Source organism: Nocardia wallacei (genome assembly GCF_014466955.1).
Lineage (GTDB): Bacteria > Actinomycetota > Actinomycetes > Mycobacteriales > Mycobacteriaceae > Nocardia > Nocardia wallacei.
Map to the genome: position 1 here is coordinate 2,267,212 of NZ_AP023396.1, position 55,210 is coordinate 2,322,421.

Annotated in this window: 60 protein-coding genes and 1 riboswitch (2 of these 61 running past the window's edge); of the genes, 33 read left to right on the forward strand and 27 right to left on the reverse strand. The window is 68.6% G+C overall.

The window, feature by feature from the left end; genetic code table 11:
* The 4 genes from NWFMUON74_RS35970 to NWFMUON74_RS10205 all read right to left on the reverse strand — a co-directional run.
* Positions 1-58 carry the beginning of a LuxR C-terminal-related transcriptional regulator gene (locus NWFMUON74_RS35970; RefSeq protein WP_187687577.1) on the reverse strand. 13,601 nt of this gene lie to the left of the window's left edge, so the window shows 58 of its 13,659 coding nt (coding positions 1-58); its start codon is at positions 56-58; its stop codon lies beyond the left edge, outside the window.
* A gap of 45 nt (positions 59-103) precedes the next feature.
* Positions 104-589, reverse strand: coding sequence for a YbaB/EbfC family nucleoid-associated protein (locus NWFMUON74_RS10195; protein ID WP_187687578.1), 486 nt, complete (start codon positions 587-589; stop codon positions 104-106).
* 39 nt (positions 590-628) lie between these two features.
* The gene (locus NWFMUON74_RS10200; RefSeq protein ID WP_187687579.1) at positions 629-2,305 is read right to left on the reverse strand and encodes a WXG100 family type VII secretion target; all 1,677 of its coding nucleotides are present in this window, start codon (positions 2,303-2,305) and stop codon (positions 629-631) included.
* Between the two features lie 97 nt (positions 2,306-2,402).
* Positions 2,403-2,990 carry a DUF3515 domain-containing protein gene (locus NWFMUON74_RS10205; protein ID WP_425301350.1) on the reverse strand — a complete coding sequence of 196 codons (588 nt, stop codon included), beginning with the start codon at positions 2,988-2,990 and terminating at the stop codon, positions 2,403-2,405.
* Positions 2,991-3,503: 513 nt separating this feature from the next.
* On the opposite strand from NWFMUON74_RS10205, the gene NWFMUON74_RS10210 reads away from it, so the two are divergent.
* From NWFMUON74_RS10210 to NWFMUON74_RS10220, 3 genes are read left to right on the forward strand one after another with little or no spacing between them, the layout of a single operon-like run.
* Positions 3,504-4,472 (forward strand): thiamine-phosphate kinase, encoded by a 969-nt coding sequence (locus NWFMUON74_RS10210; protein ID WP_187689053.1) that lies wholly within the window; start codon positions 3,504-3,506, stop codon positions 4,470-4,472.
* Between the two features lie 39 nt (positions 4,473-4,511).
* Positions 4,512-5,189, forward strand: coding sequence for a uracil-DNA glycosylase (locus tag NWFMUON74_RS10215; RefSeq protein ID WP_187687581.1), 678 nt, complete (start codon positions 4,512-4,514; stop codon positions 5,187-5,189).
* Between the two features lie 39 nt (positions 5,190-5,228).
* Complete coding sequence (locus NWFMUON74_RS10220) at positions 5,229-5,495, forward strand: hypothetical protein (RefSeq protein WP_187687582.1); 267 nt, start codon at positions 5,229-5,231, stop codon at positions 5,493-5,495.
* Here NWFMUON74_RS10220 and NWFMUON74_RS10225 read toward each other — a convergent pair.
* Both NWFMUON74_RS10225 and rpmB read right to left on the reverse strand, forming a co-directional pair.
* Entirely contained in the window at positions 5,458-5,976 is a 519-nt protein-coding gene (locus NWFMUON74_RS10225; protein ID WP_187687583.1) for a GNAT family N-acetyltransferase, read from the reverse strand. The two genes, NWFMUON74_RS10220 and NWFMUON74_RS10225, sit on opposite strands and share 38 nt — an antisense overlap.
* An 88-nt stretch (positions 5,977-6,064) precedes the next feature.
* Positions 6,065-6,256, reverse strand: coding sequence for a 50S ribosomal protein L28 (gene rpmB, locus NWFMUON74_RS10230; RefSeq protein WP_011210730.1), 192 nt, complete (start codon positions 6,254-6,256; stop codon positions 6,065-6,067).
* A 328-nt stretch (positions 6,257-6,584) separates the two neighbouring features.
* On the opposite strand from rpmB, the gene NWFMUON74_RS10235 reads away from it, so the two are divergent.
* The 3 genes from NWFMUON74_RS10235 (at position 6,585) to NWFMUON74_RS10245 (ending at position 12,040) form a co-directional block, all read left to right on the forward strand.
* Complete coding sequence (locus NWFMUON74_RS10235; protein WP_187687584.1) at positions 6,585-8,651, forward strand: DAK2 domain-containing protein; 2,067 nt, start codon at positions 6,585-6,587, stop codon at positions 8,649-8,651.
* Positions 8,652-10,922 (forward strand): ATP-dependent DNA helicase RecG, encoded by a 2,271-nt coding sequence (gene recG / locus NWFMUON74_RS10240; protein WP_187687585.1) that lies wholly within the window; start codon positions 8,652-8,654, stop codon positions 10,920-10,922.
* A gap of 254 nt (positions 10,923-11,176) precedes the next feature.
* Positions 11,177-12,040 (forward strand): EamA family transporter, encoded by an 864-nt coding sequence (locus NWFMUON74_RS10245; protein ID WP_232110942.1) that lies wholly within the window; start codon positions 11,177-11,179, stop codon positions 12,038-12,040.
* Between the two features lie 26 nt (positions 12,041-12,066).
* Here the strand turns inward: NWFMUON74_RS10245 and NWFMUON74_RS10250 are convergent, their stop codons facing one another.
* From NWFMUON74_RS10250 to NWFMUON74_RS10260, 3 genes are all read right to left on the reverse strand, one after another.
* Positions 12,067-12,327: a hypothetical protein gene (locus NWFMUON74_RS10250; protein WP_187687586.1), complete on the reverse strand. Its 261-nt coding sequence runs from the start codon at positions 12,325-12,327 to the stop codon at positions 12,067-12,069.
* Between the two features lie 331 nt (positions 12,328-12,658).
* A complete protein-coding gene (locus NWFMUON74_RS10255; RefSeq protein WP_187687587.1) occupies positions 12,659-13,612 on the reverse strand; it encodes an NsdA family TPR-like regulatory protein in 954 nt (317 codons plus the stop codon).
* Positions 13,613-13,656: 44 nt separating this feature from the next.
* Positions 13,657-14,850, reverse strand: coding sequence for a helix-turn-helix domain-containing protein (locus tag NWFMUON74_RS10260; protein WP_187687588.1), 1,194 nt, complete (start codon positions 14,848-14,850; stop codon positions 13,657-13,659).
* A gap of 635 nt (positions 14,851-15,485) precedes the next feature.
* Between NWFMUON74_RS10260 and NWFMUON74_RS10265 the strand changes: the two genes are divergently transcribed.
* From NWFMUON74_RS10265 to NWFMUON74_RS10305, 9 genes are all read left to right on the forward strand, one after another.
* A complete protein-coding gene (locus NWFMUON74_RS10265) occupies positions 15,486-15,758 on the forward strand; it encodes a hypothetical protein (RefSeq protein ID WP_187687589.1) in 273 nt (90 codons plus the stop codon).
* Positions 15,755-15,937 (forward strand): hypothetical protein, encoded by a 183-nt coding sequence (locus NWFMUON74_RS10270; protein ID WP_187687590.1) that lies wholly within the window; start codon positions 15,755-15,757, stop codon positions 15,935-15,937. The genes NWFMUON74_RS10265 and NWFMUON74_RS10270 overlap by 4 nt, the downstream gene beginning before the upstream one ends.
* Positions 15,938-15,941: 4 nt before the next feature.
* The gene (locus NWFMUON74_RS10275) at positions 15,942-16,277 is read left to right on the forward strand and encodes a hypothetical protein (RefSeq protein ID WP_187687591.1); all 336 of its coding nucleotides are present in this window, start codon (positions 15,942-15,944) and stop codon (positions 16,275-16,277) included.
* Between the two features lie 130 nt (positions 16,278-16,407).
* Positions 16,408-16,857: a hypothetical protein gene (locus NWFMUON74_RS10280; protein ID WP_187687592.1), complete on the forward strand. Its 450-nt coding sequence runs from the start codon at positions 16,408-16,410 to the stop codon at positions 16,855-16,857.
* A 112-nt stretch (positions 16,858-16,969) separates the two neighbouring features.
* Positions 16,970-17,497: a DUF3558 domain-containing protein gene (locus NWFMUON74_RS10285; protein ID WP_187687593.1), complete on the forward strand. Its 528-nt coding sequence runs from the start codon at positions 16,970-16,972 to the stop codon at positions 17,495-17,497.
* Between the two features lie 20 nt (positions 17,498-17,517).
* Positions 17,518-17,901 (forward strand): hypothetical protein, encoded by a 384-nt coding sequence (locus tag NWFMUON74_RS10290; protein ID WP_187687594.1) that lies wholly within the window; start codon positions 17,518-17,520, stop codon positions 17,899-17,901.
* Positions 17,902-17,906: 5 nt separating this feature from the next.
* Positions 17,907-19,283, forward strand: a complete 1,377-nt coding sequence (locus NWFMUON74_RS10295) for a hypothetical protein (protein ID WP_187687595.1) — start codon at positions 17,907-17,909, stop codon at positions 19,281-19,283.
* 93 nt (positions 19,284-19,376) lie between these two features.
* Positions 19,377-20,147 carry an ESX secretion-associated protein EspG gene (locus NWFMUON74_RS10300; protein WP_187687596.1) on the forward strand — a complete coding sequence of 257 codons (771 nt, stop codon included), beginning with the start codon at positions 19,377-19,379 and terminating at the stop codon, positions 20,145-20,147.
* Positions 20,148-20,352: 205 nt separating this feature from the next.
* A complete protein-coding gene (locus tag NWFMUON74_RS10305) occupies positions 20,353-20,748 on the forward strand; it encodes a hypothetical protein (protein ID WP_187687597.1) in 396 nt (131 codons plus the stop codon).
* Between the two features lie 8 nt (positions 20,749-20,756).
* Here the strand turns inward: NWFMUON74_RS10305 and NWFMUON74_RS10310 are convergent, their stop codons facing one another.
* Entirely contained in the window at positions 20,757-21,224 is a 468-nt protein-coding gene (locus tag NWFMUON74_RS10310) for a bifunctional nuclease family protein (protein WP_187687598.1), read from the reverse strand.
* 321 nt (positions 21,225-21,545) lie between these two features.
* Here NWFMUON74_RS10310 and NWFMUON74_RS10315 point away from each other — a divergent pair, with 321 nt between their 5' ends.
* A complete protein-coding gene (locus NWFMUON74_RS10315; RefSeq protein ID WP_187687599.1) occupies positions 21,546-22,424 on the forward strand; it encodes a hypothetical protein in 879 nt (292 codons plus the stop codon).
* 41 nt (positions 22,425-22,465) lie between these two features.
* On the opposite strand, the gene NWFMUON74_RS10320 is transcribed toward NWFMUON74_RS10315, so the two are convergent.
* Positions 22,466-23,329 carry a phytanoyl-CoA dioxygenase family protein gene (locus NWFMUON74_RS10320; protein WP_187687600.1) on the reverse strand — a complete coding sequence of 288 codons (864 nt, stop codon included), beginning with the start codon at positions 23,327-23,329 and terminating at the stop codon, positions 22,466-22,468.
* On the reverse strand, positions 23,326-23,931 hold the full coding sequence (locus NWFMUON74_RS10325; RefSeq protein WP_187687601.1) for a TetR/AcrR family transcriptional regulator: 606 nt from the start codon (positions 23,929-23,931) through the stop codon (positions 23,326-23,328). Before NWFMUON74_RS10325 ends, NWFMUON74_RS10320 begins: the two co-directional genes overlap by 4 nt.
* Positions 23,932-24,075: 144 nt before the next feature.
* Between NWFMUON74_RS10325 and NWFMUON74_RS10330 the strand changes: the two genes are divergently transcribed.
* Both NWFMUON74_RS10330 and NWFMUON74_RS10335 read left to right on the forward strand, forming a co-directional pair.
* On the forward strand, positions 24,076-24,318 hold the full coding sequence (locus NWFMUON74_RS10330) for a hypothetical protein (protein ID WP_187687602.1): 243 nt from the start codon (positions 24,076-24,078) through the stop codon (positions 24,316-24,318).
* 88 nt (positions 24,319-24,406) lie between these two features.
* Positions 24,407-24,931: a hypothetical protein gene (locus tag NWFMUON74_RS10335; RefSeq protein ID WP_187687603.1), complete on the forward strand. Its 525-nt coding sequence runs from the start codon at positions 24,407-24,409 to the stop codon at positions 24,929-24,931.
* A 75-nt stretch (positions 24,932-25,006) separates the two neighbouring features.
* Here NWFMUON74_RS10335 and NWFMUON74_RS10340 read toward each other — a convergent pair whose 3' ends face one another.
* Positions 25,007-25,870, reverse strand: a complete 864-nt coding sequence (locus tag NWFMUON74_RS10340; protein WP_187687604.1) for an alpha/beta fold hydrolase — start codon at positions 25,868-25,870, stop codon at positions 25,007-25,009.
* A 361-nt stretch (positions 25,871-26,231) separates the two neighbouring features.
* On the opposite strand from NWFMUON74_RS10340, the gene NWFMUON74_RS10345 reads away from it, so the two are divergent.
* The gene (locus tag NWFMUON74_RS10345) at positions 26,232-26,594 is read left to right on the forward strand and encodes a hypothetical protein (RefSeq protein ID WP_187687605.1); all 363 of its coding nucleotides are present in this window, start codon (positions 26,232-26,234) and stop codon (positions 26,592-26,594) included.
* Between the two features lie 101 nt (positions 26,595-26,695).
* Here the strand turns inward: NWFMUON74_RS10345 and NWFMUON74_RS10350 are convergent, their stop codons facing one another.
* Complete coding sequence (locus tag NWFMUON74_RS10350; RefSeq protein WP_187687606.1) at positions 26,696-28,117, reverse strand: short-chain fatty acyl-CoA regulator family protein; 1,422 nt, start codon at positions 28,115-28,117, stop codon at positions 26,696-26,698.
* Positions 28,118-28,233: 116 nt separating this feature from the next.
* On the opposite strand from NWFMUON74_RS10350, the gene NWFMUON74_RS10355 reads away from it, so the two are divergent.
* Positions 28,234-29,742 (forward strand): MmgE/PrpD family protein, encoded by a 1,509-nt coding sequence (locus tag NWFMUON74_RS10355; protein WP_187687607.1) that lies wholly within the window; start codon positions 28,234-28,236, stop codon positions 29,740-29,742.
* Positions 29,743-29,744: 2 nt separating this feature from the next.
* Here NWFMUON74_RS10355 and NWFMUON74_RS10360 read toward each other — a convergent pair whose 3' ends face one another.
* On the reverse strand, positions 29,745-29,915 hold the full coding sequence (locus NWFMUON74_RS10360) for a DUF1737 domain-containing protein (RefSeq protein ID WP_187687608.1): 171 nt from the start codon (positions 29,913-29,915) through the stop codon (positions 29,745-29,747).
* Positions 29,916-29,974: 59 nt separating this feature from the next.
* On the opposite strand from NWFMUON74_RS10360, the gene prpB reads away from it, so the two are divergent.
* Entirely contained in the window at positions 29,975-30,871 is an 897-nt protein-coding gene (gene prpB, locus NWFMUON74_RS10365) for a methylisocitrate lyase (RefSeq protein ID WP_187689055.1), read from the forward strand.
* Positions 30,872-30,874: 3 nt separating this feature from the next.
* Positions 30,875-32,002, forward strand: a complete 1,128-nt coding sequence (locus tag NWFMUON74_RS10370) for a bifunctional 2-methylcitrate synthase/citrate synthase (RefSeq protein ID WP_187687609.1) — start codon at positions 30,875-30,877, stop codon at positions 32,000-32,002.
* Between the two features lie 49 nt (positions 32,003-32,051).
* On the opposite strand, the gene metE is transcribed toward NWFMUON74_RS10370, so the two are convergent.
* Positions 32,052-34,355, reverse strand: a complete 2,304-nt coding sequence (gene metE / locus NWFMUON74_RS10375; RefSeq protein ID WP_187687610.1) for a 5-methyltetrahydropteroyltriglutamate--homocysteine S-methyltransferase — start codon at positions 34,353-34,355, stop codon at positions 32,052-32,054.
* A gap of 101 nt (positions 34,356-34,456) precedes the next feature.
* A riboswitch (cobalamin riboswitch) is annotated at positions 34,457-34,654 on the reverse strand.
* Positions 34,655-34,868: 214 nt separating this feature from the next.
* On the opposite strand from metE, the gene NWFMUON74_RS10380 reads away from it, so the two are divergent.
* The 3 genes from NWFMUON74_RS10380 (at position 34,869) to rsmD (ending at position 39,329) form a co-directional block, all read left to right on the forward strand.
* Positions 34,869-38,273, forward strand: a complete 3,405-nt coding sequence (locus tag NWFMUON74_RS10380; protein ID WP_187687611.1) for a pyruvate carboxylase — start codon at positions 34,869-34,871, stop codon at positions 38,271-38,273.
* A 157-nt stretch (positions 38,274-38,430) separates the two neighbouring features.
* Entirely contained in the window at positions 38,431-38,766 is a 336-nt protein-coding gene (locus NWFMUON74_RS10385; protein WP_187687612.1) for a hypothetical protein, read from the forward strand.
* The gene (rsmD, locus tag NWFMUON74_RS10390; protein WP_187687613.1) at positions 38,766-39,329 is read left to right on the forward strand and encodes a 16S rRNA (guanine(966)-N(2))-methyltransferase RsmD; all 564 of its coding nucleotides are present in this window, start codon (positions 38,766-38,768) and stop codon (positions 39,327-39,329) included. Before NWFMUON74_RS10385 ends, rsmD begins: the two co-directional genes overlap by 1 nt.
* Before the next feature lie 6 nt (positions 39,330-39,335).
* Here rsmD and NWFMUON74_RS10395 read toward each other — a convergent pair whose 3' ends face one another.
* Positions 39,336-39,923, reverse strand: coding sequence for a helix-turn-helix domain-containing protein (locus NWFMUON74_RS10395; RefSeq protein WP_187687614.1), 588 nt, complete (start codon positions 39,921-39,923; stop codon positions 39,336-39,338).
* Between the two features lie 81 nt (positions 39,924-40,004).
* On the opposite strand from NWFMUON74_RS10395, the gene NWFMUON74_RS10400 reads away from it, so the two are divergent.
* Positions 40,005-41,096 carry an NAD(P)/FAD-dependent oxidoreductase gene (locus NWFMUON74_RS10400; RefSeq protein ID WP_187687615.1) on the forward strand — a complete coding sequence of 364 codons (1,092 nt, stop codon included), beginning with the start codon at positions 40,005-40,007 and terminating at the stop codon, positions 41,094-41,096.
* A gap of 39 nt (positions 41,097-41,135) precedes the next feature.
* On the opposite strand, the gene coaD is transcribed toward NWFMUON74_RS10400, so the two are convergent.
* The 3 genes from coaD to NWFMUON74_RS36715 form a co-directional block, all read right to left on the reverse strand.
* Complete coding sequence (coaD, locus tag NWFMUON74_RS10405; protein ID WP_187687616.1) at positions 41,136-41,621, reverse strand: pantetheine-phosphate adenylyltransferase; 486 nt, start codon at positions 41,619-41,621, stop codon at positions 41,136-41,138.
* Positions 41,622-41,687: 66 nt separating this feature from the next.
* Positions 41,688-42,911 carry a hypothetical protein gene (locus NWFMUON74_RS10410; protein WP_232110944.1) on the reverse strand — a complete coding sequence of 408 codons (1,224 nt, stop codon included), beginning with the start codon at positions 42,909-42,911 and terminating at the stop codon, positions 41,688-41,690.
* A gap of 286 nt (positions 42,912-43,197) precedes the next feature.
* Positions 43,198-43,977: a GtrA family protein gene (locus NWFMUON74_RS36715; RefSeq protein ID WP_342213429.1), complete on the reverse strand. Its 780-nt coding sequence runs from the start codon at positions 43,975-43,977 to the stop codon at positions 43,198-43,200.
* A 246-nt stretch (positions 43,978-44,223) separates the two neighbouring features.
* Here NWFMUON74_RS36715 and NWFMUON74_RS10420 point away from each other — a divergent pair, with 246 nt between their 5' ends.
* The 7 genes from NWFMUON74_RS10420 to NWFMUON74_RS10450 all read left to right on the forward strand — a co-directional run bounded on the left by NWFMUON74_RS10420 (position 44,224) and on the right by NWFMUON74_RS10450 (position 49,323).
* Complete coding sequence (locus NWFMUON74_RS10420; RefSeq protein ID WP_187687617.1) at positions 44,224-44,970, forward strand: DivIVA domain-containing protein; 747 nt, start codon at positions 44,224-44,226, stop codon at positions 44,968-44,970.
* A 91-nt stretch (positions 44,971-45,061) separates the two neighbouring features.
* Positions 45,062-45,727, forward strand: a complete 666-nt coding sequence (locus NWFMUON74_RS10425; protein WP_187689058.1) for a YceD family protein — start codon at positions 45,062-45,064, stop codon at positions 45,725-45,727.
* A 2-nt stretch (positions 45,728-45,729) separates the two neighbouring features.
* The gene (gene rpmF / locus NWFMUON74_RS10430; RefSeq protein ID WP_187687618.1) at positions 45,730-45,912 is read left to right on the forward strand and encodes a 50S ribosomal protein L32; all 183 of its coding nucleotides are present in this window, start codon (positions 45,730-45,732) and stop codon (positions 45,910-45,912) included.
* 21 nt (positions 45,913-45,933) lie between these two features.
* Positions 45,934-46,671 carry a ribonuclease III gene (gene rnc, locus NWFMUON74_RS10435; RefSeq protein ID WP_187687619.1) on the forward strand — a complete coding sequence of 246 codons (738 nt, stop codon included), beginning with the start codon at positions 45,934-45,936 and terminating at the stop codon, positions 46,669-46,671.
* A 105-nt stretch (positions 46,672-46,776) separates the two neighbouring features.
* Entirely contained in the window at positions 46,777-47,640 is an 864-nt protein-coding gene (gene mutM, locus NWFMUON74_RS10440) for a bifunctional DNA-formamidopyrimidine glycosylase/DNA-(apurinic or apyrimidinic site) lyase (RefSeq protein ID WP_187687620.1), read from the forward strand.
* A gap of 76 nt (positions 47,641-47,716) precedes the next feature.
* Positions 47,717-48,298, forward strand: coding sequence for a dihydrofolate reductase family protein (locus NWFMUON74_RS10445; RefSeq protein WP_187687621.1), 582 nt, complete (start codon positions 47,717-47,719; stop codon positions 48,296-48,298).
* Positions 48,298-49,323, forward strand: a complete 1,026-nt coding sequence (locus NWFMUON74_RS10450) for a PHP domain-containing protein (RefSeq protein WP_269475328.1) — start codon at positions 48,298-48,300, stop codon at positions 49,321-49,323. The genes NWFMUON74_RS10445 and NWFMUON74_RS10450 overlap by 1 nt, the downstream gene beginning before the upstream one ends.
* Before the next feature lie 404 nt (positions 49,324-49,727).
* Here NWFMUON74_RS10450 and NWFMUON74_RS10455 read toward each other — a convergent pair whose 3' ends face one another.
* The 7 genes in view from NWFMUON74_RS10455 to NWFMUON74_RS10485 are tightly spaced (at most 39 nt apart) and all read right to left on the reverse strand, a layout consistent with a single transcriptional unit that may run on beyond the window.
* Positions 49,728-50,177 (reverse strand): DUF350 domain-containing protein, encoded by a 450-nt coding sequence (locus NWFMUON74_RS10455; protein ID WP_187687622.1) that lies wholly within the window; start codon positions 50,175-50,177, stop codon positions 49,728-49,730.
* Between the two features lie 39 nt (positions 50,178-50,216).
* Positions 50,217-51,383: a glutathionylspermidine synthase family protein gene (locus NWFMUON74_RS10460; protein WP_187687623.1), complete on the reverse strand. Its 1,167-nt coding sequence runs from the start codon at positions 51,381-51,383 to the stop codon at positions 50,217-50,219.
* Positions 51,383-52,201: a hypothetical protein gene (locus NWFMUON74_RS10465; protein WP_232110945.1), complete on the reverse strand. Its 819-nt coding sequence runs from the start codon at positions 52,199-52,201 to the stop codon at positions 51,383-51,385. The genes NWFMUON74_RS10460 and NWFMUON74_RS10465 overlap by 1 nt, the downstream gene beginning before the upstream one ends.
* A gap of 24 nt (positions 52,202-52,225) precedes the next feature.
* Positions 52,226-52,504 (reverse strand): acylphosphatase, encoded by a 279-nt coding sequence (locus NWFMUON74_RS10470; protein ID WP_187687624.1) that lies wholly within the window; start codon positions 52,502-52,504, stop codon positions 52,226-52,228.
* Positions 52,501-52,950 (reverse strand): OsmC family protein, encoded by a 450-nt coding sequence (locus tag NWFMUON74_RS10475; protein ID WP_187687625.1) that lies wholly within the window; start codon positions 52,948-52,950, stop codon positions 52,501-52,503. Before NWFMUON74_RS10475 ends, NWFMUON74_RS10470 begins: the two co-directional genes overlap by 4 nt.
* A 27-nt stretch (positions 52,951-52,977) precedes the next feature.
* Positions 52,978-53,679 carry a response regulator gene (locus tag NWFMUON74_RS10480; protein WP_232110946.1) on the reverse strand — a complete coding sequence of 234 codons (702 nt, stop codon included), beginning with the start codon at positions 53,677-53,679 and terminating at the stop codon, positions 52,978-52,980.
* A protein-coding gene (locus NWFMUON74_RS10485; RefSeq protein ID WP_187687626.1) for a sensor histidine kinase crosses the window boundary here: on the reverse strand, positions 53,676-55,210 show its 3' portion. It continues 1,006 nt past the right edge of the window; the window shows 1,535 of its 2,541 coding nt (coding positions 1,007-2,541); its start codon lies off the right edge, out of view; the stop codon is at positions 53,676-53,678. The genes NWFMUON74_RS10480 and NWFMUON74_RS10485 overlap by 4 nt, the downstream gene beginning before the upstream one ends.

The window sequence follows — 55,210 nt, forward strand, 5'->3', positions numbered from 1 at the left end:
GCCCGGCCACACACGTCACGACCGTCGGTGGCAGCCAGTCCGGCAAACACAACGTCATTCGACATCGAATCCGTCGATGTAGCCGCGGTGCGGGCGGCGCGTATCAGCTCGGTGACTTCTTCTGGTCGGCGCGAAAGAACGTGCGGATGTCATCGAGGCTGGGCGCATCCGGGATGATGTCGGGGAAGTCGGGCATGTCCGCCAAGCCGGCGGCGACGGGGGCGGTGAGCTCTTCGGTCCGCTGTCGCGCTCGAAGCGCCGCGGTTCGTACGGCGTCGACTATCGATTTGCTCAACTGTTCCGGCGGACCTTGCAGCGCGGCTGCCGTGAGCCGGAGATCGGTGAGCACCCCGTCGGCATCGACGGTCACCTCCACCGCGCGATCCGGTGAACAGGCTTGTGCGCGAAGGGTTTCCAGCTGTCCGTACACCTCGGTCAGTCGGGACTGCTGTTGTTCGTAGGCGTAGCGGATGTCTTCGAGTTGGTTGCGCATCCCGTTGTTGGCCGAGCGCAGGCCCTCCCGTTGCCATCGATCCATCACGAACCTTCCATCGACACACGTAAGCGGCGGACTACGCTCGCGGGCCACCAATGTGCCTCATGATGACCGATACCCGCGCGCGAGGTCTCACCGCTGGTGGGAAGACCGATCGGGATCGGTCCGCAACATCGTCAGCAACATGCGGTGCAGAACCTTCGCCGGAGCGCTCACCTCGGCGCCGCCCGCCTCGACCGCGGCGAAGCATTCGGCCAGCGCCCGGCCGGGCGCGAATACTCCTCGTTCGAAACACTGTTCACCCAGTTGGGCCCGCCACCGCCGGTAGCCGCCGACCACCTGCGCCAGCGTCTCGCCCTGCGCGCCCTGCAGCCGCAGATACTCGGTAATGAGAGCGCGCTGCGCCTCCCGACGTGCACGGCGCCCGCCGGCGAGATCGATGGCGCCGCCGAGTTCACGCAGAATCGCCGCATACATCGGCCGCCGCGGCATGCGGATCGGTCCGGTCGCGGTCTGGTCGCGGGCGGTCAGCAGGGCGGGGTCGGCGGCGGCGGCCTGCGACAGCAGGATCCACGGCGCCACGGTCGTCGCGGTGCCGCGCTCCTCGACAGTGGACAGCGGCTCGGTCTCGTCGACGATCTCGATCCCGCCCAGCACTGCGGGATACCGGGCGAGGACGAGGTCGACGGCATCGGCGATGTCCTGAGCCGTCTGCACCGCCAAGCCCGCGGTGTCGAATCCCTCCAGACCCAGATCGTGACGGGCCGCCATATCGCGGACGATGCGCATCGCCTCGGCGTCGGAGGGACGTCGTGACGACGCGGGCATCGGCTTCTCCGGGCGCTGCCGGGAATCGCGGCGCGGCGCCGACGCCGGCTTGCCGGCTGCGGGCGGGCGAGCCTGGGCCGGACCGCGCGGCGGCGACACCCGCGGCGGGGTTTCCCCGGCGGGCGGCCCCTGTGCTCCCGACGGTCTCGACCACGGTGAACCGGAGGCGTTGCGCGACCACGGAGTTTCCGCTCCGGGACCGCCACCCGAGCGGGCGCTGCCCGGCTGCGCAGACGACCGTTGCCCCCGCGTTTGCGGCGGTGCGCCACCGGGCGAATTTCCGCGCCCGGTGGTGTCGCCGGGCGTCGGTGTGCGCGGTTCGGCGGTGGGTGGCTGGTTCGCGTTCTCGTCACCGGGCGCGTCGTCGCCGGACCGGTCGTCGCCAGACGGGTCGGAATCCGGCGTATCGCCCGGCTGCGTCTGGTCCGGCGACTGCTGCGGTTCGGCGGTGCCCGAGTCGGCGTTGCCCGAATCAGGTTCGCCCGCATCGGAGTCGGCGAGATCGGTCGGGTCCGGCTCGGCGGGAGCGTCGGTCGGAAGGTCGGATTCGGCCGGCCGGTCTGGGGGATCGGTGGCGGCGGGATACTCGGATGGAACCGACCGGGGGACGTCGGAAGCGAACGGATCCGCGGTCGGTAGCCCTGGGTACGCGGTCGTCGCGTCGGATCCGGCCGCGTCTGCGAGGCCGCGGGCGCCGGACCGGTCCTGGCTCTCGAACGCCTCGGCCGAGGTGTTCAGTTCGGTGCTCATCGCCTCGAGATCGGCGACGAGGTCCTCGAGTCCTTCCATACCCCGCGCGGCGTCGGGCTGATATGTCTGCGCGAACGCCTCGCCCGGTTCGTCGTCACCCCAGCACGCGCCCTCGTCGGCGAGCGCCGCGCGCAACTCCTGCGCGATCCGCGCCGCTTCGTCGGCCCGCTGCCGCAGTTCCGATGCGGAAGCGCGCAGATCGGCCGGATCGACTCGCAACGAATCGGCCATACGATTTCCCGGCCTAGCTTTCCGATCGTGACCGACGTTCCGTGCGGCGGGCTCGGCAGCCTTCCCATCGGCGATTGACGGTTGCGATTGTATCGGCTCAGTTCGGAACGGGCCCCGGGTCGATGGGCCGGGCGGGCAGAGTTTCGGTGAGGGTGTCCGAGATGTCCTGCAGCGGAGTAGGTCCGGCGCTGTCGGCGACGGTGACGGCGATATAGGTGCCGCGGTCGACGACGAACCAGGTGCCGGAGGTGACGCCCGAGGTGCGGTCGCGCACTTCGAACCAGTTGACGCCGTTGATGACCTGCAGCGCGGACGCCTTGTCGAATTCCAGCGGCCGATCCAGCCCACAGCGCAGCACGATCGGCTCGCCGCCGTCGGGCAGCTGCCAGGCGACGGTGGCGGGCGGGGCGGGCTGCGCCAGCTCCGCCTTGGTGTAATCGCCGAGACTGTCCGGCAGCGCGGGCAACAGCGCCGCACACGCCGGGCCCCCGGCCGCCGGAGCCGGGACGGAACCGAGCGCCAGCGGCTCCCGCACCGTGTCCTGCCGCGACACCACCGCGATCAGCAGGACGGCAACGATCAAGGCGACGGGCAGCGCCACCGCGGTAGCGATCAAGGCGGGCGAGTACTTCGGGGCATCACCTGAATCGTCATTGCGCTCGGCGCCCGCCGCGGCCCCGGCCAGCGTGCTCCCGCTGTCCGCCGTCGCCTCCGCCCCGGTTCCCGTGTCCTCGCCCGTGCTGTCCGCCGCCGCGCCTTGCGCCTCGGTTCCCGTTCCCGTGTCCCGGCTTTCACTGCCCGCCGCCTCCGTGTCGTCGGCATCGGGTTTCGCGCCTGCGTTGTCGGCAGCCGCGGCTTCCGTGCCGCCGGGACCGGAGTTCGTGGCCCCGTTGTCGGCGGCCGTCTCCGCGCCCGCAGCACGGGTTTGCGCGGCTCCGCTCTCGGCGTCTGCGGTATCGGACGGCGTGGAGTCCTCGGGCCGTTCCGTGTCGCTGCTCATCCGGAAGTTCGTCTCCGCTCGTCCTCGATCGGGCCGCGGGTCCGGCGGTCCGATAGCGCCGCTGCTGGGATTTCCGGACCCGAGCGTAGCGAACGGCGGCGGCGGGCAGTCGGTGTGTACGGGCGTCCGCCATTGCGGTGGTCGCGGCATCGGGGCCAGTACTGTCTATGCGGCCCGGCTCATCGGAAGGAGAGCGCCATCACCGACAGCACCCCGCGCACCGTGCGCGAATTGGGGGAGTTCGCCTTGATCGCGCGCATGAACGGCGGCCGTGACCAGAGCACCGGCGTGCTGCTGGGCCCCGGCGACGACGCCGCGATCGTGGCCGCGCCCGCCGGGCGGTACGTCGTGAGCACCGACATGCTGGTCCAGGACCGGCACTTCCGCCTCGACTGGTCCGCGCCCGCCGACATCGGCCGCAAGGCGATCGCGCAGAACGCCGCCGACGTGGTCGCGATGGGTGCGGCGCCGAGCGCGTTCGTGGTCTCCCTGGGCTGCCCCGCCGACACCCCGATCGCCTTCATCGACGAATTCGTCGACGGCCTGTGGACCGAGGCGCGGCGGGCGGGCGCCTCGATCGCCGGTGGTGATGTCGTGCGCAGCCCGCTGCTGGTGATCTCGGTGACGGCGTTCGGCGATCCGCCCGCCCGCGCGGTACTGCGCTCGGGCGCGCGGCCCGGCGACATCGTCGCGGTAGCCGGACGACTGGGCTGGTCGGCGGCCGGGCTGTCGCTGCTCGCCGCGGGCGCCGAGCTCGCGCGGTTCCCCGAAGTCGTTGCCGCCCATCGTGTTCCGCAACCGCCCTACGATACCGTGCTGGGCATGCCGGCCGCCGCCCCGATCACGGCCATGGCCGACGTCTCCGATGGTCTGCTCGCCGACCTCGGTCACATCGCCGCCGCCTCCGGCGTCGCCATCGATATCGACTCGGCCGCGCTCGGCGACCCCGCGTTGCGCCCGGTGGCCGAACTGCTCGGCGCGGACCCGCTCGGCTGGCAGCTGACCGGCGGTGAGGACCACGCCTTCGCCGCGACTTTCGCTGGCGGACAACAACTTCCGCCCGGATGGCTGGCGGTGGGGCTGGTCGGCCCCGGCTCCGGCGTGACCGTCGACGGCGCGGCATGGACCGGACCCACCGGTTGGGAATCGTTCGCGGAAGGCGGGTGAGGTATCGCCGTGCGACTCGCCACGCTATGTTGTCCCGACATGGGCGGAAAACCACTGTCGGAGATCATCGATACGGGCTGGGCCGAGGCGCTGGAACCGGTCGCCGACCGGATAGCCGAGATGGGCGAATTCCTGCGCGCCGAGAACGCCGCCGGCCGCGGCTACTTGCCCAAGGGCGAGAACGTACTACGGGCCTTCCAGCGGCCCTTCGACAAGGTGCGGGTGCTGATCGTCGGCCAGGATCCGTACCCGACCCCCGGCCACGCCATGGGGCTGAGTTTCTCGGTGGCGCCGGATGTTTCGCCCGTCCCGCGCAGCCTGGCCAACATCTTCTCCGAATACTCCAAGGATCTCGGGCATCCGACGCCGTCCTGTGGTGACCTGTCGCCGTGGTCGGACCAGGGTGTGCTCATGCTGAACAGAGTGCTCACCGTGCAGCCCGGCCAGCCCGCCTCGCATCGCGGCAAGGGCTGGGAAGCGGTGACCGAACAGGCGATTCGCGCGCTGGTCGCCCGCGATCAGCCGCTGGTCGCCATCCTGTGGGGCCGCGACGCCTCGACCCTGAAGCCGATGCTCGGCGGTGTCCCGTTCATCGAATCGGCCCATCCTTCACCGCTGTCTGCCTCGCGTGGATTCTTCGGATCGAGGCCGTTCTCCCGGACCAACGAATTGCTGGGTACATTGGGGGCCGCTCCGGTCGACTGGCGGCTGCCCTGACCGGGGCTGTGTCGGTTCGAGCTAACCAGGAGAAGTTGCATGCAGAACAAGTCCGTGCGTGGCGCTGTCGTCACCGTCGCCGCCGGGGCGGCCATCCTCGGCGCGTCCGCGGTCGCCGAGGCCGCGCCGCTCCCGCTGGAGCCCGCGGCCCCGCAGGAGACGGTCACCGAGCAGGCCGCGCCGGTGCTGGCGCTCTACGATCCGCAGACGGGCTCGGCTTCGCTGTCGTCGAATGTGAACGCCTTCGGACTGTGCGCGTTGCAGAGCATCAGTTCCGACGTGCAGTGCATCGGCGGGGCGAACTGACCATTCGCACTTCCCATGCGGGAGTGAAGGCTTCGACTCGGCGGGAGCCGTCGAGTTCGAAGCCGAATTTACGATAGAACGCCTGGGCGCGCGGATTGTCCTCGAACACCCACAGCGACGTGTCGGTGTCGGGACGCAGGACCGCGCGCATCAGTTCGTGTGCCACGCCGGTGCCGTACCAGGCGGCCCGCACATACATGGCATTCACCTCACGTGCCGTCACCGGCGGGTCGTCCCGGGCCGGTCCGCCACTGCCGAATCCGATGACGGTGTCTCCGGTGAGCGCGACCACCGTGGAATCGGGGTAGCGCAGGCGGACGCGCTCCCATTGCGCCGCGCGGCGCTCGACATCGAACGCGTCGAGTACGTGCTGCGGCACCAGCCCCCGATAGGCCTCCCGCCAGCAGGCGATGTGGCATTCGGCGAGGCTGTGGGTGTGCTCGGCGGCCAGCGGTTCGATGCGCCACGTTCGTCCGGTCATGGCTCTTCCTGTGTCGCCCCCGGCAACGACAACGGCGCCCCGGCACCCTCACGGGTGCGCCGGGGCGCCGTTCGGTAGTTCGCGCAGCTCAGCCGCGTACGACCTTGCCGGCCTTGAGGCAGGAGGTGCACACGTTCATCCGACGGGTGTTGCCCGGCGCGACCTGCGCGCGGACAGTCTGGATGTTCGGGTTCCAGCGACGGTTGGTGCGCCGGTGCGAGTGCGAAACCGACTTACCGAAGCCGGGGCCCTTGGCGCAGACGTCGCAGACGGCAGCCATAGTCGCGAGCTCCTTCATGTCATGTGGGGACCGCTGTCTTCGCGGGACAGCCTGTCCGGAAACTTGTCGTCAATGCCTGCCTGCGGAGATCCGCGGGCGAACGCAACCGAGCACCGGTCGCGTGAGGCAACTTTGCAAGAGTAGCGGGGGCCGATGACCAATGTCCAATCGCGGTCCGTGCCGCCGGGCGCGCGTGTGGACATGGCGTGAGATGGCGCACAGCATTGTCGCCGCGCGATGTCCCACTGCGCTGCTGCCGTGTCGGACCCTCCTATTACCCTGGCGAGCGGGGTATGTGCGCGAACGGTGACGGCGAGAGGACGGTGACGTGCCCGGGTTCCGGGATGAGTTGAACGGCGCTGCGCTGGCGCAGTGGGCCCGGCTCTGCCTGGACGGACTCGAACGCCACCGCGACGAGATCAACGCCTTGAACGTCTTCCCCATAGCCGACGCCGACACCGGCACCAACATGCTCGCCACCATGCGCGCCGCCACCCAGGCCGTTGCCGCGGTGCCGGGCGTGCACGAGGACCTCACGCCCGGGGTGTGCGCGGAAGCGGAGCTGGGTGGGCGTGGGGGGCCGGGTGTGCGCGCGGAGCCGGATGTGCGCGCGGAAGCGGAACTGGGTGGGGGCGCGGAGCCGGACGTGTGCGCGGAAGCGGAGGTGGGTGGGCGCGCGGAGGCGGATGGGCGCGGTGAGGTGGATGGGCGCGGTGAGGTGGCGCTGGGTATGCGCAGTGGGGCAGCGCCGAGCGCGTTGGGGGAGGGTGCGCCGTTGTCTCTCGAGCGGGCGGTGTCTCTCGAGCGGGCGGTGGGGACCGCGATGGCGCGTGCGGCGACTGCGGGGGCGCGGGGGAATTCCGGAATCATCTTGTCTCAGGTTTTGCGCGGGATCGCCGAGGCCGTAGCGGACGGGCCGCTCACCGCAGCGACACTGCGGGTCGCGCTGCGGCGGGCGGCGGTGCTGGTTCGGGACGCGTTGAGCGTGCCGGTCGAGGGGACGATGCTGACGGTGCTGGAGGCGGCCGCCGACCGGGCCGAGGACTGCGCCGAGGACACCCTCGCGGCAGTCGCCCTGGCCGCCGCGGACGGCGCCTCGAAAGCGTTGGGCGACACTCCCTCTCAATTGAGCGTGCTGCGCACGGCAGGCGTGGTCGATGCCGGAGCGCGTGGACTGCTGGTCCTGCTGGACGCCCTGGTCACCACGGTCACCGGCCAGGTACCGTCACGCCCCGCGTACCTCGGCTCCGAGCGGGTGCCGTCCCGCCCGTCCGAACCGATCACCACTCGCGCATCCTCGGAACGACGCGACACACAATCTGTGCGCGCGGTGTCGAGCAGTAACGGTGATGCGGTCCCGCCGAACTCGACTCGCGCCACCGCCACCGAGCCGGCAACCCGCGACGGGTCGCCCGTCCCGGCTCCGCCGGCCGTTCCCACAGCGCCGCAATCCGATTCGGCGGGGGCGGCGGTCTGCTGTGCCGCGGGTGCCGCTGTCGCACGGCCGCATTATGAGGTGATGTACCTGCTGACCGACGCCGAGGCCGAGCGGATCGAGTGTCTGCGGGAAGCTCTTGCGCGACTGGGGGATTCGGTGGTTGTGGTCGGCGACGGCGACGGCACCTGGTCGGCCCACGTGCACTGTGCCGATGCGGGAGCGGCTGTCGAAGCGGGCCTGGCGGCGGGCACAGTGCGGGACATCCGGATCGAGGGCTTGGTGTCCGCGCCGGAGATGCCCGGTCCGCCCGACCGCGGCATCCTCGCCGTGGTCGGCGGCCCCGGCGCGGCCCGGCTGTTCGAGGACGCCGGCGCCGTCGTGCTGGAAGGTGACGTCACCGCCGACGCCCTGCTCACCGCCATCCGCGAGATGCCCCACCGCGAGGTGGTCGTGCTACCGAACGGCGCCCTGCCCGCACACGAACTGGTGGCCGTCAGCGTCGCCGCCCGCGACGGCCGGCGCGATGTGCTCATGCTGCCCAGCGGCTCGATGGTGCAGGGCTTGGCGGCTCTGGCCCTGCACGACGGCGGCCGCACCGCCGCCGACGACGTGTTCGCCATGTCGGAGGCCGCCGCCGCCACCCGCTGGGGCGCGCTGCGGGTGGCCCCGGAGCGAGCGCTGACCATCGTCGGCACCTGCGAGCGCGGCGACGGCCTCGGCCTGGTCGGCAACGATGTCGTCGTGATCGACGCGGATGCCGGCGCCGCCGCCCGCACCCTGCTGGACCGCATGCTCGGCCTGGGCGGCGAACTGGTCACGCTGCTGCTGGGCGCCGCCGCCCCGCCCGGGCTGGGCGAGGAGCTGACCGAACACATCACCGAGACCTTCCCGGGCGTCGAGGTGATCACCTACGACGGCGGGCAAGCCGCTGACCTGGTGCAGATCGGGGTGGAATAGATGACGACGCTGGGCGACCGGCTCGACCACGTGCTCGGCGTGAAGGCCGCCGAATCGCTGGCCGACGCCTTCGACATGCACATCGTGGAGGACCTGCTGCGGCACTACCCGCTGCGCTACGCCACCCAGGGCCAGCCGCTGACCGAGGAGGCTCCGGAGGAGGGCGCCCACATCACGGTGGTCGGCCGGGTGACCAAGACCGAGAAGCGCCCGATGCGCCAGCGCCGCGGCAACCTGCTCAAGGTCGAGCTGGACACCGGCGCCAATCGTCCCGTGGAGATCACCTTCTTCAACGGCGACAAGGTGAATTACCTTGTGAAGCAGGGCGTCCGGGCGATGATGTCGGGCACGGTGCACTACTGGCGACCGGATCGCTGGAATCTCTCACACCCGTCGTATCTGATTCTGCCCGAGGTCGGCGAGTCGGTGGAGAACCTCACCTCGGTCCGCGGCTCCGGCAGTCTGCGCGGTCTGGCCGAGAGCGCGAAAGGCGCGCAGGGCGTGGATGTCTCGTTCTTCGAGCGCGAGTACATCCCCGTGTACCCCGCCACCGCGAAGGTGCAGAGCTGGGACGTGCTGGCCTGTGTGCGCCAGGTGCTCGATCAGCTCGATCCGATCGAAGACCCGCTGCCGCAGGACGTTCGCGAGGAACGCGAGCTGATGGCGGTCACCGACGCGCTGCGGCTGATCCACCTGCCCGAGCACAAGTCAGATATCGAACGGGCGCGGGAACGCCTGCGTTTCGACGAGGCGCTGGCCCTGCAACTGGTGCTGGCGGAGCGCCGCCACGACGCCGAGGGCCGCGCCGCGCACTCCTGTCCGCCCCGAAACGACGGCATCGCCAAGGACTTCGAGAGCCGCCTGCCGTTCGAGCTGACCGCCGGGCAGCAGAAGGTCATCGCCGAGATTTCCGGCGACCTGTCCCGCGCCCACCCGATGCACCGGCTGTTGCAGGGCGAGGTCGGCTCCGGCAAGACGATCGTGGCACTGCACGCCATGCTGCAGGTGGTCGACGCCGGGTTGCAGTGCGCGCTCTTGGCCCCGACGGAAGTGCTTGCGGCACAGCACTATCGGTCGCTGCGCGCGATGCTCGGCGATCTGGGCACCGCGGGCGAGCTGGGCGCGGCGGAGAACGCCACCAAGGTGGTGCTGGTGACGGGGTCGATGTCGGCGAGCGCGAAGAAGGCGGCGCTGCTGGATGCGGTCACCGGCGAGGCGGGCATCGTGATCGGCACGCACGCGCTGATCCAGGACGCGGTCGAGTTCTACGACCTGGGCATGGTGATCGTGGACGAGCAGCACCGCTTCGGTGTCGAACAGCGGGACGCGTTGCGCGCCAAGGCCAAGCCGGGCATCACCCCGCATCTGCTGGTGATGACCGCGACCCCGATCCCGCGCACCATCGCCATGACCACCCTCGGCGACCTCGAAACCTCCACTCTCACCGAACTTCCGCGCGGCCGTTCGCCCATCACCACGAAAGTCGTTCCCGCCAAGATGCATCCGAAGTGGGTGGACCGGGCATGGGAACGCATCCGCGAGGAGGTGGCGGCGGGGCGGCAGGCCTATGTGGTGTGCTCGCGCATCGGCGGCGACGAGGAGGAAGGCGCAACGGGTAAGGGTCGCAAGGGCAAATCCGCAGAGGAGAAGGAGGCCCCGACCACCCACGCCGCCGTGGACGTCTACGAGACGCTGCGCGCCGGCGAACTGGCGGACCTGCGGGTCGGTCTGCTGCACGGACGACTGCCGAACGACGAGAAGGACCGCGTGATGCGGTCGTTCAACGAGGGCGAGATCGACGTGCTGGTCTGCACCACCGTCGTCGAGGTCGGCGTGGACGTCCCGAACGCGACGGTGATGGTGATCGTCGACGCCGATCGCTTCGGCGTGAGTCAGCTGCACCAGCTGCGCGGCCGCGTGGGCCGCGGCAAGCACGCCGGGCTGTGCCTGCTGATCACCGAGACCTCGCCGATGGGCAGCGCCATGGTCCGGCTGGAGGCGGTCGCGGGCACGCTCGACGGCTTCGAGCTGTCGGTGCTGGACCTGCGCCAACGCCGCGAGGGCGACGTCCTGGGGTCCGCGCAGTCCGGTACCGCTCGCAGCCTGCGCCTGCTGTCGCTGCTGGACGATCTCGAGGTGATCACGGCCGCGCAGCAGTTCGCCCGCGAGGTGGTCGAGGCAGATCCCGGTCTTCGGAAGCATCCGGGTCTGGCGACGATGATGCACGCGGCCGTGGACTCCGAGCGCCTGGAGTATCTGGCCAAGTCCTGACGGCCGGGCGCCGGTCCTGTGTACAAAGGAAGAGCCGCATGTCGCCGGGTGGCTGGAGGAGCGTAGGCGGCGATCGATGCGGGAGAGGAAGTGGGCGATGGGGTTTCGCATCGTCCGGACATGTCTCGGTGGTGGGGGATGCTGCCGGAGCAAGGGGCACGGCGTCGCCCACCGCGAGTCGGAAGGGAGTGCCCGTGGTAGCTATCGAGGTCGGATGGGGGCGGAAACCGCTACTACCGCAAACACTTTCCAGAATGCGGGTGCGGCAGCGACTGGGCGGGCTGCCGCCGACCATGCTGGTGCTCACCGGCATCGTGAGCGTGCAGGTCGGCGCCGCGGTGGCGAACAAGCTCTTCGCCGCCACCGGACCCGCCGGAGCGGTCGGGCTGCGACTGTTCTTCGCCGGGGTGGTGCTGCTGGCCTTCTGGCGTTCCTCGCTGCGCATCGATCGCCGGGCGCTGCCGGTCGTACTGGCGTACGGTGCCGTGCTGGCGGCGATGAACCTGTGCTTCTACGAGTCGATCGACCGCATTCCCCTCGGCATGGCGGTCACCATCGAATTCCTCGGCCCACTCGCGGTGGCGCTGGGCGGTTCCCGCCGCTGGGTCGACCCGGTGTGGGCGGTGCTGGCCGGCGGCGGCGTCCTGCTGCTCACCCACGCCGACGGCCCGGTCGCCTGGACGGGTGTACTGCTGGCCCTCGCCGCCGCGGCCTGCTGGGCGTGCTACATCCTGCTCAGCGCCAAACTCGGCGAAAAGACCACCGGCGGAGGCGGTCTGGCCCTAGCCATGGCCTTCGGCGGCGTCCTCATGACCCCCGTCGGCATCGCGAGCGCGGGCACCGCCCTGCTCGAACCCTCCGTCCTGGCCGTCGGCTTCGGCGTGGCAATGCTCTCCTCGGTCCTGCCCTACTCGGTCGAACTGGAAGCCCTCCGCCGCATCCCACCCCGAGTCTTCGGCGTCCTCATGAGCCTCGAACCCGCCGTCGCCGCCTTGGCGGGCCTGGCAGTCCTGGGCCAGCTACTCAACTTCCAGCAGTGGGGCGGGATCGCGTGCGTGGTGGCGGCTTCCGCGGGGGCCACCAGATCAGCGAAGGGGACCACTCCACCCGAGGCATGAGCGGCCAGCCCGATTCCGGGCGGACTTCACCTCTCCGGCAAGTCATTTCGGTCTCCGAGAGCGGCAGCGAAAGCCGGATGCGTACGGATGACAACCACGTCCTCACTCGTCAACGGTCCGCAGCGCGCGAATCGCCGCGCCGCACCGAATGCCAGGATGGCGGTCAAAACTCCACCGGGCAGCCAGAAAGGGAAGAAGGCCACGAACAGGGGAATGTAGAGCCACTCGGACCCCGCGAGGCGGGCGAGCACTGCCGCCCCCAGAATGACCCCGATCCAGGCGTCCACTGCTCCCTTCCCCTGGTCGTCTGATGGAATCTGATTGCGCCGCTCCGACGTTCCGCCAGCGCTCTCCCGTGCGCACTGTAAACGTCAGGAAGCTCATGCCGCAGTTCCAGCTGGAGAAACCTGACCCCCGGTGTAGGGTTCATCCGCTTCCTCTCCCCATGGTCGGCCGACGACCTGACACGTTCTTGCACCGAAATATTCGCCTTCTGAATATCGCTGCGAGACTGTGTCATTGGACCCACCTGTCATGCTGGCGGCGACGAAAGTATGCCTCGCCTGCGTAGGAATCCTCGGGCTCCGCTCCTATGTCGAGGGCCCCGTACATGCAGTTTCAGGCGAGAACTCCGGTGGCGTAGTCGTCCAGCTGGCGTACGGCGCGAGAGGTCTCCCACGGTGCCATTCGGGCCCTGGTGTCGGCGTAGACCTGCATGACGCGATATGAGGTCCATCCGCGAGTGAGGTCGATCGCGTCGCGGGCCGCTGTGCAGGCCCGTTCGATGTCGGTCTCTGCGGCGACTCGCGCGAGTTCGAGGTATCCCTTCGCTCGGTCCCGTTTCATGTGCGGGGGGATGAGCGGCAGTGTAGCTTCGATTCTGTCAGCGGCGGCGGCGAATTCACCGGACAATGCCAGGCATTGCGCGGTCGTCCTACCAGTGACCCACCGCGAGTGGTAGTAGGCATAAGATTCGTCCGGAGTGGTCTGCTCGGCGAAATCGTCGGTGCCACGGTCCAATTGCGCCCACGCATGGCGGTGCCTGCCCGCTGTTGCGAAAGCCTTTGCCGCGCAGAGCCTCCGGAAATCAACCATTCGACCGTCACGTACGGGGATCAACAGCATCGCGTCCGCCAAATCGGCGGCTCGCGAATATTGACGGGTGGCGAGGGCCAACTTCGTGCGGCAGCAGAGTACCCCTGCCGCTACATCGGTGTCTCCGGCTTCATCCGCGTGCCGGTACGCCAGCTGGAACAGCTCATCGGCGCGCTGCAACTCCCCTTGGTCCCACACCGCCCAGGCGGTACTGGCGGTGGCTTTACCGGTTAGCGACTGGAGCGCGGGTTTCAGGCTCGTCGGACAGTCGCGCAGCAATGCGGTACATGACTTGGCTTGTGCTTCGATGATCGGTCGGACGGCATTCGCACCAAGCTTGTCATCCAATTGGATTGCCGCGTGGACTGATGTTTGCAGACGCTCGATGGAGTCGGCAGTAACAACGGGCGTGTCTCCTCGAAGGGCCGATATGCCCACTGCCGTCGCAGTCGAGACCAGGAAGTCTCGTCGGTTCACATCCGGGTCTCCCGTCAGTTCGTAGAATTACCTCGACCCCGACTTCAGGCGAGGACTCCGGTGGCGTACTCATCTAGCTGACGTACGGCACGAGCGGATTCCCATGGCATCATTTGAGCCCTGGTGTCGGCGTAGACCTGGCGGACGCGCGGCGAGGCATTTCCTCGAGTGAGGTCGACTGCTGTGCGTGCCGCTGTACATGCGCGGTCGATGTCGATTCCAGCCGCGGTACTCGCCAAATGGAGATTCCATAGCGCCTGGTCACGCTTTGCGTGTGCAGGGATGAGCGGCAACATCGTCTGCAACGTATCGGCCGCAGCATCCATCTCGTTGGACGCTTCCAGACAGCGGGCTGTGAGCGCGCCCGTTGTCCACCGCGACTGGTAGTAGCAGTACGATTCACCTGGAGTGGTCTGCTCATGGTGATCGTCGGTGACACGACCCAACTGTGCCCAGGCGTCGCGGTTACGACCGCTGGCGGCGAAAGCCTGTGCTGCACAAAGCCTTCGGAAGTCGATGACTCGGCCATCCCGTGCTGGAATCAACATCATAGCGTCCGCCAAGTCAGCGCCCCGCATGTACTGGTGTGTGTAGACCGCCAGTTGAGTGCGATGACAGAGGATTCCGGCCGCCAAGTCTGTGTCTCCGGATTCCTCAGCGTGCGTGTAAGCCAGTTGGAACAACTCGTCGGCGCGCTTGGTGTCCCCCTGATCCCAGACTGCCCATGCGTTGCTGGCCGTAGCCTCGCCAGCAAGCGACTGAAGTTCGCGTTTGAGATTCGCCGGACATTCGCGCAGCAGCGCCGTGCACGTCCGAGCCTGCGCTTCGATTATCGGGCGCGCTGCATTGGAGCCGAGTTTATCGTCCAGTTGCACCGCAGAGTGGACCGTGGTTCGTAGATGTTCGATCGCATCAGCGCCGACGATGGGTGTGTCGTCACCCCGCAGGGTCGACATGCCAACTACTGCCGCAGTCGTGGTTAGGAAGTCTCGACGGTTCACGTCCAGGTCTCCCGTCAGTTCGTGGAATCGTCTCTTGCTCCCATGGTCCGCGTTGATCAGAACCGTGTCGAGGCGCGATTGGAAGGCGATGCTGACTTGTGCGTTGGGGCGGCTCTCCCAGAAACTCACTGTGCGCTGCGCACATGTCAAGTCTTCCGCCAACTGCTGCTGAGTTTTTCTGGTCGCTTCCCGCAGAGCTTTGACGTGTCTCCCGGTCCACATCGTTACGTCCGCCACGGCACCCTCCCTGCCTGTTGCTGCCGATTGCTGAGACCTGCGTGCCCACTACCTTCCGCCGGCCTTGTGACCTGAGCAACATCTATCACGTGCTCGGTCGCCGAAGCGTCCAGAACGGTCACCGGAGCACTTTCGTCCGATGAAGGCCGACCCGAATGTTCCCGAAGGGAGAAGGTTCGAAATGGTGACGAATTTTCAAGCAGGAGAAGAGGTTACAACAGAGTCCGTGCGGTGGCGGCGGTTCGCCGAAATCGGCCGGCTCGCCGGTTGTGCTGGAGCGGCGTGATGGGTGACGACGGGAGTGTGTCACCTCCGACGGTGTGCGGGTTTGCCGATGCCGAGTTGGCGCATGAACAGATGCGCAGGCATCGCGAGTGCAGTCTCGAGCGATGTGTCTGGAAAGCCGCCGCGTACCACACATTGGTCCGAACAGGTTGTCTCGCACCGCAATCGCTCACTCCTCGGGACCGTGCCGCTGCGCGCGGCCTCGCATACCCACCTTTGCGGATCGAGATACCTCCGCCCGCTGCTCCGACCGCCGAGACATTGCGTCAGGTGCTCGATCGGCTCTCCGAGCTGGCGATGCCGCTCGGCTGTGCCGACCCAGGCGACGGGTCGCGGAGCGGGAGCTCGGGATGAGCGATCGGCGTACCGAAGTTGGCGGCTGGCAGGCGATCTGGCGGATCGATCGGCACCGCATTCGAATGTTGCTTGTCCGCAATACATCCGGATCGAGGCCGCTGCTGTCCGCGCCCGTTGCCGCCACCGCGCCGGATCTGGCGCAGATGCGCGAGCGTTTCCCCGATCTCTCGCCGCTGTGGGATGCGATCCGGCACGAGTACTGGACGGAAATCATTGCCACTCAGCAGGGCTCATCGAATCGAGCTGATGGAAGGAGGGTTCGTTGACATCCGATTCGGACTCTCGCTCGGTGCGGCTGCTCGCCGAGCGGGCCGCACGGGCGGGCTACCGCCTTGTCCACGGGCTGGGCGGTACCGATGCCTGGGTGCTGCTGGACGCCGACGACGGCGTGCCGCTGTACTCCGCCGCCACGCTCGATCTCATCGAGCGGTGGCTGTCCGAATGACGAGGTGGAGCGCCCGGTGAACCGGCGCGGCTACGGCATCGTTCGGGCTGACCTGGCGTCGTCGGTCGACGGATACGTCCGAGAGATTCGCGCCTTGGCAGTGGAACAGGAATGGGATCTGCGGGCGATCTTCGTAGAGCCTTCCGACCTGTGGTTTCCGCTGCTCTTGTCCTCGCTGGGGCTGCCCGGCACCGGTGTGGTTATCGTGCCGACGCCGGGGCACCTCGGCGGTTGGATGGATGTAGTCAGGGGGATGGTGGAGGTGTGGACGCTGGACCCTCCGAGGTGTTGGTCGCGGATCGAGACGGTGTCGGATGAACGCCGGGACAACCAGTCATGACTTTCGGGATGGCTGGAACCGTTGGTCGGCGTGGTGCGTCTGAGGTAGTGGAGCCGAGATGTTGCGTCAGGGGAGGAGTCGCAGTGGAAGCATCGAGAGGTTCGCCGCAATGGGTGAGGGAGGCGCCGCGATGGACGGCCGCTACGTCTGGCAGATTGCCATAGGGCTGGGGCCGCCGGATCGCGAAGGCCCGGGCTCGGTGTCGAGTGATGCGATTCATCCGGTCGCGCTGTCGCTGGGGGACAGCGTGCGCAAACTCGATGGTGGGGATGGGATTCCGTGCGTGACGGGATTCGGCCCGGTATCCGATCTGGCCGAGGCCGCGGTGCGGCTGAAGGGGTACGACTATGGCCTGGCGCATGTGCCGTTCGAATGCACACTGACCGTGTACGCGACAGACGACGAAATGGACGTGCTGCTTCGGCAGGTGTCCTGCGACCTAGCGGTGAATGCCGACGGCTACTCGTCGGCGGTGGGTCGGCACGTAACCATCGCTTTGCGGCCGATCTTCGAGTACGCCGCGATGGCGGCTTCGTATAGGTATCTGGTCGATCAGTACTCGGCGAACGCTGAGACATGAACGGGCCGGCTCGCTACCGAGGAGGCGGTCACGAGGCGACGGGAGGCGCACGTGGTTTGGTAAGGTCAGGCGGTCACGATGCGGCAGGGGATCGAGCTGAAGGGGGCGGTCGATGACACGCCGACTCGCGGTAGTTCTGCTGGTGGCATTGGCCCCGGGGCTGGGGGCGTGCAACGGTGGGGACGAGGGTGGCTCGACGGGGGCAGCGACGAGTAGCGCCGAGGCGAAGTTGTGGGATCCGTGTACTCAGATTCCGGACGATGCGCTGCAGCGTGCGGGGGTGGATCCGAGGACTAAGGAGAGCGGGATCGCGGGGGTGCACCAGAGCGGGTGGGAGATCTGCAGTTGGAGGGGGAAACGGTACACAGTTGGCGTGTTCTCCGGTAAACGATCGGTTCAGGAGATCGAGAGCAAGCCGGGTAACGTCGAGTTTCAAGACGTAGTGATCGCGGGACGCACGGGTCGGCAGTGGCGTGTCGAAGGAGCGAGTAAAGCCGACACTTGTGATGTCGCTTTCCCTGCTTCTCAGGGTGTGGTTCAACTGACGATCAGCAACAGCGCCATCATCGATAGCCCAGGCGATCCTTGCCTATCACTCAATACGGTCGGCGAGCAATTGGTTCCACTTCTGCCGCAATAGCAACGGGGAGGGCGTTCACAATGGCCGGAGAAGAAGCAGCGAGATGGCAACGCTTGGCCGAGCAAGCTCGCTCAGGTGGCCTGTATCTGGATGACGAAGCGATAGCACGTGAGTGCCTCGCGGCCTGTGACCAGCGACTGACAGATCTTCAGATCATGCTGGACACTGCGCGGTTCACTCAACGCGTCTCCGGGTTCGGCGATTTCGATATGGGTCGTGCACTCGAAGCAGGCTTCCTGAAGCAAGCCACCGGCGAGCCGAACTCTATCGACCAGGTCATCCTGGACCACATCGACACCGTGAAGAACATGCGCGAAGTCATGGCCCTCTCCATCAAACAGCTCACCGGCCAGGACGTCGACAACGCCGGTGAGATCGGCTCCACCGATCCGACGGGTAGGTAATCGTCGTGTCGTACCCCTATTACGGAATTCCCGATATGTCCCTACCCGCGATCGGTTCGCGGATGGGACGCGCATTGACGAGCTGGATCGCGGGGGAGGACATTCCCGACGCCACCAGCCCCAGCGAGGTGCAGGACCGGTACAACCGGCAGCGCGATTCCGTTCGTGGTGAGGCGTCGAAGATCGGGTTCGAGGGCGGGTTCCGGCCCCAATCCGTCCACAGCACAGACAATTTCGAACGACACGACCTGGCGACGTTGCGCGGGAAGGTCGACAAGATCGACCTGAAGGCCGTCGGTGATCTGGTGCAGGCGTGGCGGCAGATCGGGGTCAAGGAGACGACCTCGCTGCAGACGTTCCAGCTGGCGATGGGGAAGGCCACCGGTGAGGACATCTGGCGTGGCGAGTCGCGCAAGGCCGCCGCGCAGGCCGTCACCGATTACACGACCCAGGCGTCGCAGGTCGCCAAGGCCGCCGCGCTGACCAGCAGCAAGCTCTCGGAGTTGCGGACGGGCCTGGAACCGACGAAAGATCTTGTGCCGCATGTGCCGGAGCATCGCTCGGGTGCGAGCAATCTCCGGCACTGGATAGCCGGCCGAGGCTGGCGCAACGACGACACGGCGTACGCCAACGCCTACGCCGAGGCCAAACGCGTGCTGCAAACCGTGTACGCACCCGTTGTACGGGAAAGCGACACGAACGTCCCGCTCATCCCGAAGCCCAACGAGCCGAAACCCGGCCCGCCCGGTGACCAGCCGCCACCGTGGAAGCCCGGCGGCACCGCAACCGGTGGTCCCATCCCGTCGACCGGTCCGGACGCCAAACCCCCGACGCCGACTGCCGGTGAAGATGGTCCCGGGCCGCAAGGCACGGGCACGGAGAATTCGCAGCCCGACCCGACCGTCACGGGCCAGTCGGCAGGCACGGAGAATTCGGGGGACCTGACTGCTACCGATCCGGCGTCGACGACTGCGGCCAGTGTGGACGCGAACGGCACCGGTTCGAACGTACCCGGTTCGTCCCTACCTCGGGGCGGCAGCGGAAGTTCCGGCGGACCCATCGGCACCGGCGGCTCGGGCGGAGTCGGCGCTGGCGGTGTCGGCCAGGGTGGACCGGGCGGAGTCGGCGCCGGCGTGCCCTTCGCCGGACGCCCCGGCGCAGCCGCCGACGCCGGTGCCCGGCCCGGATCGTCCGCCGGTCGTGGCGGCGCCAACGGCATGCCGGGCATGGGAGGCCCGGCCGCCGCGGGCCGCGGTAAAGGCGACAAGGACGAGGACCGCACCAAGAACATTCCCGAATACCTGGTGACGAAGGAGCACGGTGACGAGCTGACGGGTATCCCGGACCTGCCGAAGACGGTACCTCCCGTTCTCGGCACATGACGGCGGCCGTGCTGTCGGCGCGCCCGAAGGGTCGGAAATGTCTGGCCAGCAACATCTTCGGTGCGGCAGGTAGCCGCGTGCAGAGGCCCGCGAATGCGCGCTGACAGGCAGTGGCGGTTCAGCGCGGCCGAGTTCCGAGTGCTCTGGGATTCGACCGGCCGAGATGTGCTGCCCTACCCGTTGGCGCACCGGTTCACCACCGAACACACCCAGGAGGAGGTGAACCGCAGTCGGCAACGGGCGGCGAGCACGGTTCTCCCGCGGCTCGACGAGGATCTCGAACGCGCCGTCACCGTCCTGCTGGCACCCGAGGCCCGCGTCGAGATCTCGGGATTTCGCGGACACCGCCGCGAACACCGCATCCGCATCCACGCCGCGGTGCACGACCGCCACGGCGCGATCGCGGTCCAGCGCCCCGGCCCGGACGACACCACCGGCGGCGACATCCACCTGACGTTCCTCGCTGCCGAGCGGGTGGCCTCCGCATTGGTCGCGAAGTTGCCCGAATGCGCTGCGGGACAAGGCCGAACGGTATCCATCCCGGTGGCGGAGCTGGACCGCCCCACCAGCAACGACCCCTGGGTCATCGCCCCGCGAGACCAGCTCACACGCCTGTTCAACCGCCCGACCACCGCGACATTCCACATCGCCGTCTACCCGTGGGGCAGCCCCGACAACCGCCACACCGAGGGCCGCAAGGACTTTCAGATCATCGACTGGGCCGATGACGGCCGCTACGCCTGCTTCGGCGACCGCACCGTCACGGTGAAACCCACCGACTCCACTCGAATGACCGCCCAGCTCCGGCAGATGCTGTCCCGCACGGTCGCCGAAGTCCGCGACGGCGTGCATCCGCCGCCCTGAGTCTTACCGCGGCAAACCCACCGAGGACCCGAACCGGTGCCCGCAACATGATGGACTCGGTCGGCGCGGCACCGTCAGCCCGCGGCGACGGCCCGGGAGCACAACGCACATTCGGCCCGTCGGACGCCGGGCAGCTAGGGTCGTCCTGTCGTTGGACGGATATGGCCGTGCCGGGACGGCGTTGACGGATGGAGGTCGTCGGTTCATGGCATTGCCACGGGTGGTGTGGTTGGTCGTGGCAGTCGCGGCGGCCCTGTGGGGCGTGTTCGTCGCAACCGAACCGCTGTACCAAATCTCCTCCTGCGAAGCCGTGAATATGGATGCCGTATGCGGCAATTCGATCTTCGCGCGATACGGCGCGGGATTGGTCGCGTTGTCAGCAGTACCGGTCGTCCTCTGCGCGGTCCCTGCCGCACCTGCTCTGCGGCGATACTCCTGGCTTGCCGCCGCGACGATCCTGCTCATCTCGGCAGCGGCGCTGACCGCCAACGACTCCGTCTTCGGCGCACTGGCCTACTACCTGCCGGTGGGCGTTCTCGCCCTCGCGGTGGCGTGGCTACAACGGTGGTACGAGCGCCGCCGAAATTCCCTGCCGCAATGACTATTCCGTCATGCATCCTCAGTGGAAACGCCAGCTGCCTGATCGGAGACAGTCGCGCTCTCGTTCTGCTCGCCGGGTGATGGATCGACCCCGTACTCGTTCAACACTCGTTCATCGACGTAGATCGGGGAGCCCACCCGCATCGCGATATTGACCGAGTCCGACGTGCGGGCCGGAACTCGTACATTGCCGTGGAAAAGCAACTCGGATTCGAACCTTTCCTCCCGCCGACCCACTACTCGTACTTCAAGGAGGGGATGTCCGAGCGCCGCAAGGAGGTTTCCGACCAGGTCGTGCGTCAGTGGTTCGACCGGCACTACGCCCTCCCGAGCCAAGACAACCGCGGTCGCCTCCGCATCCCCGACATGGATCGGCAGAAAGCGGCGGTCGCCATCGGCCGCGCGCAGCCACAGGACAGCCTGCCTCCGGGGTTCGGCACCCTCGATCGGTAGATGCTCGATGGTGATGCCTACCACGTGAAGTTCCCGCACGCCGCCCCTTCCGAACCGTCGGCGAAGGTCAGCGCGATCCTACCGCCGCGGTCTCCACGTTCCGCAGATGTCGTCGCGCACGGTCTCCACGTTCCGCATCGGCGTTCACCCGGGTCCTGAACGGGGATCCGCAGCGGCTGTCGGCCGGTATTTGCCGAGCGGTCTCGCCTCGGCCTCGGAGCCCCATCCGCCGGTGTAACGGCGTGTTTCCTTGTCGTACCGGCAAAGTCATCCGGGATGACTGAGCGTGCGCCATAATCGTCAATGGCATTGGGCGACACGAGATGTGGCTGAGGGGGCGATGCGGTGGCGGCCGGTACGAACGACTATCTTTCTTTGCTTCCTTCGACCTTGCAATGGGTATCGGAGGAACTCGACGCGTTGTCGCCGATACCGTGGTCGTTGTGGATCGGTGGTCTGTTCCCCGTCTACCTTGCCGCGGTGTCCGGTGCGATCTGGGCGTGGCGGGGCTTCTTCTGGCCTGTTCACTGCGCCTATCCGCATACGAGTAAGGGGTGGCCCTGCCGTAACTGGGTGGCAGGGGAATGGAGTCGCTGTCGGCACCACAATCGCCCCTTCAAGTACCGATACGGGCATCAAGTGGAGGTCAAGCTTCAGCGTTGGCAGACAGTGCGGCGGGGCAGAATCGTCGACAGCCCACGGCGCGGGGTCGGGGTGCTGCGGCTCCGGCCGGACGGTTCTACGCTCCTGTACGAGAAAGGCTTTGCCAGGCCGCCCATGGGCGTGGTCAAACTCTTGCCCACCAAGGCGAAGGAAGGAATTCGGCGACTCCGGGAGGCGCGCCTTCGCACGCCGGAAAATCGGGACGAAACTGTCGGGGCGGTGCAGGAGAGCTGGGAACCCCTGGCGCAGCGCACCGACATCGCGCAAGGTCTCGAACAGGTAGTGCGGGCCACGCGGTTCGCTACCGTCGCGTTCAGTGTGGCGCTCGGACTGACCATCCCCGCCATCGTCGTGCATGATCCGGTTCGGACTGCGCTGCAGTATCTGGCGACGTTGGGCTTCGTTCTGGCTTGGGCGGCAACGGATTCGGGGATTTACCGGCGTCGGGCCGATTGGCTGAGGGGTGCGTGCCTGAAGTCGCTGAAGTGGTGGCTCTGGGTTTTCGTGCCGGTGGGAGTGGCCAACCTTTTCTTCGCGGCGGCCAACAAGTCACCGACGTGAGTTTGCTGGGCGGCCTGGGGCGCCGGTTATGTCAGCGGCGTTCAGGGTGTTTCGAGCAGGCGTTTGGGGTGCATGCCGTTGACCTGGCCGATGAAGGGAGGGTGGATGCTGTAGCCGAGCATGCGGCGGATGTGTTCGGAGACGGTGCGGGCGGTGGTGCGGCCGGTGGACAGGGTGAAGGCTTCCTGAGGTCGCAGCCAGGGCTCGCAGTACTGGGCTGTGACGGCCAGGCGTGGATGGTCGGAGCGGTTCGCGCCCCCGCCGTGCCAGAGGGTTCCGAGGAAGAACACGCACGACCCCGGTGACATTTCGACGCTGATGATCGGGTCGGTGTCGGTAGGCCGCCGGTCGGCCCAGCGGTGGCTGCCCGGGATGACGACGGTGGCGCCGTTGGACGCGGTGAAGGGATCGATGGCCCACACCGTGGCCGCCGAGAGCGGCGGGCGGGGCCGGGCGAGCGGGTAGAACGCGTCGTCGTGGTGCAGCAGCTGCGTGCTCTCGCCGGGCAGGATGTTGATGACCTGCAGTTGGGACAGTAGGTAATTCGGCAGGAACAGCCGGTCGAGCAGGGCCAGTACGCGCGGATGATCGACGAGGCGGTCGCAGTCGCGGGTCTTGTCCAGCACGCTGTAGAGCCGTTGGGTGCGTTGGCCTTCGAACATGTTGCGGCCGGTGTGATCGAGCAGTTTTGCGGCGGTTTCGCGGATGCATGCGCAGTCCTCGGCCGTGATCAGGTCCTCGAGGACGACGTAGCCGTCACGTTCGAGGGCAGTGATATCGGTGTCGACCACCGCCGAATCCACTGTGAAACCGGAGCTTTCGGTCGACTTGTAGCGGCGCGCCAGGTCGCTGCCCAGATCTTCGAGTTCGGTGACAGTGCCATAGGAGGGAGTCTCGTGGTTCATGGTGTGTCTTCCTCTTCGCTGAGTCCCACAGCTCCGGAGACGAACGCCCAGAGCTGGTCGATGACGGACTCCGGAGCCGGACGAGGGGTACGGGTGAGCGCGACAGAGACCATGGCGTTGGTGCCGCCGAGGGTGGCGGCGGCCAGGTACTCCGGGTCTCGATCGGTCGGGATTTCGCCCTGGTGCTGGGCACGTCGCATATTGCGGGCACCGAGTTCGACGAGCATGGTCAGCCGCGCGGTGTGCGCGGCCGCCACCTCGCCGTCGCCGACCAGGCCACCGAGCACGATCGGGGCCAGCGGCTCCCCGTAGAGAAACCCTACCCAATCCCGGATCCGATGCTGTTCCCTTGCAGCCCAGCTGGTTTCGGTGTATTCGCGCAGCGCCGCAGCCTCGCAGAGCCGATCGTAGAACGACTCGAGCACCGCGATCAGCAATCCGGTGCGGGTGCCGAAGTACCGATACGGCAGCCCCGTGCTGACGCCCGCGCGCCGTGCGACCGCCGCGACCTCCAACTGCCCGGTCTCCCGCAACTCATCCGCCGCGGCCTGCAACAGATTCTGGCGCGCGGCGCTGCCGCGCGCGGTTACTGTCTTGCTCACCGCCCGATGGTAAGTTGAGTTCAACTCAATTGGCAAGTGTCGAGAGGCAGCCGGTTCAACGTGCCGCAGCACGCACCGTGCCGATCGAATCCCCAGGGCTTCTCGGGCCGGGGAATCGCCTGGTCGAAGGTTTAGAGTCGGGTCATGAAAGACCGTGCTGTGCTGATCGCGGGTTTGATCGGTGGTGTTGTCGGCGTGGTGTCGGCGAGTCCGTTCGCTCTGTACTTCGGGTTCGGGAATCCTGTGTTCGCCACCGTCGTTGTCGGCGTGGGGATTTTGCTGGCTGGAGCCGGAATGGTCGGTGGCTTGTGTGCTGCGCTGGCGTGGGCTGTCGAGGCGGATCGGCGTAGCGGTGGTTACCGCTGTCGTGGTGTGGGCCGGGTGTAGCCGGCCAAGTCGATGTTAAGTCGATTGCAAGTCCGGGCCGTTGTCATTGCCGACAGTCAGGTATGGCTCGGACAGGAGTTGGGACGACGTGAATCGACGAGCGAGTACGGCCATCGGGGTTGCGGCACTGGGGATTGCGGCCTTGGGGATTGTGGCGCCGCAGGCGGCCGCTGATCGGGGGCCGGAGGTGGAAACGCATACGCTCGCGCCCGGAATCTGGTGCACCGGAACGGTGTGCCGCAACGACACCGAACAGACCCACCGTATCGACTGGGAGGCGATCTGCCACAACCCCGGAGCGACGCAGGAATGGGTCACGGTGCCGGGGCAACATACCTGGGTGGGACCGCACAGCTGGGTGGGTCTGCGCGCGGACTGCCCGGTCGAGCAGGAACCCGGCAGATGGGTGCAGGACCCGCCCTATTACACGGGAACCTACAGCAATGGCCCGGGCTATTACGTGTATCCCCAGCCGCGCTGGGAATCCGGCGCCACCCACAGGGGTGTGGTGCGGGACGCGGGGTACACCGGTGCGGTCCCGGACAATTCGCAGCCGCCCGCCCCCACACCGCTCCAATATCTCCTGGGCCTTCCCAGCGGGTCGGCGGGCTGAACGAGTTCCCCGGCGAGTCCGGCATCTGCACCGTGTGGGCGGCCGGACCGACGAATTGCCTACCGGCCGTGGCGGTTACAGCGCGAGCATGGCCGCGGCGACCTGGTCGGCCGCCCTATGCCGCAGCGCGGTTCCCATATCGTCGAGAACGAGCAGTCGGGCGCGGGGGATTTCGGCGGCGAGGGCCTCGCCGTTGCCGACCGGGAAGAACGGGTCGGCTCGACCGTGCACCACGAGTGTGGGGAGGTCGAGCGAACCGAGCCGGTCGCGCCAGCGTGGGGCGCAGTCGATGCGGGAGAACACCATCCCGAGTTGGTTCGCCTGATGCACCGCGGGATCGCTGGAGGGTGTCCGATCCCAGATCCGGGCCGCCGTCGTTCGCGCTTGCTCCGGATCGTTGCCCAGCGGTTCGGCACCTGCCGCGGCGAACTCGGCTACAGCGTCCCGGTCGGTCCAATCCGGCATCGGACGGGAGAACAGCGCGCCCAGGACCGCGTGGTCGTGGTCCGGCAGGTCCGCATCGACCGGGCCCGGCGCCACCGGCCGCGTGCCGACGAGGGTGAGCGCGGAGAAGACGTCTGGATGATCCAGCGCGGCGACCTGAGCGACCATCCCGCCCACCCCGATACCACCGAGATGAGCGGTCCCGGCCCCCAGCACCTCGACCAGCGCGGCCGCGTCGGCGACCAGGTCTCGCAGGTCGTACGCCGGATTCTCCGGGTCCACGGTCGTCGATGCGCCGGAGTCGCGCAGGTCGTAGCGGACCACGCGGCGCCCGCCCGCCGCCAGCCGCTCGCACAGCGGGTCGGGCCAGGACAACATCGTCGTGCCACCCGCCAGCAGCACGAGCGGATCCTGCGCGCGGCCGAAACTCTCGATGCCCAGATCCACACCGTTCGCCCGTACCGAGGTCGTGCTCGATCGTGTCGGTCTCGCCATACCTGCCTCCTGTCTGTCGTACACCCCGAAGGTCCCGACGGCAGATCCACCCGAAAATAATCGGTGCCAGGATCCGGTCATGTGGTCGTGCCGATGTACTCGCATATCGGGCGCGGCGTTATCGCGAAGCCGCAGCGCAACTATCCTGCTCTTCGAACTCCGGCTGCGGTGTGTGCGAGGCGAATACGTGCCGGGTTTCGCGGGCGTGAGGTGCGCGAGATCGTGAACTCGGCGTGCTTGCTCCGCGCCCGGCATTTATCTACTGTCTACGTACGTAGGCAGTAGTTGTGGTTGGATCGGCCCAGTGCGGTTCCGACCGGCTTTCCCCGTCGTTTTCGGTGGGGCGGAAAGGATGTGCACGATGACGAATTCCGAGAATCTGTCGCGCCGGATGGCGGCAGGAGCGGTCGCCGCGGTCGCGGTGGCGGCCGGTGTGGCCGTTGCTTTCTCGGCCCCCGCGTCCGCGGAGACCGCCGTTGTCGCCGAGCCCGGTGCCGTGACGGTGGAAGAAGTGCACGGTAAGGGCAATGGGAATCGCGGCAAGGGCAACAACCGTGGCCGCGGTTGGGACCGCGGGCCGGGCTGGGATCGCGGCTGGGACCGTGGCTGGAATCGCGGCTGGGATCGCGGCCCCGGCTGGAATGGCCCCGGCTGGAACGGCCCGGGTTGGAATGGCCCCGGTTGGAACGGTTTCCGGCTGCCCGGCACCGGCAGCGCTTTCTGACCCGGCGCGCCGAAAAGGCGCGAATGCCCAGCGTCCTACGCTTCTCGGTCCGGAGCAGGTGAGTGGACTGTCGCGGACGTCGAAAGGTCCGCGACAGCCGCTCACTGGACCGCGCGGGGGTAGGGCAGGTCGATCGATGTATTCTCGGTGACAGCCAAGGGACGCCCGATCTGCGGAAACGCACGCTGCGGACACGTCGACCGCTCACACACCTTGCACCCCGCACCGATGGGAATAGCGGCAGAGGGATCATCGAGCTGCAATCCCTTCGAATACACCAGCTTGTCGGCGTATTCGATATCGCACCCCAGCCCGATAGCGAATTCCTTTGCCGCCGTGCCGAACCCGCGCGGTGTGGAGTGGGCGGTACGGGCGATCCAGAGATACCGGCGCCCGTCGGGCATCGAGGCGACCTGGGTGAGGATGCGCCCGGGATGTGCGAACGCCTCGTGCACCACCCACAGCGGACAGCTCCCGCCCACCCGGGAGAAGTGAAACGCGGTGGCGGACTGGCGTTTCGAGATGTTCCCGGCACGGTCGGTCCGCACGAAGAAGAACGGCACCCCGCGCTGCCCCTGCCGCTGCAGCGTCGACAGACGATGGCAGACCGTCTCGAAACCGACCTCGAATCGCAGGCCGAGCAGATCGATGTCGTAATGCAATTCCTCCGCCGAGCGCAGGAACTTCCCGTACGGCAGCACCAGCGCACCGGCGAAGTAGTTCGCCAGCCCCACCCGCGCCAGCGACCGGGACTCACCGGTGAGCGACGGCGTATCGCTGAGCACCTCGTCGATGAGCGGCCCGTACAGCAGGAACGCCAATGTGGTCGCGATCTGGAACGCCCGCTGCCCGGGCCGCAGCCGCCGGGCCAGGGTGAGCGTGCGGGTTTCGCTGTCGAAGTGGCGTTTCGGGATGGCCGGGTCCGCGCCATCGCCGCGGACCAGCACCGTTACCCCGGCTCGTTCCTCGGCGACGCGGGCCAGCTGCCGGTCCAGCGATCCGATGGACAGCCCGCACTCGTCGAACAGCCGCTCGGCGGCCAGATCCAGTTGCGCGATGTGGTTGTGATGGTCGTAGAAGAAATCGCGGACGTCTTCGTAGGGCATCGGCACGCCGGGCGCGCCGGTCGGCGTGGCGACCTTGGAGGACAGCAGGTCCAGCTGGTCGGTGGCCGCGCGCAGGCGGCGGTGCATCGCGACGATGGTCTTGGCGACCTCGGGTAGCCGAGTGGCGAGATCCTCGACCTCGGCGGCGGGCGGCGCCGTGCCGCCGGCGGCCTCCACCAGCACCTCGTGCAGGTCCGACACCAACCGGGCGTCCGAGTCGGCGGCGAAGAACTGGACGTCCAGATCGAACGTCGAATTGAGTTTCAGCAGTACCGGAATGGTGAGCGGCCGCTGGTCACGCTCGAGCTGGTTGAGATAGCTGGGGGACAGCTCCAGCGACTTCGCCAGCGCCGCCTGGGTCATCCGCCGTTCCTCGCGCAACCGCCGTAGTCGGGCACCCGCATACATCTTGCGCACGCCGCCGATGCTACCCACTGGCTTCGCAAACATTGCAATATTGGCGGTACTCGCCGACAAAAATCTACCGTTGCAAGGTGTTTTGCGGTCGAGCCGTGCTGCGTAGCGTGCGAAGTATGAAGCCTCATATCGTACGTGCCCACGCCGCGGCCGATGACTTCCCCCGGGCGGAGCATCTGGCGACGCGGATCGCTGAGGTCGCCGCGGACCCGGTCGCGGTGCCCGGGGAGGTTGCCGAGATGATCGTCAACCGGATCATCGACAACGCCGGGGTGGCCGCCGCCGCACTGCTGCGCCGCCCGCCGACGACCGCACGGCACCAGGCCGAGGCGCACCCGTATCGGCCCGGCGCCACGGTGTTCGGCCTGCCCGCCGCGCAGCGGTTCGCGCCGGAGTGGGCGGCATGGGCCAACGGAGTCGCCGTGCGGGAGTTGGACTTTCACGACACCTTCCTGGCCGCCGAGTACTCACACCCCGGCGACAACATCCCGCCGATCCTGGCGGTCGCGCAGCACACCGGGCGCAGTGGCGCGGAGCTGATCCGCGGCCTGGCCACCGGTTACGAGATCCAGATCGACCTGGCGCGCGGTATCTGCCTGCACGAGCACAAGATCGACCATGTGGCGCATCTGGGCCCGTCGGCGGCCGCGGGCATCGGCACGCTGCTCGGCCTCGACGTCGAGACCGTGTATCAGGCCATCGGTCAGGCGTTGCACACCACCACCGCGACCAGGCAGTCGCGCAAGGGCGAGATCTCCACCTGGAAGGCGTACGCCCCCGCGTTCGCCGCAAAGATGGCCGTGGAGGCGGTGGATCGGGCGATGCGCGGCGAGGGCGCGCCCGCTCCGATCTGGGAGGGCGAGGACGGGGTGATCGCCCGGCTGCTGGGCGGGCGGGATGCGGAATACGCTGTGCCGCTGCCGGTCCCGGGTGAACCGAAGCGCGCGATCCTCGACAGCTACACCAAGGAGCATTCCGCCGAGTACCAGAGTCAAGCGCCGATCGACCTGGCCCGGCGGATGCGGTCGCGCATCGGTGACCTCGACCAGGTCGTCTCCATCGTGTTGTACACCAGCCACCACACCCACGTGGTGATCGGCAGCGGTTCGGGGGATCCGCAGAAGTACGACCCGAATGCCGGCCGGGAGACGCTGGACCATTCCGTGCCCTACATCTTCGCCGTCGCGTTGCAGGACGGGACCTGGCACCACGAGCGCTCGTACGCGCCGGAGCGGGCGCGGCGGCCCGACACCGTGGCGCTGTGGCACAAGATCCGCACCGTGGAGGATCCCGAGTGGACGCGCCGCTACCACTCGGCCGACCCGGCGGAGAAGGCATTCGGCGCGCGTGCCGAAGTGACGCTGACCAGCGGCGAGACGATCGTCGACGAACTGGCGGTGGCCGACGCGCATCCGCTCGGCGCGCGCCCGTTCGGACGGGAGCAGTACATCGCCAAATTCCGCACGCTCACCGAGGGCGTGCTCGAACCGGCCGAACAGGACCGCTTCCTGGCCGCGGCGCAACGCACCCCGATGCTGCGGCCGGGCGAACTCGACCAGCTCACGTTCACCGTGTCAAACGCGGTCCTCGCCACCGCGCCGTCGACCGGAAAGGGAATCTTCTGATGTCAGCGCGGATCCCACACCACGGCCTGGGCCGCGATCACCGCGGTGCCGTTGAAGGTGACCGCCGGGGAACCGTGCAGCCGGTACCCCTCCTCGAGCAGTGTGCTGATCCGCTCGCAGAAGGTGACGTCGTCGGGTCCGGTGATCAGGCGATAGCGCAGCGGCTCGGTCATGAGCCGAGCCTAGTGGGGGTGGCTCACATCGCTGGGCGGTGGTTGGCGTGAGTGGGTTGATGGTGGGGGAGCGGACGGCGGGGGAGAAGCGGCGGGGGTTGCGGGACGGGTTGGGGAGCGGGCGGATTCAGCGGTTGCCGGGGGCGTTCAACCCGTTGGTGGCCAAGGTGATTCAGGAGATCGGGTTCGAGGGGGTGTATGTGTCCGGGGCGGTGGTGTCGGCGGAACTCGCGCTGCCCGATATCGGGTTGACGACGTCGAGTGAGGTGACCGCGCGGGGGCGGGAGATCGCGCGGGTCACCGAGCTGCCGACGTTGATCGATGCCGACACGGGATTCGGCGAACCGATGAACGCCGCCCGCACCGTCACGCTGCTGGAGGACGCGGGGCTGGCCGGATGTCACATCGAGGACCAGGTGAACCCGAAACGGTGCGGGCATCTCGACGGCAAGGCGGTGGTCCCGGCAGCCGACATGGTGCGGCGCATCCGCGCCGCGGTCTCGGCCCGCCGCGATCCGGACTTCGTGATCTGCGCCCGCACCGACGCCCGCGGCATCGAGGGCCTGCCCGCGGCGATCGACCGGGCCAAGGCATACGCGGACGCGGGCGCCGACCTGATCTTCACCGAGGCGCTGGCCGACGCCGCGGAGTTCGTGAAGTTCCGTGCGGCCGTGGATGTCCCGCTGCTGGCCAATATGACCGAGTTCGGCAAATCCGAGCTGCTGTCGGCACGGACGCTGGAGGAGATCGGCTACAACGCCGTCATCTACCCGGTGACCACACTGCGGCTGGCCATGTTCGCGGCGGAGCAGGGCTTGCGCGAGATCGCCGCCGCCGGAACCCAATCCGGTCTGCTGGATCGCATGCAACACCGATCGCGGCTGTACGAGCTGCTCGATTACCAGCGTTACAACGAGTTCGATTCCGGCATATTCGATTTCACCGTGAGCGAGTGACCCATGACCGAGATCAAGAAGGGCTTGGCCGGAGTGGTGGTCGACACCACCGCCATCTCGAAGGTCGTGCCCGAGACCAACTCCCTGACCTACCGCGGCTATCCGGTGCAGGACCTGGCCGCGCACTGCTGTTTCGAGGAGGTCGCCTACCTGCTGTGGCACGGCGAACTGCCCGACTCGAATCAGCTGCAGGCGCTGTGCCACCGCGAACGCGCGCTGCGGCCCCTCGACCGCTCGCTGCTCGCGCTGATCGACAAGCTGCCCGAGACCTGCCACCCGATGGATGTGGTGCGCACGGTGGTCAGCTATCTCGGGGCCGAGGACCCGCTCGAGGATCGCGGGAAGAGCCCGGAGGCATTGCTGGCCAAGGCATTGCGTATCACCGCGATCCTCCCGACGGTCATCGCGGCCGACCTGCGCCGCCGCCGCGGCTCGGACCCGATCGCACCGGATGCGCGGCTCGGATTCGCCGAGAACTTCCTCACCATGTGCTTCGGTGACTCCGCGCAACGGCAGCTGGACCCGCGCGTCGTGCGGGCGTTCGAGACATCGCTGATCCTGTACGCCGAGCACAGTTTCAACGCCTCCACCTTCGCCGCCCGGGTCGTCACCTCCACCGAATCGGATATGTACAGCGCTGTCACCGCTGCCATCGGTACCTTGAAGGGGCCGCTGCACGGCGGCGCGAACGAGGCCGTCATGCACGCGATGCTGGAGATCGGGCGGCCGGAGCGGGTGCGGGAGTGGTTGCGCGACAAGCTGTCCCGCAAGGAGAAGGTGATGGGCTTCGGGCACCGGGTCTACAAGAACGGCGACTCCCGGGTGCCCACCATGGTGGCGGCCCTGACGGAGGTCGCCGAGGTGACCGGCGGCCACGAGTGGCTGCGGATGTACACCGAGCTGGCAGCCGCGATGGCGGAGGAGACCGGCATCGAGCCCAACCTCGACTTCCCGGCCGGGCCCGCCTACTACCTGATGGGCTTCGACATCGACATGTTCACGCCCATTTTCGTGATGAGCCGCATCACCGGCTGGACCGCGCACATCATCGAGCAGTCCCAATCCAACGCCCTCATCCGCCCTCTGTCGGCGTATGTCGGTGTGCCGCAACGAAGTATGGGCGTCGCATAGCGACCGCCCCGCGAACCCCGGCCGTGTTCGACGGCCGGGGTCGCGGTGTTCAGCGCACGGACTGGGCGGCGGTGACCATGTTGCGCAGTGACGCCTCCACCTCGGCCGGGCCACGGGTCTTCAGTCCGCAGTCCGGGTTGACCCAGAGACGTTCGGCCGGAACGGCTTTCAACGCCGCCCGCAAGGAGGAAGTGATCTCCTCCACGCTCGGCACCCGCGGTGAGTGGATGTCGTAGACGCCCGGCCCGACGCCCAGGTGGAAGCCCGCCGCGTTCAGGTCGTCGAGCACCTCCATCCGGGAGCGCGCCGCCTCGATCGAGGTGACGTCGGCGTCCAGATCCGCTATCGCCTCGATGATCTCACCGAACTCCGAGTAGCACAGGTGCGTGTGAATCTGGGTGGCATCCGAGACGCCGCTGGTCGCCAGCCGGAACGCGGCCACCGCCCAGTCCAGATACTGCTGCTCGGCGTCGGCGCGCAGCGGCAGCAGCTCCCGCAGCGCGGGCTCGTCGACCTGCACGATGCGGATCCCGGCGGACTGCAGATCCACCGTCTCGTCCCGGATGGCCAGCGCGACCTGCCGGGCGGTGTCGGCCAGCGGCTGGTCGTCGCGCACGAACGACCAGGCCAGGATCGTCACCGGACCGGTGAGCATGCCCTTGACCGGCTTGTCGGTCAGTGACTGGGCGTACTCGATCCACCGCACGGTCATCGGCGCGGGCCGCGCGACGTCACCGAACAGGATCGGCGGGCGCACGCAGCGGGTGCCGTAGGACTGCACCCAGCCGTTGGCCGTGGCGAAGAACCCGTCCAGCTGTTCGGCGAAGTACTGCACCATGTCGTTGCGCTCGGGTTCGCCGTGCACCAGCACGTCGAGACCCAGCTTCTCCTGCAGCGTGATCACATCCGCGATCTCGGCGCGCATCCGCTCGTCGTACTGCGCCGCGGTGATCTCGCCGCTCCGCAGTGCCGCGCGGGCCTGCCGGATCGCGGACGTCTGCGGATAGGAGCCGATCGTGGTGGTGGGCAGCGACGGCAACCGCAGCCGCTCCCGTTGCAGCGCAGAGCGTTCGGCAGCGGGGGCGCGCCGGGTCGCGTCGGGGCCGAGTGCCGCCAGCCGGGCGCGCACGGCATCGTTGCGCAGGCGCGGGTCGGTGGCGCGGCTCGCCAAGGCCGCACGGGCCGTGGACAATTCGTCCGCGATGGCGTCGGTGCCCCGGTGCACCGCCGTCGCGAGCAGCCGCACCTCGGCGACCTTCTCCGCCCCGAAGGCCAGCCACGACCGCAGCGCCGCATCGGCCCCGGACTCGTCGTCCAGCGAATACGGCACGTGCAGTAGCGAACTGGACGTCGATACCGCCAGCGCGCCCGAACTGCCCAGCAGCGTGCCCAAGGTCGCCAGCGCCCGGTCGAGATCGGTGCGCCAGACATTGCGGCCGTCGACCACGCCCGCCACCACGAGCTTGCCCGCCAGCGCCGGGACCGCGGCCACGTCGTTCACCGTGGTGCCCGCGACGAAGTCGAGCGCGATGCCCTCCACACCCATGTCGGCCAGCGCGGGCAACGCCGCGCCGGGACGGCCGAAGTAGGTTGCCACCAGGATCGATGGGCGCTGCGGCACGCCCGCCAGTTCGGCATAGGTGCGCCGCAGCAGTGCCAGTTCGGGCGCGGTGAGGTCGGTGACCAGCACCGGTTCATCGATCTGTACCCATTGCGCGCCCTCGGCGGCCAGCAGCCGCAGCAGTTCGCGATAGTGCGGGAGCAGGTCGTTCAGCCGGTCCAGCGGCGCGGCGCCGTCGATTCCCTTCGCCAGTTTCAGGAAGGTCAGCGGGCCGATCACGACCGGGCGGGCCGGGACGCCCAGCTCCCGCGCTTCCCGCAGTTCCTCGAGCAGCTTGTCCGGTTGCAGCGCGAACGTGGTCGCGGGGCCGATCTCGGGGACCAGGTAGTGGTAGTTGGTGTCGAACCACTTGGTCATCTCCAGCGGTTCCACCGTCTCGGTGCCACGGGCGGCGGCGAAGTAGCGGTCGAGCGGATCGGCGATATCGGCCACGCGCGGTGGCAGCGCGCCGAACATGGCCGCGGTGTCGAGCATCTGATCGTAGAAGGAGAAGGTGCCGACCGGTACGGAGTCCAGTCCGGCGGCGGCCAGGGCGGTCAGCTGCCGGGTGCGCAGGTCACGCCCGACGGCGCGCAGTGCGCCGGCGTCGATGCGGCCGGCCCAGTAGTTCTCGGTCGCGCGTTTCAACTCGCGCCGCGGCCCGATCCGCGGAATGCCGAGAACCGTTGCGGTGAAAGGGTTGTGCAGGGTCACGGTCTCTCTCCAGTGCTGGAAGCGACAGGTCACCGCCATAGGGGAGGACGGAGCCCGAAAACGCTTCTCGCACCGGCGGATCCGGTGTGCGCAGTGGTGTCCGCCCGCCCTGTTCCACGAGGCGGTGGCCGCCGGATACGGCGTATCCGGCACAGCCGGCAGGTCTTCGGACTCGCAGGCAAGCCCCCTCGGGGCGGTCCTACTGGCCGTCGCTTCCCGGATGCGCGCATCCAGTGCTGGTGACGGCGGTCGTTCCTGCATACCGCTGCGGGACAGTCCCGGATTCCCACCGGGTTCCCTCTGGCCGATCCGTACGGACCGGTTTCGACGCTGCACTCCGACGCTCGGGGCTCCAACTCGCCGGCGCAGCGAACCAGCTGCACAACGAGCATAAGCCACGGCCGAAAATGAATATTCCCGCGTTCGGTCACCCGGTTCACCGGTTACCGGCGGATTACGCAAATTCGCAGATCGGCGCGGTTTCGATGTGAGGTTGGCTGCGAAGGTGTATTCGCCGTCCGCAGCCGCCGACCGGCCAGGTACCTTAATCGGATGTTCTCCAAAGTGCTGGTCGCCAACCGCGGGGAAATCGCCATTCGGGCGTTCCGCGCCGCCTACGAACTCGGCATCGGCACCGTCGCGGTGTTCCCCTACGAGGACCGCAATTCGGTGCATCGGCTCAAGGCCGACGAGTCGTACCAAATCGGAGAGCCCGGCCATCCGGTGCGGGCCTACCTGTCGATCGAGGAGATCATCAAGGCGGCCAAGACCGCCGGGGCGGACGCGGTGTACCCGGGTTACGGCTTTCTGTCGGAGAATCCGGACCTGGCCGCGGCGTGCGCGCGGGAGAACATCACATTCATCGGCCCCTCGTCCGAGGTGCTGGAGCTGACCGGTAACAAGGCGCGCGCGATCGCCGCCGCCAAGGCCGCGGGACTGCCGGTGCTGAACTCCAGCGCGCCCTCGGCCGACGTGGACGAATTGCTGGCGGCCGCGGAGACCGTGGAGTTCCCGGTGTTCGTCAAGGCCGTCGCCGGTGGTGGCGGGCGCGGCATGCGCCGGGTGGCCGATCGGGCGCAGCTGCGCGAGGCCGTGGAGGCCGCCATGCGCGAGGCCGAATCGGCCTTCGGTGACGCGACGGTGTTCCTCGAGCAGGCGGTGGTCAATCCCCGCCACATCGAGGTGCAGATCCTCGCCGACCAGCACGGCAATGTGATGCACCTGTTCGAGCGGGACTGCTCGCTGCAGCGCCGGCACCAGAAGGTGATCGAGCTGGCACCCGCCCCGAATCTGGAACCCGCTCTGCGCGAACGGATCTGCGCCGACGCGGTCGCCTTCGCGCGGCAGATCGGCTACAGCTGCGCCGGGACGGTGGAATTCCTGCTCGACGAGCGCGGCAATCACGTCTTCATCGAGATGAATCCGCGTATTCAGGTCGAGCACACGGTGACCGAGGAGATCACCGACGTCGACCTGGTGGGCGCGCAGCTGCGGATCGCGACCGGGGAGACGCTGGCCCACCTGGGGCTGAGCCAGGACGCGGTCAGCATCCGCGGGGCCGCGATGCAGTGCCGGATCACCACCGAGGACCCGGCCAACGGGTTCCGGCCCGACACCGGGCGCATCACGGCGTACCGCAGTCCGGGCGGCGGCGGTATCCGGCTCGACGGCGGCGCCAACCTGGGCGCGGAGGTCGGCGCCTATTTCGACTCGATGCTGGTGAAGCTGACCTGCCGCGGGCGCGACTTCGGCCAGGCGGCGGCGCGGGCCGGGCGCGCGCTCGCCGAATTCCGCATTCGCGGCGTCTCGACCAACATCCCGTTCCTGCAAGCGGTGCTGGACGACCCGGACTTCCGGGCCGGGCGGATCACCACCTCGTTCATCGATGAGCGGCCGCACCTGCTGACGCAGCGCGGCTCGGCCGACCGCGGCACCAAGATCCTCACCTACCTGGCCGACATCACCGTCAACAAGCCGCACGGCGAGCGCCCGACCACGGTGTACCCGCACGACAAGCTGCCCGCGATCGACACCACCGCGCCGCCGCCGGACGGTTCACGGCAGCGGTTGCTGCAGCTGGGGCCGGAGGGGTTCGCGCGGTGGCTGCGCGAGCAGAAGGCGGTCGGGGTCACCGACACCACCTTCCGTGACGCGCACCAGTCGCTGCTGGCGACGCGGGTGCGCACCAACGGACTGCTGCAGGTCGCCGGGCACGTCGCCCGCATGACGCCGCAGCTGCTGTCGATCGAGTGCTGGGGCGGCGCGACTTACGATGTGGCGCTGCGGTTCCTGCACGAGGACCCGTGGGAGCGGCTGGCGGCGCTGCGCGAGGCGGTACCCAACATCTGTCTGCAGATGCTGCTGCGCGGGCGCAATACCGTGGGGTACACGCCGTATCCCGAAAAGGTCACGCGCGCTTTCGTTTCCGAGGCCACCGCGACCGGCATCGACATCTTCCGCATCTTCGACGCGCTCAACAATGTCGACCAGATGCGTCCGGCGATCGACGCGGTGCGCGAAACCGGCACGGCCCTGGCCGAAGTCGCGATGAGCTACACCGGCGACCTGTCGAACCCGGACGAGAACCTCTACACGCTCGACTACTACCTGAAGCTGGCCGAGCAGATCGTGCAGGCCGGGGCGCACATCATCGGTATCAAGGACATGGCCGGGCTGCTGCGCGCGCCCGCCGCGCACACGCTGGTCACCGCGCTGCGGGAGAACTTCGACCTGCCGGTGCACGTGCACACCCACGACACCCCGGGCGGCCAGCTGGCGACGTACCTGGCGGCCTGGCAGGCGGGGGCCGACGCGGTCGACGGGGCCTCGGCGCCGATGGCGGGCACCACCTCACAGCCCGCGCTGTCGGCAATCGTCGCGGCGGCGGCGAATTCACCGTTCGACACCGGGCTGGACCTGCAGAACGTGTGCGATCTGGAGCCGTACTGGGAGGCGCTGCGAAAGGTGTACGCGCCCTTCGAATCCGGGCTGCCGGGGCCGACCGGGCGGGTCTACCACCACGAGATTCCGGGCGGGCAACTGTCCAATCTGCGGCAGCAGGCGATCGCGCTGGGTCTCGGCGACCGGTTCGAAGAGGTGGAGGCCAAATACGCCGCGGCGGACCGGTTGCTGGGGCGGCTGGTGAAGGTGACGCCGTCGTCCAAGGTGGTCGGGGATCTGGCGCTGTCGCTGGTGGGGTCGGGGGTGACGGTCGACGAGTTCGCCAGCGACCCGGGTCGCTTCGACATCCCCGATTCGGTAATCGGTTTCCTGCGTGGGGAACTCGGCACGCCGGCCGGTGGCTGGCCCGAGCCGTTCCGCAGCCGGGCGCTGGCCGGGCGCGGGCCCGCGAAGCCGGAGACACAGCTGTCGGCCGCGGACGAGGCGGGCCTGAACGGCAGCTCGGAGGAGCGGCGAGCGACGTTGAACCGCTTGCTGTTTCCGGGCCCGACGTCCGAATTCCTCGCGCATCGTGAGAAATACGGTGACACCTCGGGGCTGTCGGCCAACCAGTTCTTCTACGGATTGCGCCACGGTGAGGAGCACCGGGTGCAGCTGGAGAAGGGTGTCACGCTGCTCATCGGGCTGGAGGCCATCTCCGAACCCGACGACCGCGGTATGCGGACGGTGATGTGCATCCTCAACGGGCAACTGCGGCCGGTCACCGTGCGCGACCGATCGATCGCCAGCGACGTGCCGATCGCCGAGAAGGCCGACAAGACCGACCCTGGGCACATCGCGGCCCCGTTCGCCGGTGTCGTCACGCTGGTCGTGGCCGAGGGTGACACGGTCGCCGCCGGTGAAACCGTCGGCACCATCGAGGCGATGAAGATGGAGGCCGCCATCACCGCCCCGCGCGCCGGAACCGTGCGCCGCGTCGCGATCGGCAAGGTGCAGCAGGTCGAGGGCGGCGACCTCCTGGTCGACCTGCGCGTCAACGAGGCCGCGGCGGAGTGAGCGCAGCGGCCGCGAACACCCTCCGCGTCGCCCGTCCCGCCGCCCGCCCGGCCTGGTCGGCCTTCGCGCGATGAACCACGCTGCTGCGGGCGTGGTGCCGTCGTCACACCAGGGTGACGCGAGATTAGTTCGGCCGATGCCCCGGGGCCTTGCAGGCGTGGTGTGGCCGGTGCCGCGGGTTGTTTCGGGCGTGGTGCGGCCGGTCGCCCTGGTTGTCACGGGCGTGGTGCGGCCGGTTTCCGTGGTTGTTTCGGGCGTGGTGCGGGAAGTGCCGCAGGTTGTTTCGGAGGCGGTGTGGTCGGTCGCTTGCGGCCTGCCGGGAGGTGCTGGCCTTGGGTACGACGACCCGACGCATCTGCGGCTTCAGCAGGTTGCGGGTGTAGTGCGGCGGGTGTCGCCAGTTGTTTCGGGCGTGGTGTGGGCCGTGCTGTCGGCTGTCGCGGGCATCGTGCGGGCGGTGCTGCGGGGTGTTTCGGGCGTGGTGGGTGGGTGATGACGCGGATTGTCGCGGGGGTGGTTGGGGGGCGGCGGTTGCGGGTGCCGCCGGCGGGGACTCGGCCGACTTCCGATCGGGTGCGGGAAGCGTTGTTCAGTGCGTTGGCGGCGCGTTTCGACTTCGCGGGGGTGCGGGTGTTGGACCTGTATGCGGGGTCGGGGGCGCTGGGGCTGGAGGCGTTGTCGCGCGGGGCGGCGCACGCGCTGCTGGTCGAGTCGGATCGTAAGGCGGCGGCCGTCGTGCGGGGCAATATCGCCGACCTCGGGCTGGCGGGTGCCGAATTGCGGTGCGGGGCAGTGGGTTCGGTGCTGTCCGGGGCGCCCGGGGAGCCGTACGATCTGGTGTTCTCCGACCCGCCCTATGCGCTCGGGGCTGCCGAGGTGGTGGCCGACCTGACGGCGCTGACGGCCAATGGCTGGTTGCGTGCGGACGCCACGGTGGTGCTGGAGCGGTCGGCCCGGTCGCCCGAGATCGTCTGGCCGCCGGGCTTTTCCGCGCGGAAGCCGCGGCGCTACGGCGAGACTCGGATCGAGATGGCCGAATTCGAGCCGGAGCCGTGAGAATCGTTATGCGTCAGGGGCTTTGGGGCGGGCGCGCAGGTGTGCCCGCTCACCCTGTTTGCCGAAGAGACTGAGGAGTTCGACCGGCTCGGACCCGGCCGCGCCGAACCAGTGCGGCACCCGGGTGTCGAATTCAGCCGCCTCGCCAGGGGACAGCACCAGATCGTGTTCGCCGAGGATCAGGCGCAATCGGCCGTTGAGGACATAGACCCAGTCGTACCCCTCGTGCGTCTGCGGATTCGGTTCACCGGGACGGTCTTCGGGAGCGAGCACCATCTTGTACGCCTGGATGCCGCCCGGTCTGCGGGTCAGCGGCACCATGGTCAAGCCGTGGTGGGTGATCGGGCGCATGTGCACGCGCGGGTCGCCGGTGAGCGGTGCGTCCACGAGTTCGTCGAGGGTGACGCCGTGGGCGCGGGCCAGCGGGAGCAATTGCTCCAGCGTGGGCCGCCGCGCCCCGGACTCCAGCCGGGACAGCGTGCTCACCGAGATGCCCGTCACTGCGGACAGGTCCGCCAGCGTGGTCTCGCGCTGTCGTCGCAGCGCACGCAGCCGTGGGCCGACCGCGTCGAGTGCCTGGTCGATGTCTTGCATGCCTCCAGTTTGCCATTCCGGCAAAGAACGTTGCGCAATAGACCGATCGGGTCGCATGGTCGGAGCAAGGAGGTGGTCAAGGTGACCGACGAGCTGAAAGACCGATACGACGTAGTAGTGATCGGCGGCGGCGCGGCCGGGCTGAACGGCGCGCTGATGCTGGCCCGCGCCCGCCGCACGGTAGCCGTCATCGATTCGGGTTCCCCACGTAACGCGCCCGCCGACGGTGTGCACGGCCTACTGGGCCGCGAAGGCATGTCCCCCGCCGAACTCCTGGCGCGTGGCCGAGCCGAAGTCCGCTCCTATGGCGGCCACGTCGTTTCGGGAACCGTCGACACCGTGGTGCGTGCCGACATGGCGGCTGTCGCGCAATCCGGCGAGGGAGTGCGGGAACGCGGCGCGGACGGCTGGGCCGGTGGGCCGGGTGACGGGTTCACCGTGGTGTTGCAGGATGGCCGGAGGGTGCGGGCTCGGCGGGTGTTGGTGACCAGTGGGCTGGTGGATGAATTACCCGACGTGGACGGACTGTGGGAGCGATGGGGGCGCGATGTCGTGCACTGTCCGTACTGCCACGGATGGGAGGTTCGGGACCGGGCGATCGGTGTGCTCGCGAACGGGCCGATGTCGGTGCACGGTGCGCTGTTGTGGCGGCAGTGGAGTGATGACGTCACCCTGTTCTGTCACACCATGGCGGCTCCGACCGGCGAGCAGGCCGAGCAGTTGGCCGCCCGCGGCATCCGGGTGGTGACCGGCGAGGTGGCGAACCTGGAGGTATCCGGCGACCGCCTCACCGGTGTGCGGCTGGCCGACGGCACCGTGATCGCCCGCGAGGTGCTGGCGGCGCCCCCGCGCATGGTGGCGCGCGCCGGATTTCTGGCGGACCTGGGCCTGCACCCGGTGGCGCATCCCAGCGGAATGGGCGACCACATTCCCGCCGACCCGACCGGTCGCACCGAGGTGCCCGGGGTCTGGGTCGCGGGCAATGTCGCCGACCTGGCCGCACAGGTCGGTGGCGCCGCCGCAGCGGGCGCCGTCGCGGGAGGCCAGATCAACGCCGACCTCATCACCGAGGAGACTCGGCGTGCCGTCGAAACCTCCCGAGCTCCCTTCTCCGCCACCACCGAAGCCCGCGTCGCCGAACTGGTCACCGGCGACCGCCGCCACGGCCTGTAACCCACCACCGCTCGGGGCAGAGTCCCGGCGCTGCTGCCCTCAGGAGCGGCGTTCGGCGATACGGGCCAGCAGGCGTTTGTGGACGGCGTCCGGAAGCATGCCGGTTACGTCGCCGCCGAAGGTGGCGACCTCCTTCACCAACGAACTGGACAGGTAGCTGTGGGCGGGGTTGGTGGCGAGGAAGTAGGTGTCGACGCCGGAGAGTTTCTTGTTCATCTGCGCCATCTGCAGCTCGTAGCCGAAGTCGGTGGCGTCGCGCAGGCCCTTGACGATGGCGGTGATGCCCTGTTGGCGGGCGAACTCCACCAGCAGCCCGTGCCAGGATTCGATGCGGACGTTGGGCAGGTCGGCGGTGGCGTCGCGGAGCATCTCGATGCGCTCCTCGACGCTGAACATGCCCTGCTTGCTCTTGTTGATCATCACCGTCACGACGACCTCGTCGAACTGCGCGGCAGCCCGCCCGAACATGTCGATATGCCCATTGGTCACCGGGTCGAAAGACCCGGGGCACAGTGCTCCAGCCATGCTCGAACGCTAACAGGCCCGCGCCGGACGTACCTCGCGGCAGGCGCGGCAGCGCCGGCGGCGGCCTCATAGTGCGCGCACCGCAAGCGGTTTCGGCTCCGGCAGTGCGGCTTGGCAGATGAAACCCTCGGGGCGGACCCGCCGGGCGCGGTCGAACGCCGCACGCAGCCGCGGCGCCACCGCCCCCGTGGTGAGTTCGTCCCAGGTCCAGCGGACCACCTGTAAACCGCTGCCGCACAACGCATCCTCGCGATCACGCTCCGCGCGCACCGCCTCGCCCAGGTCCGTACCGGGCTGCCACGCGCGTCCGTAGGTGACACGCCCGTCGAATTCGGCGACCACGCCGGTGCCGCCGAAATAGAAGTCGACGCGGCCGAGCACGCGCCCCGCCCCGCCGTACACGTCACCCTGCGACCACGGCCGCGGCAGCCCCAGGCGGCGCAGCATCACCCGGCTGCGGGACTCGCCGACGCTCTCGCTGTGCGGGTCCAGGAAATCCACCACCCGCCGCGCCGCGGCGACACCGTGCCGCCGGTGCGCCAGTTCCAGCTCCGCATTCAGGTCGCCGTGGGTGACACCGTATTCGCGGGCGAGCGCGTCGCCGACGACGACCGCCGCCTCGAACGGCGCGGTGCGTGCCACGTCGACGATGGTGCGCGCCGGTGTGGTGAGCACGAAACCGTCCAGCTCGGCCACCGTGTCGACCGGGGCGCAGTGCACCTTCATATCCGGCCGGATCCGCCCGCCGTTGCGCCGATTGCGGGTGACCTCGATCCGCCCCAGCAGCGCCACCCACACCGGCGCCCCATAGATCACCGCCGCCGACTGATGACTCACAATCGCGTCGGTAGCCAGATCCGGCAGCACGGCGTCGGCGAGGACCCGATGCCGGGCCATGGCATCCAACCCCGCGAAGGCCGCCTCGTCGGCATACGCCCCACGCCGCAGCCGCCGCCACCGGCCACCGGAACACCGCCGCCGAATCTCGTCATCGCTGACGCCCCGCCGAACAACCTCCCGGCGACGATGAATCCCGGTATGCCCCTTGGGTTTCCCCACCTCCGCATGGTCCGCCCACGCCCCCGGCGGTGCGGCCTCGCTCCAGTGCGGCAACGGCCCGTACCCGGCCTCGACGCGGTTCTGCGACAGTCCGGGTGGAGTGGGCTGCTCGGCTGCGGTGGATCTTGTCGGCCGCCCGGGTGGTGCGGTGCGGCCGGGATCGGCGCGGTTCGCCCGTGCGGGCGGTGCGGGGCGGTCGGCGGGGGGTGGGGCGTGGCCCGGGGTGTTCATTCGGGCTCACTATCGGTGCGGGGGCGGCGGATTCGGGGGGTGGTGAGGCGGTCGCACACTATGGCGGGGGCGGGGTGCGGGCGGAAGCGCGGGGCATCGGATCGCGTTCCGCTGCGCGCTGATGTACGGCATCCGGGATAACGCTTCATCGCTGGACCTCCACATCGAGTACACGGAAAGGCGTTTGCTGTGCTTGGACGCCGGGTAATCCGATGCGGTTCCTTGCTCGTTCGACCAGCTTCTTCACGCACCCCGTACGGGTGACGCACCGATTGCAGGGGTCGGGTCAGAAGACCCAGAGCCGCAAGGTGAGGAAGCGCAGCGTGCCGACCCCGGCCGCGATGGCGATGACCGCGAGCGCCTCGGCGACATCACTCATGCCGGGCGCGATGAAATCGAGCGCCGCCAGCGACGCGGAGGTGATGGCGAGACCGGCCAGCGCCAGGCCGCCGCCCTCGAGCTGCGCGGTGAGCCAGCCGACCCGATCCGCGGCGTGGAAGGTCAGGCGCCGATGCATCTCGTTGGCCAGCGCGGTGCTCGCGATCGATCCCGTGAGATTCGCCAGCTGCGCCCCACCGCCGTAGCAGGCCATGAACAGTAGGAAGTAGCCGATATTGCTGAACCCGCCGACCAGCGCGAACCGGATCAGCTGCGGCAGCCACTCGTCACCGCGGAGATAGGCGCCCAGCCGCCGGACCGTCCGCCGCCCGGTGAACTCCGGCGACTGCTCGATGTCCGGCCGGTCCTCGACCAGCGTGTCCGAACCGCTGGAGCGAGGGTGGTGTCTGGCGGCGCCCCGGGACAGTCCGCCCGTAGTGAGCCGCGACAGCAGCGTCGGCTGACGCACCGTCGGTCCGGACGGCTCGTCGTGGCGCGGCACGAGGAAGGCCTCGGGCGGTGGCACTGACAGACCCAGCGGCAGCCAGGCGAGCCAATAGAACGCCGATCGGCCGCGTCCGACGGGTTGACCAGCGGCGTTCGGGCCGGGCTGTGCGGGCACATCGGAACCGGGCTGGGGGTCGGTCCCCAGTCCTCGATGTACCGGATACAGGACAGCCATTGTCATTCCGATCCACGTCGCCGGACGCCCGAGGCATGCGGTACGCCCGGCTGGTCTACCGCTCAGTACAAAAGATAGCACCAAGTGGAGAGATTTCCTCCACTTGATTTCTGTGGCATAGGAAACACACCCACGACACACCGCGAGTGAACTGGGCGGACGCTCGTGACGAGAGGCACACTGAGCCCAGGCTGCAATCGGCCGGGCGGCGGGATCCGCCGCGAGAGTTCGGTAGGAGAGTGGGGTCAGCAGATGTACCGCGTATTCGAAGCACTCGACGAACTGGTCGCGATCGTGGAGGAGGCGCGGGGCATCCCGCCGACCCGAAACTGCATCGTTCCCCGCGGCGATGTGCTCGAGCTGCTCGACGATGTGCGCGACGCCATCCCCGGCGAACTCGACGACGCGCAGGACGTTCTCGATCACCGCGACAAGATCGTCTCCGACGCCCGCGAGACCGCCGACACCACCGTCACCACCGCCGACGAACAAGCCAAGCAGACCGTCACTGCGGCCCGCGAGGAGGCCGATCGCATCCTGTCCGACGCCAAGGCGCACGCCGACCGGATGGTCGCCGAGGCCGGCGCCCACGCCGACCATCTCGTCGCCACCGCGCAGGCCGAGGCCGAGCGGGTCATCGCCGACGGCAAGGCCGAATACGAGTCCGTCACCGGCCGCGCGCGCACCGAATCCGAGCGGATGATCGCGGCGGGCCAGGCCGCCTACGAGCGGTCCGTCGCGGACGGCCGCGCCGAACAGGAACGCCTGGTCACCCAGACCGAGGTGGTGCGGGCCGCGCACGCCGAGTCCGCCCGGCTCATCGATTCCGCGCAGGCCGAAGCCGACCGGCTGCGGCAGGAATGCGATCTCTACGTGGACTCCAAACTGGCCGACTTCGAGGAGACGCTGCACGGCGCGCTGCGGACGGTCGGGCGCGGTCGTCAGCAGCTGCGCGCCGGGGGCGGCGTTCCCGACTACGCCGCCGAGTTCGGCAGGTGAGGGTCTGCGGCCTGCGGTTTGGGTAGAAAACCGCTGTTCGCGTATCGTGGGTGGTTGCCTCAAACCCCGTCGACATGTGAGTGAGTTCGTGATGCCCGCCGAATCCGGTTCCGGTTCGCCTCGTCGTGCCGCCGACGGTGAGTTCGTGCTGGACACCCGCAGTCTCGGGCGCGCACCCGGTTCCATCAAGCAGATCCGTCGGACCGTGACCGCGCCGGAGCGGATCGGTCTGGAGATGATCGCCATCCCCGCCGGCAGCGATATCGATCTCGACCTGACTCTGCAGGCGGTGTCCGAGGGCGTGCTGGTCACCGGTTCCGTGCGGGGGCCGCTGGCGGGAGAATGCTCGCGCTGCCTCGAGCCGTTCACCGACGAGATCGGCATCGAGATCACGGAGCTGTTCGCCTACCCGGACAGCGCCACCGACGAGACCACCGAGGACGACGAGGTCTACCGCCTGGTGGACGACCGGATCGATCTGGAGCCGGTGATCATCGACGCCATCGGCCTCGAATTGCCGTTGCAGCCCCTGTGCGAGCCGGACTGTCCCGGACTGTGCGCGGAATGCGGTGTGCGGATGGCGATTGCGGGTCCGGATCACGGGCATGAGATACTGGACCCTCGCTGGGCCGGGCTCGCGAGATTCGCGGCCGAGGAGCCCGGCGCCGGTGTCTCCGACACCGACGCGCAAACAGACGTAAACCGATCGCTTGCGAGCCGCAACGGCTCGGCAGGTTCCAGAACAGAGGAGAAGTAGTCGTGGCCGTTCCGAAGCGCCGGATGTCTCGTGCCAACACCCGCTCGCGGCGCAGCCAGTGGAAGGCCACCGCGCCTACCCTGATCACCTGCCCGAACCGGGCCTGCGGTCAGAAGACGCTGCCGCACATCGCGTGCCCGAACTGCGGCACCTACAAGGGCCGTCAGGTCGCTTCGGCAATCTGAGCGCCCCTCCGGTAGCCGAACGTGACCGCCAGCAAGGACGGAGCGGAAGCACCCGCGGTGGGCGAGGCCGCCGACCACACCTCGCTACTCGAGGCACTCGGAGTCGAGGTGCGCCCGGACCTGCTCCGGCTCGCGCTCACCCACCGCTCGTACGCCTACGAGAACGGCGGTCTGCCGACCAACGAACGCCTGGAGTTCCTCGGTGATTCGGTGCTCGGCTTGAGCATCACCGAGCGACTGTATCTGGAGCATCCGGAGAAATCCGAGGGTGAGCTGGCGAAGTTGCGGGCGAGCGTGGTCAACATGCACGCGCTGGCCGAGGTCGCCCGTGGCCTCGGCGAGGGCGGCCTCGGTCGGCACCTGCTGCTGGGCAAGGGCGAGGAGCTGACCGGCGGTCGCGACAAGCCGAGCATCCTGGCCGACGGCATGGAGTCGTTGCTCGGCGCGGTGCACCTCGAGCACGGCATCGACGTCGCGCGCAGTGTGGTGCTGCGGTTGTTCGCGGATCTGCTCGAGCGCGGTCCGCGCATGGGCGCCGGGCTGGACTGGAAGACCAGCCTGCAGGAGCTGACCGCCGAGCGCGGCATCGGCGTGCCCAGTTACGAGATCACCTCGACCGGCCCGGACCACGACAAGGAATTCACCGCGACCGCGATGGTCGGCGGCCAGGCCTACGGCAAGGGCGTCGGCCGGTCGAAGAAGGAAGCGGAACAGAAGGCGGCCGGCGCGGCCTGGCAGGCGCTGACCGCGGACAACTAGGCCCTGCGGGTTCCGCCCCGCCCGGCCGCGAACGATCGCTCGTGAGACCACGTACGGCGTTGGTCGGCGGGCGATTTCTGCGTTGGTGAGCCCAGAGGAGTAGCGGTGCCCGAACTACCCGAGGTCGAGACGGTCCGGCGGGGGCTGGCCGAGCACGTGGTCGGCAGTGTCATCGAATCCGTGGCGGTCAAGCATCCGCGTTCGGTGCGCAGGCATCTGCTCGGCGGTGACGACCTGGCCGCGCAGCTGGCCGGGCTGCGGATCGAGTCGGCGCAGCGGCGCGGCAAGTTCCTCTGGCTGACCTTCGACGAGCCGGATCTCGCCCTGGTCGTGCATCTCGGGATGAGCGGCCAGATGCTGGTGCAGCCCGCCGACGTCCCGCTGGAGAAGCACGCCCACATCGTCGCGACCCTGGATTCGGGGGAGCAGCTGCGGTTCGTCGACCAGCGCACGTTCGGAGGCTGGGCATTGCATCCGCTGGTCGAGGTGGACGGCACCCTGGTCCCGGAGGCGGTCGCGCACATCGGCCGTGATCCGCTGGACCCGCGCTTCGACGCCGACGCGGTGGTGCGGGTGATGCGGGGCAAGCGGTCCGAGATCAAGCGGGTGCTGCTGGATCAGACCGTGGTGTCGGGCGTCGGCAACATCTACGCCGACGAGGCGCTGTGGCGGGCGCGGCTGCACGGCGAGCGCGTCGCCGCCACCCTCACCCGGCCCGTCCTGCACGGGCTGCTGACCGAGGTCCGGGCGGTGATGACCGAGGCGCTGGAGGTCGGCGGGACCTCGTTCGACGCGCTGTATGTCAATGTCAACGGCCAATCCGGTTACTTCGAGCGCGCGCTGGCCGCCTACGGGCGCGAGGACGAGCCGTGCCGGCGCTGCGGCGCGCCGATCCTGCGGGAGAAGTTCATGAACCGCTCCTCGTTCTCGTGCCCGCGCTGCCAGCGCAGGCCCCGCGGACAGGTGTGAAGCGCTACCGTTTTCTGTGTGCCCGCTGAGTCGGTGCGCCCATCGACACCGTCGATGGCACGGGAAGGGAGCAGAGATGCGCAAGCTGACCTACTACGTTGCTTCGACGATCGATGGGTTCATCGCCACGGAGGACGGCTCCGTCGACTTCTTCCCGGTCGGGGGTGACCATCAACCGGCGATCACGGCCCAGTACCCGGAGACCCTGCCCGCGAAGGTGCGCGAGTCGCTGGGCATCGACAAGGCCAACAGTTATTTCGACACCGTGCTGATGGGCCGCAAGACCCACGACTTCGGCGTCCGCACCGGCACGTCCAGCCCGTACGCGCATCTGCGGCAGTACGTGGTGTCCACGACGCTGCCCGAGAACCCGGCCCCGGACGTGGAACTCATCTCCGCCGATCCGCTCGGACGGGTGCGAGAACTCAAGCGGGAGCAGGGCCTTGGCATCTGGCTGTGCGGTGGCGGCGAACTGGCCCAGGTGCTGCTGCCGGAGATCGACCAGGTGTTCCTGAAGCTCTACCCGATCGTGCTCGGCAGCGGCCGCCCGCTGTTCGGCGGGGCCGCCCGGCTGCCCGAGCCCGCCCGGTTCCGGGTGCTGACCAGCCGCGTGTTCGAGGACGGTGTCGCCTTCGTGAAGTACGTGCGGATTCGCTAGTGGCAGAACACATTCCGGGCCCGGTGCAGGCGCTGCGGGAGATCGCGTTCTGGATGGAGCGCTCCCGCGCCGAGACCCATCGGGTGAAGGCCTACCGGCGGGCGGCCGATGTGGTGGCCGCCCTCTCGCCGGAGCAGTACGACGGCTACCGCAGAAACGGCGGCTGGCAGGAACTTCCGGGAATCGGGCCGAAGACCGCCGACGCCATCGCGCAGGCGTCGGCGGGCCGGTTGCCGGACCGGCTGACCGAATTGCGCACGGCGGCAAGGCCGATCGGCCCGGACGGCGCGCCGTTGCGCAAGCGGCTGCGCGGCGATCTGCACACCCACTCCGACTGGTCCGACGGCGGCAGCCCGATCGAGGAGATGATGCGCACCGCCGTCGCGCTGGGCCACGAGTATTGCGCGCTCACCGATCATTCGCCGCGGCTGACCGTGGCCAACGGGCTGTCCGCGGACCGGTTGCGGCGGCAGCTGGATGTGGTGGCGGAGCTGAACGAGGAACTGGCGCCGTTCCGGATCCTCACCGGGATCGAGGTGGACATCCTCGAGGACGGCACCCTCGATCAGGAGGCGGATCTGCTGGCGCGGCTCGATATCGTCGTCGCCAGTGTGCATTCCAAGCTGCGCGCCGACAGCGAGACCATGACCCGGCGCATGGTGTACGCGGTCGCCGACCCGAACGTGGATGTGCTCGGGCACTGCACCGGCCGGTTGGTGACCGGTGGTCGCGGCACCCGCCCGGAGTCGCAGTTCGACGCCGAGGTGGTGTTCGAGGCGTGCCGCAGTTACGGCACCGCGGTGGAGATCAACAGCCGCCCCGAGCGCCGCGACCCCCCGAGCCGTCTGATGCGGCTCGCCGTGGAGATGGACTGCTACTTCGCCGTCGACACCGACGCCCACGCCCCCGGTCAATTGGATTGGCAGGGCTACGGATGCGAGCGCGCCGTCGCCAACGACGTCCCGCCCGAGCGCATCATCAACACCTGGCCTCTGGAGAAGCTGCTCGAATTCACCGCTGCCTGAACGCGTTGCGTCAGGCAGTGAGAGTGCGCTCCGTGGGACGTCGGGCAGTGAGAGTGCGCTCCGTGGGACGTCGGGCAGTGAGAGTGCGCTCCGTGGGACGTCGGGCAGTGAGAGTGCGCTCCGTGGGACGTCGGGCAGTGAGAGTGCACTCCGTGGGACGTCAGGCAGTGGGAGTGCGCTCCATGGACGTCGGGCAGTGGGAGTGCGCTCCATGGACGTCAGGCAGTGAGAGTGCGCCCCATGGACGTCAGGCAGTGAAAGCGGGCTCCGTAGGACGTCGGGCAGTAAGAGCGGGCTCCGTGGGACGTCAGGCGGTGAGAGCGGGCTCTGTGGGACGTCGGGCAGTAAGAGCGCGCTCCGCAGGTGGTTGGAGCGCTCTGCGGATGTCGGGTGGGCGGGGAGCGTTAGAGGATGGCGAAGGCTACGACCAGGCCGAGGCCGAGGTGGGCGGCGGCTACGACCAGGGACTGCACCTTGTACTGTTCGGCGTGGAGCAGGTCGCCGATGTCCAGGCCGAGTACCCATTCCAGCACGCGCACCGAGATGACTTGGGCGACAATGCCGATCAGGCCGTAGACGGCGGCGGCGATGAGTCCCTCGGCCAGCTTGCCGCCGGAGGAGTAGATCGCCAGCACCACGATCAGCGCCATGCTCACCATCCCCGAGGCGGTGACGACCACGGCGTTCGGGTTGCCGGAGGTCACCAGCTTGCGCAGTGGGCCGGGCGTGGTGATGTCGATGGCGAAGAAGCCGACCAGCATGAGTGCCAGCCCGACGATGGCGTAGGAGATGATGGCGCCGACGCCGTGGCCGACGTTCCCCCAATACCCCGACTCGAGCGCGAACGTGGTCATCGATGGTCCTCCAGATGATGTGGTGCGGTGCCTGTGGTCTCAGTGCTGTGGAATACGGTGCGGGACGAAGGTGGAACTGTCGTCGGTGATCAGGCCCGGCGTCTCGCGGATGCCCAGGCCCGCCGAGGTGTCGCCGACGATCCACGCGCCCAGCACCGGGCGCATGCCGTCGAAGTCGGGCAGCGGATCGAGCAGCTGGTAGACGAAGCCCTCCTCGCCGTACACCCCGCCGGTGGTGGTCTCCATGCCCGCGCCGACGATCGTCATGTTCGCACCCTCGCGGCCCAGCTTCGGTTTGCGAATGTACTCGGTGAGCTCGTGCGGGTCATCGATGTAGGCGGGCAGCAGGTTCGGGTGGCCGGGATACATCTCCCACAGCACCGCCAGCAGCGCCTTGTTCGACAGCATCGACTTCCACAGCGGCTCGATCCAGATCGTCTGCGGCAGTGAGTCGACCACGCGCTTGCCGAACTCGTCGTCGAGCGCCCACTCCCACGGGTAGAGCTTGAACAGCGATTCGATCGGCGCCTCCGCCAGATCGACGAAACGTTCCAGCTCCGTGTCGAATCCGATCTCCTCGATCGGCAGCGCCACGGTGTGGAAGCCGGCCTCGGCGGCGGTCTCCTGCATGTAGGCGGTGGTGACGTTGTCCTCGCCGGAGGCGTCGGCCGAGGACCAGGTGAAGTGCAGGTCGCCGGTGGGCAGCGTCTCGCGCAGCTCGCCCCAGCGCTCGACCAGCTTCTCGTGCAACGAATTCCACTGATCATCGCCGGAGTGGGTGTCGGTCAGCCAGTGCCACTGCACGATCGCCGCCTCCAGCAGCGAGGTGGGCGTATCGGCGTTGTACTCCAGCAGTTTCGCCGGACCGCGGCCGTCGTAGCGCAGGTCGAACCGGCCGTAGACATACGGGTCCGAGCGTTGCCAGGACTGTTTGATCGGTTCCCAACTCCATTGCGGCAGACCGAAATCGGCGAAACGCTCGGTTAGGACGATCTGCTCGACGGCGTGCAGGCACATCGAATGCAGCACCTCGACCTGCGCCTCCAGCGCGAGGATCTCGTCCAGCTCGAATTCGTAGTGCACCGATTCGTCCCAGTACGGCCGGGGCTGCCCGTTCACGTCGCGGCCGGGTGACCCGAAGACCAGGCCCTGATCCTGAATGATCTTCTGCCAGCCCGGTCGCGGTTGGCTGCGCACTCGGCGCACTAGGAACCTCCACTGGTGCTGCTGCTCTTGGTGCCGAGGCCGCCGCGAACGATGGTGCCGCTCTTGGTCTTCACCGTCGCGCTCTTCGGGGCGACGGTGCTGCCGCCGGTGGGCGGACGGCCGACGGTGTTGTTGCCGCCGTAGTAGTAGCGGTACTGGTGACCGTTGTAGATGAAGATGCCGGGGAAGCCGCCGCCGTAGTAGCCGCCGCCCGAGGTGGTGGCGTACTGCTGGGCGCGCACGCAGTCGTCGTCGTTCACGACGGTTTGCTGGCCGTTGTCGTCGGTGACGCAGTAGGCGGTGACCTCGTCGGGCGCGGTGACCGCGCGATAGGTCAGGTATCCGGCGCCGACCACCGCGGCGATGCCGACCACGGCCACGCCGCCGATCAGCAGTCGCTTGCGGGTGCGCTTCTTGGCCGCGAGGGCCTCCTCGGCCGCCCGCTGCGCCTCCTCGGCCCGGCGGCGCGCCTTGTCGCGGGCGCGCGCCTCGGCCACCGTCGGCGGGCGGGGCTGGGTGACGCCGGGCTCCTGCCGCTGGATGCTGCCGCGCAGGGAACGCGGGGGAGCGGGTTCGGTCGGCGGTTCGGGTGGGGGCGCGCCGATTCCGCCCGCTTCGGTCGCGGGTGGGAACAACTCCGGCATCCCGGGCAGGGGGGCGGTGGGTTCGGCGAAACCGGGGGTGGGTGGCGCCTGGGTGCCGGGCGATTCGGGTGGCGGCGTCGCCTTGCCCTTGTCGGCCTCGGGCGCGCCGGGATCTTCGGATTCGCCAGGGTCCGGGTTTTCTCCGGAACGGTTGCCGGACTGTTCACTTGCCAACGATCGACTCCCTGTTCCCCGCCGCTACCGTTCCTCGAATCCGGTCAATTCGCCCAGCGCGGCGCCCCAGTCTTCCACAACCAGATCGACACGGCCAGGTGTGTCGCCGGAACGCAACCACGCCAGCAGTGTGTCACATCGGTCCCTCGGACCCTCCGCAATAACATGCACTCGGCCGTCGCGGGTGTTACGCGCGTAGCCGACCAGGCCCAATTCGAGGGCCCGCGAGCGTGTCGCCCACCGGAATCCCACGCCCTGCACCAGGCCGTGCACCCAGGCGCTGAGCCGGACCGGCTCGGTCACGCCTCCACCTGGAACGTCAGATTCACCTTGCTCCCCGCCTTCAGCGTGCGGCCCACCGTGCACACCTTGTCGATGGCCCGCTGCACGGTGACCAGCAGCCGCTCCCGCCCGGCGTCGTCGAGTTCGGACAGGTCCAGCTCGACCACCTCGTCGAGTTCGGGATAGACCTCGTTCTCCCGATCGGCGGCCCCCGACACCCGGATCGTCACGTCGTAGTTCTCCCCGAGCCGATTCGACAGCGGAAAATCCGAACTCATCCCCGTACACGCCGCCAGCGCGATCTTCAGCAACTCCCCGGGCGTGAACACACCCGCCACACCCTCGGAGCCGATGAGCACCTCCGCCCCCCGCGAACTACGCCCGGTGTACCGCCGAGTCCCGGTCCGCTCGACCCACAACTGAGCCGCCCCTTTGTTCGCTGCCGCCCCAGCGGTCTGTTCGGTCATGCTCCCGATCCTGCCATCAGAATTCGCTCACACGCTGAACCGGTACCCCATCCCCGCCTCGGTGAGCAGATGTTTGGGATGCGACGGATCGTCCTCCAGCTTCCGCCGCAACTGCGCCAGATACACCCGCAGATAATGGGTCTCGGTCGCATACGAAGGCCCCCACACCTCACGCAGCAGCTCCCGCCGCCCGACGAGCTTGCCCTGATTGCGCACGAGCATCTCCAGCACCCCCCACTCGGTCGGCGTCAAATGCACGTCGGCCCCGTGCTTGGTTACCTTCTTGGCCGCCAGATCGACCACGAACGACGACGTCTCGACCACCGGATCGGTGCCCTCCCCGGTATCAGCCGCCCGCCGCACCGCGGCCCGCAGCCGGGCCAGCAGCTCGTCCATCCCGAACGGCTTGGTGACATAGTCGTCGGCTCCGGCGTCGAGCGCCTCGACCTTGTCGGCGGAGTCGGTGCGCGCGGACAGCACGATCACCGGTGACCGGCTCCAGCCGCGCAGCCCGGCCAGCACGTCGATGCCGTCCATATCGGGCAGGCCGAGGTCGAGCACCACCACGTCGGGGTGTTTCTCGGCGGCGGCGCGCAGCGCGGCGGCGCCGCTGGCGGCGGTGATCACCTCGTAGCCGCGGACCGACAGGTTGATCCGCAGCGCGCGCAGGATCTGTGGTTCGTCGTCGACCACGAGCACCTTGGTCGGCGCCGTGTTCGGTGCAGTCACCCGTTCTCCTGTTCCGAAAGCTCTGTCGTACCACCGGATTCGGACGGTCCTTCGCCGGTCGGCAGATCTATCACCATGGTGAGACCGCCGCCGGGGGTCGGCTCGGCGTGCACCGTGCCGGCCATCGCCTCGACGAAGCCGCGGACCACCGACAGCCCCAATCCGACGCCGGTGGAGTTGTCGCGGTCGCCGAGCCGCTGAAATGGTTCGAACATCTGGTCTTCCATGCCCGTCGGCACTCCGGGACCGTAGTCCACCACGGTGATCGACACGCGGCGGCCGGTGCGTTCGGCCGCGACACGCACGGGTGTGTCGCGCGGCGAGTAGCGCAGCGCGTTGTCGATCAGGTTGGCCAGCACTCGTTCCAGCAGGCCGCTGTCGGCGCGCACCGAGACATCGCCGACCTCGACCTTGATCCGGTCCATGGCCGCGCGGCGCACGCCCCGGGTGCCCATCCCGACCCCGACCACCGCCCGGCTGACGACCTCCTCCAGGTAGACCCGTTTCACCTGCGGCTGCACGACTCCGACGGCCAGCCGCGAGGAGTCGAGCAGATTCCCGACGAGCGCGGTGAGCTGATCGACGGATTCCTCGATGGTTTCCAGCAATTCGGCGGTGTCCTCGGGGGAGAACTCGACATCGTCGCTGCGCAGGCTCGACGCGGCGGCCTTGGCGGCGGCGAGGGGAGTGCGCAGGTCGTGGCTCACCGCCGACAGCAGCGCCCGCCGCAACCGGTCGGCCTCGAGCACGCCCGCGGCGGCCTGCGCCTCGTCGGCCAACCGGCGGCGCTGCTGCAATCCGGCGGCCTGATTGGCCACCGCGCCCAGTACGAGGCGGTCTCCGGCGGTGAGCGGACGGCCGGTGAGCAGCAGCCAGTGCGTGTCGTCCCCGGACTCGATCGCGACGTCGGCGTCACCGACCCGGCGCGGCGGATTCTCCCCGACACAGGCGATCACCTCGTCGTCGTTGGCGAAGCTGACCGCCCGCTGCCCGAACGTCTCGCGGGCGCGTTCGAGCAGATCGTGCAGGTCGGCGCCGTGCAGCACGGCACCGGCGAACAGGGTGAGCAGTTCGGCCTGCTGTGAGGCCCGCCGCGCCTCGCGCCGCCGTTTCGCGGACACGTCCACCAGCGCCGCGACCGCCACGGCCACCAGCAGCATCACCACGATGGTGAGGAAGTTGTTCAGCTCGGCGATGGTGAGGCTGTGCCTGGGTGAGACGAAGAACCAGTTCAGCAGCAGCCCGCCCAGCAGCGCCGACAGCGTGGCCGGTGCGACGCCGCCGAGCAGCGACACCGCGACGACGCCGATGAAGAACAGCGCGCTCTCCCCGGCGAGGTCGAGGTGGTGGTCCACCCAGAAGTAGCAGCCCACCGTGATCAGCGTGGGCACCAGCACCGCGGCCGGCCAGGACGACAGCGTGCGCTGCCGCGGGGTGACCGCCGACCACCGGAATCCGCGCTTGGACTCCTCGTGGGTGACCATGTGCACGTCGATCTTCCCCGACAGCTGCACCACGGTGGAGCCGATGC

What these genes read in the sequence shown, in the direction of transcription:
- NWFMUON74_RS10200 (WP_187687579.1), bottom strand. Translation starts at nt 2,305, where the DNA reads ATGGCCGATTCGTTGCGAGTCGATCCGGCCGATCTGCGCGCTTCCGCA.
- NWFMUON74_RS10215 (WP_187687581.1), top strand. Translation starts at nt 4,512, where the DNA reads ATGGGCGGAAAACCACTGTCGGAGATCATCGATACGGGCTGGGCCGAG.
- NWFMUON74_RS10220 (WP_187687582.1), top strand. Translation starts at nt 5,229, where the DNA reads ATGCAGAACAAGTCCGTGCGTGGCGCTGTCGTCACCGTCGCCGCCGGG.
- NWFMUON74_RS10225 (WP_187687583.1), bottom strand. Translation starts at nt 5,976, where the DNA reads ATGACCGGACGAACGTGGCGCATCGAACCGCTGGCCGCCGAGCACACC.
- rpmB (WP_011210730.1), bottom strand. Translation starts at nt 6,256, where the DNA reads ATGGCTGCCGTCTGCGACGTCTGCGCCAAGGGCCCCGGCTTCGGTAAG.
- recG (WP_187687585.1), top strand. Translation starts at nt 8,652, where the DNA reads ATGACGACGCTGGGCGACCGGCTCGACCACGTGCTCGGCGTGAAGGCC.
- NWFMUON74_RS10245 (WP_232110942.1), top strand. Translation starts at nt 11,177, where the DNA reads ATGCGGGTGCGGCAGCGACTGGGCGGGCTGCCGCCGACCATGCTGGTG.
- NWFMUON74_RS10265 (WP_187687589.1), top strand. Translation starts at nt 15,486, where the DNA reads ATGAGCGATCGGCGTACCGAAGTTGGCGGCTGGCAGGCGATCTGGCGG.
- NWFMUON74_RS10280 (WP_187687592.1), top strand. Translation starts at nt 16,408, where the DNA reads ATGGACGGCCGCTACGTCTGGCAGATTGCCATAGGGCTGGGGCCGCCG.
- NWFMUON74_RS10285 (WP_187687593.1), top strand. Translation starts at nt 16,970, where the DNA reads ATGACACGCCGACTCGCGGTAGTTCTGCTGGTGGCATTGGCCCCGGGG.
- NWFMUON74_RS10290 (WP_187687594.1), top strand. Translation starts at nt 17,518, where the DNA reads ATGGCCGGAGAAGAAGCAGCGAGATGGCAACGCTTGGCCGAGCAAGCT.
- NWFMUON74_RS10300 (WP_187687596.1), top strand. Translation starts at nt 19,377, where the DNA reads ATGCGCGCTGACAGGCAGTGGCGGTTCAGCGCGGCCGAGTTCCGAGTG.
- NWFMUON74_RS10305 (WP_187687597.1), top strand. Translation starts at nt 20,353, where the DNA reads ATGGCATTGCCACGGGTGGTGTGGTTGGTCGTGGCAGTCGCGGCGGCC.
- NWFMUON74_RS10320 (WP_187687600.1), bottom strand. Translation starts at nt 23,329, where the DNA reads ATGAACCACGAGACTCCCTCCTATGGCACTGTCACCGAACTCGAAGAT.
- NWFMUON74_RS10330 (WP_187687602.1), top strand. Translation starts at nt 24,076, where the DNA reads ATGAAAGACCGTGCTGTGCTGATCGCGGGTTTGATCGGTGGTGTTGTC.
- NWFMUON74_RS10340 (WP_187687604.1), bottom strand. Translation starts at nt 25,870, where the DNA reads ATGGCGAGACCGACACGATCGAGCACGACCTCGGTACGGGCGAACGGT.
- NWFMUON74_RS10345 (WP_187687605.1), top strand. Translation starts at nt 26,232, where the DNA reads ATGACGAATTCCGAGAATCTGTCGCGCCGGATGGCGGCAGGAGCGGTC.
- NWFMUON74_RS10355 (WP_187687607.1), top strand. Translation starts at nt 28,234, where the DNA reads ATGAAGCCTCATATCGTACGTGCCCACGCCGCGGCCGATGACTTCCCC.
- NWFMUON74_RS10360 (WP_187687608.1), bottom strand. Translation starts at nt 29,915, where the DNA reads ATGACCGAGCCGCTGCGCTATCGCCTGATCACCGGACCCGACGACGTC.
- prpB (WP_187689055.1), top strand. Translation starts at nt 29,975, where the DNA reads ATGGTGGGGGAGCGGACGGCGGGGGAGAAGCGGCGGGGGTTGCGGGAC.
- NWFMUON74_RS10370 (WP_187687609.1), top strand. Translation starts at nt 30,875, where the DNA reads ATGACCGAGATCAAGAAGGGCTTGGCCGGAGTGGTGGTCGACACCACC.
- metE (WP_187687610.1), bottom strand. Translation starts at nt 34,355, where the DNA reads ATGGCGGTGACCTGTCGCTTCCAGCACTGGAGAGAGACCGTGACCCTG.
- NWFMUON74_RS10380 (WP_187687611.1), top strand. Translation starts at nt 34,869, where the DNA reads ATGTTCTCCAAAGTGCTGGTCGCCAACCGCGGGGAAATCGCCATTCGG.
- rsmD (WP_187687613.1), top strand. Translation starts at nt 38,766, where the DNA reads ATGACGCGGATTGTCGCGGGGGTGGTTGGGGGGCGGCGGTTGCGGGTG.
- NWFMUON74_RS10395 (WP_187687614.1), bottom strand. Translation starts at nt 39,923, where the DNA reads ATGCAAGACATCGACCAGGCACTCGACGCGGTCGGCCCACGGCTGCGT.
- coaD (WP_187687616.1), bottom strand. Translation starts at nt 41,621, where the DNA reads ATGGCTGGAGCACTGTGCCCCGGGTCTTTCGACCCGGTGACCAATGGG.
- NWFMUON74_RS10410 (WP_232110944.1), bottom strand. Translation starts at nt 42,911, where the DNA reads ATGAACACCCCGGGCCACGCCCCACCCCCCGCCGACCGCCCCGCACCG.
- NWFMUON74_RS36715 (WP_342213429.1), bottom strand. Translation starts at nt 43,977, where the DNA reads ATGACAATGGCTGTCCTGTATCCGGTACATCGAGGACTGGGGACCGAC.
- NWFMUON74_RS10420 (WP_187687617.1), top strand. Translation starts at nt 44,224, where the DNA reads ATGTACCGCGTATTCGAAGCACTCGACGAACTGGTCGCGATCGTGGAG.
- NWFMUON74_RS10425 (WP_187689058.1), top strand. Translation starts at nt 45,062, where the DNA reads ATGCCCGCCGAATCCGGTTCCGGTTCGCCTCGTCGTGCCGCCGACGGT.
- NWFMUON74_RS10445 (WP_187687621.1), top strand. Translation starts at nt 47,717, where the DNA reads ATGCGCAAGCTGACCTACTACGTTGCTTCGACGATCGATGGGTTCATC.
- NWFMUON74_RS10455 (WP_187687622.1), bottom strand. Translation starts at nt 50,177, where the DNA reads ATGACCACGTTCGCGCTCGAGTCGGGGTATTGGGGGAACGTCGGCCAC.
- NWFMUON74_RS10475 (WP_187687625.1), bottom strand. Translation starts at nt 52,950, where the DNA reads ATGACCGAACAGACCGCTGGGGCGGCAGCGAACAAAGGGGCGGCTCAG.